The following is a 57,671-nucleotide window of genomic DNA, read 5'->3' on the forward strand; positions in this document are numbered from 1 at the left end:
AAATATGAAAGTAATGATATATTGGTTATTAGTTGCGTTTTTAATATCTTTAATTGGAGGACCTATATTAATTCCTATGCTTCATAGATTAAAATTTGGTCAAATCATAAGAGAAGAAGGTCCTAAAAGTCACATGAAAAAAGCAGGTACTCCTACCATGGGAGGAATAATATTTATAGTTTCTGTGACCATAACTATTATTATGGCTATTAGAAATCCTCAGGATAAATCCATGGTGATTTTATATGCTTTTATTGCTTTTGGTGCTATAGGATTTTTGGATGATATGCTTAAAATAATACACAAAAATAATTTGGGATTAAGAGCTTATCAAAAAATGTTACTTTTATTGATAGCATCAGGTGTACTGGCTTTTTACGGAGCTAATAATGTGGGTACTTCTATAATAATCCCATTTACAAATAGAACATGGAATTTAGGAAGCTTATATATTCCATTTATGATTGTATATTATGCAGCTACGACTAACGCTGTGAACTTAACTGACGGACTGGATGGTTTGGCTTCTTCAGTGACACTTTTGGTAATGACTTTCTTTGCATTAGTAAGTTTTGCTATGGGAGAATATAAAATAGCAATATTTTGTGCAACTACAGTAGGAGCATTACTGGGATTTTTAAGATACAATGCTTTTCCAGCGGGAGTATTTATGGGAGATACTGGATCATTAGCTTTAGGGGGAGCGGTTGCAGCGGTAGCTATGATGCTTAAATTACCTTTGATAGTTATTATAGTTGGAGGAATATATGTATTAGAAGCTTTATCGGTAATTATCCAAGTTGCTTCCTTTAAACTTACAGGGAAGAGGGTTTTTAAAATGAGCCCTATTCACCATCACTTTGAGTTAAGTGGATGGCATGAAACAAAGGTAGTGTCAATATTTAGTATAGTAACAACTATATTGTGTTTGATAGCCTTCTTATCATTGCCAACCTTATAGCAATTAATCAGGAGGAGGTATTATGAATACACCCAAATTAAAAAAGGGAAAAATTGATTTTGTTTTATTCACTACAATACTTCTTTTAGTAACATTAGGAGTAATATTAGTGGGAAGTGCAAGTTACAATAGTGCTCTTTGGTTCCAAAAAGATGGATATTACTTTTTAAAGAAACAATTTATTTTTTCTATTTTAGGCACTATTTTTATGATAATAGCATTGAATATAGATTATCATAAATTAAAAAAATATAATGAAGCTATTATGTTAATAACAATAGCGTTATTATTGGCAGTATTTGCATTTCCACCAGTGAATAATGCTCAAAGATGGATAACATTAGGACCAGTAAGTATTCAGCCATCTGAAATAGCTAAATATACTGTGGTGCTTTATATGGCCAAAAGTGTAGAAAGAAAAGGAGAAAAGGTTAAGAGCTTAATTTATGGAATTTTTCCCTTTCTTTTGGTGTCTGGTGTTTATGCAGCATTAGTTTTAAAGGAAAAAAACCTTAGTATAGCATCTGTAATAATGATAGTTACGGTTATAATATTATTTTGCTCTGGAGCAAAAATGATACATTTAATTGGGCTAGGTTCCCTTTTAGTTGCTGCAGGAGTTTTTTTTACAGTAACGGCATCATACAGGATGGATAGGCTTATGAGCTTTAGGAACCCGTGGTTAGATCCAAAAAAGACAGGATATCAACTAATACAATCGCTGCTTTCTTTAGGATCTGGAGGGATTTTAGGAGTAGGTTTTACAAGATCAAGGCAAAAGAACTTTATGCCGGAGCCTCATAATGATTTTATATTTTCAGTTATAGGTGAGGAACTTGGATTAATAGGATGTATATTCATAATAACATTATTTGTAATATTTATTTGGAGAGGAATAAAGACAGCTGTAAATGCTAAAGATGTATATGGTAGTATTTTAGCTATAGGCATAACATCCGTAGTTGGCGTTCAGGCGTTGATTAATATAGCAGTTGCTACTGGTTCTATGCCAGTAACAGGAGTTCCACTACCTTTTATAAGTTATGGTGGATCGGCACTGCTGTTTAACATGATTGCTATGGGAGTACTCTTAAATGTTTCTAGACAGAATAATATAAATTAGCATACCTACTGGTATGCTAATTTATATTATGGTAAAATAATAGTGATGATGTATTAGTAATTCATAATAATTATTTTTTAATAATAATTAAATTATAAACTAACTGTAAAAAATGCATTGTAACTAAAAGAAAATATTTAAACTATATTTAGCTTAGAAAGATGTGAAAAGTATGGAGAAAAATGATAAAAATAATAATGTTACTTATCTAGAAGAAAGCAGATATATAATTGAAAATAGGGAGAGGCTTATAAAAAAAAGAAGAAGGAAAAAAATGTTTGTAAAATTTTTATTTTTAACTTCTTTACTTGCAATAATTTCTCTAACTTTACTTTTCAAACTACCTTATTTTAGTATAAAAGATATAGTTGTGATTAATAATAGTAATGTAACAAAAAGTGAAATAATAAAATTATCGGGAATTAAGCAAGGAAATAATATATTTAATATTAATGTTAGAAGTATTAAGGACGATATATTAAGAAATCCATATGTGTTAAAGGTGAAAATTAAAAGAAGGTTGCCTAATAAAATATTAATAGATGTTAATGAGAGAAGTGCAACTTTTTATACGCAAAAGGATTCTAACTATTATATAATAGATAAGGAATCAGTTGTGCTTGAAAAAAGAAATAATATTAGTACAATGAAATTAATAAAATTGGTAGGATACGAAAAAAATGATTTGGTTATAGGACAAGTACTTCCTTATAAAGACCGGAGAAAAATAGATGTTATAAAAAACATAACAGATTTAGTAATTAATGATACATCAAAGATAGCTATGAGTATTGTTGATGTAACTAATATTTACGATATAAAGGTCTATTATGGTAATATTTGTGTTAAAATGGGTGACTATAATAATTTAGAAGATAAATTGAACAGGGCTATATCTATAATAAAAAAGCAAAATTTACAAAATAGAAAAGGATATGTAGATGTGAGCTTTAAGGGTAATCCTGTATTTCACATAGAAAAGTAGGAGGATTATATATGAAGAAGTTAGGAGCACAAATTTCTATAGCATTAGTATGTTGTCTATTAGGCTTTATGCTTACATATCAACTTAAAATTGTGAATAAGAGGCAAGATATTACAGATGGTAATAAGAATGATCCAGAAATAGTTGTTGAAATAGAACAGTTAAAGAAAGAAAAAAAGGATATGGAGTTTAAAATAAATGATTTGCAGTATAAATTAAGACAATATGAAACAGAAGTGGTTGGTAGAGATGATTCTACTAAAAAATTAAAAGAGGAATTAGATGATACAAGAAACTTTTTAGGTGAAACGGACTTAGATGGAGAAGGCATAGTTATGTATATTACTCCTAGAAGTGATTTTTTTAAAGTGGGGCTTGATACTTTTCCTATGAATGATAGAGATATTCTTTATATAATAAATGAATTATATGCAGGTGGTGCGGAGGCTATATCTGTAAATGATATTAGAATAACTTCTAATACAGGTATAAGAAATGCAGGTAATGCTATAAGAATAGATAATGATAAAATATCACCAGTAAAAAGAGTAGTTATCAAGGCAATTGGTGATAAAGCAGCATTAGAACAAGCTTTGAATTTTCCAGGTAGTATACCAGGAGGCTTATCTGAAAGTTGTGATATTAAATGGAATGTTGAGAAAAGTGTATCAATAAAGAAAACTAATAAAATATTTAAATTTAAGTATGCTAAAACTGTAAAGGACAAATAGGGGGAGTCACTATGATAGCTCTAGTAGGATTAATATTAGGAATAATTTTAGGTGCTGTTTGGAATATAAATATTCCAGATAAATTTTCGCCGTATATATCTGTTGCGATATTTGCTTGTTTGGATTCTGTATTTGGAGCCTTAAAGGCAAGTTTAGCTAAGCAATTTAGAGTAGATATATTTATATCTGGTTTTTTCGGAAATGCGGTTCTTGCAGCAGCATTGGCTTATTTAGGAGATAAATTGGGAGTTCCTATTTATTTGGCAGCGGTTATAGTTTTTGGTGGAAGAATTTTTGACAACTTTGCTACTATAAGAAGAGTGCTTATCGAAAAAGCTAAATCACATCAGTGAGGGTGATTAAATGAGAACTAATGAAGCTCATATATTTGTATTTATTTCATGTATAATCATAGGTATTTTAATTTCTATGAATATAGATTTTAAAAATGAAAAAGTTAATAATTTTTTGTCAGTGGATCAATATCAAAATGCTTATGCAGATAGAAGTAAACTGTACAATGAAATTAGTAATTTAAAAAGTCAATACAGAAAGTACAATTCCAAGCTTACTAAATATAAAAACAGTGAAGAAGATAGATATAAAATTATAGGTGAAATACAAGAGGAATTACAAGAAAATAAGGCTATTTTAGGTATGACTGATGTAGAAGGAGAAGGAATAACTATAACAGTTAATGATGCTATAGATGAATATAGTGCCACAGGAAATGAAGAGCATCTAGTGCATTTTTACGATATTATATTTATAATAAACGATTTAAAAAATGCAGGAGCAGAAGCTATTGAGGTAAATGGACAGAGAATAGTAGATGGAACTTATGACTATTGTGGAGGAACTAATATTAAATTAAATGAAATAACTATAGTATCTCCTTTTTATATTAATGCCATAGGTAATAAAGAGGTTATGGAAAAATACATGCTTATGAATGAAAATTATTTAAAATATATGATGATTCTTAGAAAAATAGGTGTAGATGTAAAAGGTCAAGATAATATAAAGATAAATTCTTATGTAGGCAGTAAAGAATATAAGAAAGCAAAACCTAAAATAAAATAATAATTTAAATTTAATTAAAAATTCTTCTATTTTGAAAGGATTTTCAGTGTTTTTGAAGAATATTATAAATAATTTACCATTTACGACGTAATTTTTGTTAGGGAGCGATAAAATTGTCTATAGAAGAAAATGTTCAACATGTTTTAAATGAATTAAAAGAGGGTGTAACTCTTATTGCTGTTTCTAAAACTAGAACTGTGGAGGAAATGGAACATGCATATAATAAGGGCATAAGGAACTTTGGAGAAAACAAGGTACAGGAATTAGTAGAGAAGTATGATAAATTTCATAAGGATGTCCAGTGGCATTTAATAGGACATCTTCAAAGTAACAAGGTAAAATATATAGTGGGTAAAGTTCACTTGATTCATTCTTTAGACAGCATAAAGCTAGCAGAGGAAATACAAAAAAGATTTAAGGCTAAGGATGCAGTGGCAAATGTATTAATACAAATTAATATAGGTGAAGAAGAGAGTAAAACAGGAATTTATTTAAGTGAATTGGATGAACTTATAGATAAATGTGCACAATGTAGCAATATAAATGTAAAGGGTCTTATGTGCATAATACCTAAAGGGACAGAAGAGGAAAATAGAAAGTACTTTAGAAAAATGAACGATATTTTTCAAGAACTAAAAAATGGAAAAAATAAAAATATAAGTATGGAGATATTGTCCATGGGTATGTCTGGTGACTATAAAATTGCACTGGATGAGGGTTCAAACATGATAAGAGTAGGCCAAGGAATATTTGGACCTAGAAAATATAAATAGGAGGTTGGTGTAATGTCAGGTAAAATGTTAAATAAAGTTATGGGTATATTTGGTTTGGAAGATGAGTATGAAGAATTAGAAGAAGACGAAATGGAAATGGAAGAAGAAAAAGAAGATGAGATAGAGTGTTATGATATATCAAATAATAAGAAACAAAATAAAGTTGTAAATATACATACCAATGCTTCTGCAAAAGTTGTAATAGTGAAACCAGAGTCTTTTGATGAAGCAGCAGGTATATGTGATGATTTAAAAAATAGAAAAATAATTGTAGTAAATACATCAAATTTAGAGAGTAAGATAGCACAACGTCTTTTAGATTTTATTGGTGGAGCAAGTTATGTTTTAGGAGGTAGTTTACAAGAAGTAGAAAGGAATGTATACATACTATCTCCATCAAATGTAGTTGTGAGCAATGAACTTAAAAATGAGCTTTCCAAGGGAATATTCAGTTTCACTAAATAGAAAAATTATTAAATAGGAAATACGGAGGAAAAGATGATCTTTAGATTTTTTGATATATTACTTACCTTTCTAGAATATGCAATATTTATAGATGTGATTTTATCATGGGTTTCAGCTGGAAGAGAAAATGAATTTACAAGGATAGTTCATATTATTACAGAACCTTTATTGCGTCCAGGAAGAGAACTGCAACAAAGATTAATACCTGGTTTAATGATTGATTTTTCTCCTATAATAGCTTTCTTTATTATAGGTATATTAAGAAGAATGATACTTCCTTTATTTATAGGACTTTAGGAATGATAATATGGATAAAAATAAATTATCAAATATAGAAGAAAAAATTTGTTTAGCTTATAAAGCTAATATGGTGGTTTATTCTAATGAATTCTATACACCAGATGAATGTAATGAAATTAAAACAATAAGCAATAAGAATAGTGTTAACTTTTATTCTTATGGAGTTTTTAAGGACTCCGAGAGAAGGATGGTTGCCTTTTCAACTGAAGAAGAAAAAGAACTATTTTATCCGCTAGAATTATTGAAAATAAAAGCTAACACTAAATTTTTAAATCTCCAGCATAAAGACTTTTTAGGTTCCATTATGGCATTGGGAATTAAGAGAGAGAAACTAGGAGATTTAATTTTAAAAGAAGATTGCTGCTACCTTCCAGTTGAAAAAGATATGGTGGATTTTATAAAGTATAATTTACAACACATAAACAAGAGTCCTTGTAAAATATCCCTTTTGGATATTTTAACGGATGAAATACCGCAATATAGCTTTGAAGAAAAAGTAATAATAATAACTTCTAATAGACTAGATTCCATGGTAAGTAGTTTATGTAATGTATCTAGAAGTAAGGCTATTCAGTGGATTGGAATGGGAAATGTATTAATAGATTATGTGTCAGCGGATAAAAAAGATTGTAGAGTTAAAACCAATTCAGTTATAACTGTAAGAGGTTATGGAAAATATAAAATAGGGGATATTTTAGGATATACTCAAAAAGATAGAATTAAAATGGAAATAAAAAAATTTATTTAAACTGAGGTGATGGGTGTGATAACTCCTGTAGATATAAACAATAAAGAATTTAAAAGATGTTTTAGGGGATACGACGTAGATGATGTAGATGAATTTTTAGATCTTATAGTAGAAGATTATGAAAAAGTATATAAAGAAAATATATCTTTAAAAGAAAAATTACATCTTCAAAATGAGAAAGTTGAACACTATTCAAAAATTGAGGAAACTATACAAAATACATTAATTTTAGCACAAAATGCAGCTGAACAAGCAAAAAAGACAGCTCAACAGGAAGCAGATTTGATTATTAAGAACGCTAATGATTCTTCACAAAGAATACTGGATAAGGCTCATAATGATGTAGTTAAAATAAATGATGATTACGATGTAATAAAACAAGAATTCCTTAAGTTCACTAATAAATTTAGAAATTTTATGAAGAGTCAATTAGATATGTTTGAAAGCTTGGAAAAAGACTTTGTAAAGAATTACAATGTAGGAAGTCCTATTGAAGATATAGGTGAAAAGAACATAGAAGATTTTGCTAATGATGAAAAAAGTGCTGGATTAGACATAAAAGATTTTGAAGAGAATGATTTAAAAGAAGATGATTTAAAAGAAATAAAAAGTTTTTTTGCAAAAGAAGATTAAGAAATTAAAGTGTGACAATAGGATGCTTCAAGGGGAAGTATGATTGTCACATTTTTTATTATCTATGTAAGACACATTCAAATGAATAACAAGTCAGTATGCGCTAGTGTATTTTGCGTTATACTGCGTCAGTAGAACCCGCCGATAGTCCTACTAGTGACGAACCCTACTTTTTTGTCTGACATAAAATATATCAGCATCTTTGACTTGTTATTTTTTTCATGTACCAAAATACATTTTAAAAAGATTGAATTTGAGGAGGAATCTTATGCATGAAATAATAGTTGGTAAAGAGGATAAAGCTTATAGAGTATACTTAGAAAATACTATGGATAGATTTTCAGGAGCACTTAAAGAGTATAAAATAAATAAAGTATTTCTAATAACAGATGATTTAATATACACTACATATAAAAATAATATTTATAATTTAAAAAAAAGAATTCCTTTTGAAATATTCTATTTTAAAAATGGTGAGGATAGAAAAAATATAGATACAGTTAAAAGAATATACGATTTTTTAATAGAAAAAAAGGCAGATAGAGAGAGTATATTAATAGCTTTAGGTGGAGGAGTAGTTGGAGATTTAGTTGGATTTGTAGCATCTACTTATATGAGAGGAATAAGATATATTAATATACCAACAACCCTTTTATCTCAAGTGGATAGTTGCATAGGTGGTAAAGTTGCCTTTAATTATGGTGGTATAAAAAATCTAATAGGAGATTTTTATGATCCTGAATTTGTTTATGTGTCCTTAAATTTTTTAAAAACTTTAGACAAAAAGGAAGTATTAAATGGATTAGGGGAAATAATAAAGTATGGTTTAATTTCTGATGGAAAATTATTATATTTTTTAAGTGAAAATGCAGTTCAGCTTTTAAATTTAGAGCACGATAAATTATTGCACGTAATATTAGAATGTTTAAAAATTAAAAATAAAATAGTGGTTCAGGATACTAGAGATTTAGGTTTAAGAAATGTATTGAATTTTGGACATACAATAGGACATGGAGTTGAAGCAGATTCAAAATATAAAGTACCTCATGGAGTAGCAGTGGCATTAGGTATATTGGTAGCAGTAAAGTTATCGGAGATTAAATTAGGTTTAAATGAATCTATTTATAGTAAATTGCAAAATTTGTATGCAAAATTAGGATTGCCTACTAGCTATAAGGTTGACAATTACAAATCCTTTATGTATTCTATTAATCGTGATAAGAAAAATGTAAATGAAAATATTAACATGGTACTACTTGAGAATATAGGTAAATACAAAATAAAAGTTAATGTAAAGAATGAGGATATTTTAAATGCATTAAAATTCAGTATTAGCAAGGAGGAGTAATAAATGGCTATAGGAATTATAGGAGCTATGGATGAAGAAATAGAGATATTACTAAAAGAGTTAGATCTACAGACAAAAAAAATAAAGGCTTCAATGGAATTTAATAGAGGAACATTATGGGGTAAAAATGTAGTAATTGTTAGAAGTGGCATAGGAAAAGTGAACGCTGCTGTATGTGCACAAATACTTATAGATGATTTCAATGTGGAATCAGTGATAAATGTAGGAATTGCTGGAGGAGTGGGAGAAAAAATATATCCTGGAGATGTGGTCATTGGAGAAAGTTTAATTCAGCATGATATGGATACTTCTATTTTTGGGGATAGAATAGGTCAAGTACCGAGGTTAGATACTTTTGATTTTAAGAGTCACTGTAAGCTTGTGGAATGTGCAAAAAAAGCATGTGATCAAATAAAAGAACATAATTGCTTTGTAGGACCAATCGTCTCAGGTGATCAATTTATAAATGATGTAGAAAAAATAAAATGGTTTTATGAGGAATTTGGAGCCTATGCCTGCGAAATGGAAGGTGCTAGTATTGCTCAAGTTTGCTATTTAAATAAAGTACCTTTTGTAGTAATAAGATCAATTTCAGATAATGCTAATAATGGAGCGCATATAGATTATGAAACTTTTAAAGATATAGCAGTAAAAAATTCTTGTAGTATATTAAGAAATATGCTTAGCAGTATGTAGGTGATAATAAAAAATGAAAAACTTGTTGGTAGATAAAAGTAGTGGAGAAGATATAAAAGTAAAAATAGGAGATTTTTGCATAGGGAATAGGAAAAAAATAATAATATCAGGCCCTTGTTCAGTGGAAAACTATGAAACTATGTTTAACATTGCTAAAAGATTAAAAAATGTTGGAGTACATATGTTAAGAGGAGGAGCTTTTAAACCTCGAACTTCTCCATATGATTTTCAAGGATTACAATTTGAAGGATTAAAGATATTAAAGGAAGTTGGAAGAAAATTCTCCATGCCAGTAGTTTCAGAGGTAATGGATACTAGGGATTTAGAAGAAGCCTTGGAATATGTAGACGTGATACAAATAGGTTCTAGAAATATGTATAACTATAGTTTGCTAAAGGAAGTGGGTAAATTAAGAGCTCCTGTACTTCTTAAAAGAGGTATGAGTGCAACCATATCTGAATGGCTTTATGCTGCTGAATACATTATGTCTGAGGGTAATACTAATGTTATTTTATGTGAGAGAGGTATAAGGACTTTTGAACAATATACAAGGAATACTTTAGACTTAAATGCTGTGGCGGTGGTAAAGAAGAAATATAGACTTCCAATAATTGTAGATCCTAGCCATGGAACTGGTCTTAGAGAATTAGTGTCAGATATGTCTATAGCAGCTATAGCATCAGGAGCTGATGGACTTATTATAGAAAGTCATATAAGTCCTGATGAAGCTATCTCAGATTGTAAGCAGACTATTTCTATAGAAAACTTAGAAAAAATAATAAAAAAATTAAATAAGCTAGAAGAAATATTGGATTGATTATATAAGTTTATTGTAGAATAAAAAAAGCTTCTTTAGAAAAACTAAGTTTGAAAGTATTTTTAAAGGAGTTGATAGCATGGACCTTAAAAATAGGGAACATTTTAAAAATAAACTTTTAAATCAAAAAAAAGATGTAGAGATGCTATTGCAGCAGATGGAAGATAACGATACTATAAACAGTAATATGGGACTAGAAGATGAGTTATCTAATTATGATAATCATCCTGCAGATTCAGGTGGGAATCTTTATGAAAAAGAAAAGGGCATAGCACTTAAGGAACACGAAATAACTATAGTAAAGAAAATTGATGATGCACTAAAAAGCATAGAAGATGGTTCTTATGGTAAATGTAAAGGCTGTGGAAAGGAAATACTCAAGGAAAGATTAGAATTTATACCTTATGCACAGTATTGTACTAAGTGTCAAAAGGAAATTAATACTGCCTCTGGAGCAGAACAAAGACCCGTGGAAGAAGTAGTATTGAAAAGTCCATTTGGATATGGATATAACGATTTAACTGATAAAGTGGGATTTGATGCAGAAGATAGTTATCAAAGCGTGGAAAGATTTAATGAACCCTATAATAGTTATAGTTCAATAAAATATTATAACTATGGAGACTTTGATGAGAATGAGGATGAAATAGGCTATGTTGAGCCTATTGAAAGAATAAGTAATGACCAATACAAAAATCAGTTGCCAGACTAAATATAGAAATCAATTGCCAAATTAAACATATAAATATATGATAGCACTAATAGGAAATTGGGGGATGGGAATGGAAATAATCATAATAATACTTGGTGTATTACTTGATAGAATTACAAAGTTTTGGAGCGTAAACATATTATCTAATATTGGTGAAATAAAAATAATAAATAACTTTTTTAGTTTTTATTATTTGGAAAATACTGGTGCGGCTTTTGGCATAATGAAAAATAAAATATATTTTTTAAGCATGATAACTATATTTGTATTAGGCGGTGTAATTTATTATTTAATATATAAAAAACCAAAAAGCATATTATTAAGAATAAGTTTATCTTTAATAATTGCTGGAGCTATTGGAAATTTGGTAGATAGGCTTTTATATAGGTATGTAATTGACTTTATAATGCTTCATTATAAAGATGTTTATTATTTTCCAGTATTTAATGTAGCTGATATATTAGTTTGTATAGGTACTTTTTTATTGATAATTTTTTTAATAAAGGAAGATAAGAATGAAAGAGGAAAATAAGTATTTGTTTAGAATAGAAGAGGAATTCGATAGTGTAAGAATAGATGTATTTCTTGCAGAAGCTATGGAGGGGAAATCTAGATCCTATATACAAAAGCTAATTAAAAGTGGAAATGCTACTGTAAATAGGAAAATAAAAAAAAATAATTACAAATTAAAAGAAATGGATATAGTTGAATTATCAATACCAGAGCCCATAGAATTAAATATAAAGCCAGAAAATATCACTTTAGATATAATATATGAGGATAGTGATGTTATAGTAGTTAATAAACCTCAAGGAATGGTGGTGCATCCAGCACCAGGAGTTTATAGTGGAACTTTAGTAAATGCCTTATTATATCATTGTAAGGATTTATCTGGTATAAATGGAATAACTCGCCCAGGTATTGTTCATAGAATAGATAAAGATACTTCTGGGGTTTTAGTAGTAGCTAAAAATGATAATTCTCACAATTGCTTGGCAGAACAACTTAAAGAACATTCTATGAATAGAGAGTATATTGCACTTACGGAAGGAGTTCTTAAAGAAGATGAAGGTAAAGTAGACGCGCCTATAGGAAGACATGCAACTGAAAGAATTAAAATGGCTGTAATTCAAGGTGGAAAGGAAGCTGTTACACATTTTAATGTGGAAAATCGATATAAAAACAACACACTTATAAGATGTAAATTGGAAACTGGAAGAACACATCAAATAAGAGTACATATGGCTTATATTGGTCACCCACTGGTTGGAGATCCAGTATACGGATATAAAAAACAAAAATATAAATTAGCAGGACAAATGCTTCATGCGCATAAACTTGGATTTATACATCCTACTACAGGAAAATATGTAGAATTTTCTACGCCTCTTCCAGATTATTTTCAAAATCTCATTGAAAAATTGGGAAATTGCCTGTAAAATAGTATATGAGTATTAAAATGCGTTTAGATCATAGGATCTAGACGTTTTTCTATTTATGTAATTGGAGGGGTTCATATGAAACTTAAAGCAGTTATTTTAGACGAGAAAGCTATGGGAAGGACACTTACAAGAATATCCCATGAAATAATAGAGAAAAATAAGGGTGTAAAGGATGTAGTTTTAATAGGAATAAAGAGAAGAGGGTATCCACTTGCTGAAAGAATAGCCAATTTAATAGAAGTTATAGAGGGAGAAAAGGTTCAAGTAGGTAGCGTAGATATTACCCTATATAGAGATGATTTGTCACCAGTAAATGAGCAGCCAATAATAAATAATAACAATTTACAAGTGAAAATTGAAGGAAAGAAAGTAGTATTAGTTGATGATGTATTATACACAGGAAGAACTGCAAGAGCGGCCCTAGAAGCTATTATAGACAATGGAAGACCTGAGAGAATAGAACTAGCTGTATTAGTAGATAGAGGTCATAGGGAGCTTCCTATACGAGCAGATTTCGTTGGAAAGAACATACCTACTTCACGAAAGGAAAATATTTCAGTTGAAGTTACAGAAATAGATGGAAGTGATTCAGTAAAAATTTACGAATGATAGTATCAATATTTAGGAGTTGAAGAGCAAATGTATGAATTAATAGCAACATCCACTTTTGGATTAGAGTCTGTAGTGGCAAAAGAATTAAAAAATTTGGGTTATGAAGATTTGGTAGTAGAAAATGGTAAAGTTACTTTTCAAGGAGATGAATACGATATAGCTTTATGCAATATTTGGCTTCGATGTGCAGATAGGGTACTTATAAAAGTTACAGAATTTAAAGCAGAAAGCTTTGAAGATTTATATCAGGGCACATTAAAGCTAAATTGGGGTGATATAATTCCAGAGGATGGGTTTATGCATATCACAGGAAAATCAGTAAAATCAAAGTTGTTTAGTGTTCCAGACTGCCAGAGTATAGTTAAAAAAGCTGTGGTGGAATCAATGAAGAGAAAATACAATAAAGATTGGTTTTCAGAGGATGGTCCAGAATATAAAATAGAAGTGGCTCTTTTAAAGGATATAGTAACATTAACTATTGATACTTCAGGGCCAGGCTTACATAAAAGAGGATACAGGGAAAGGGCAGGAGAAGCTCCTATGAAAGAAACATTGGCAGCAGCTTTAGTGCTTTTAAGTAATTGGGATAGTTCAAAACTTCTTATAGACCCTTGCTGTGGTTCTGGGACTATAGCAATAGAAGCCGCTTTAATAGGTAAAAATATAGCTCCTGGATTAAATAGAAATTTTGTGTCAGAAAAGTGGCCTCAAATTCCTAAAGAAGTTTGGGAACAAACTAGAGGTTATGCTAAAAGAAAAATAAATAATGAAGATTTAAAGATAATGGCGCTGGATATAAATAAAGGGGTTTTAAGAACTGCCAGAGAAAATGCTAAAGGTGCAGGAATTTCAGAGTACATTCATTTTCAGCAAATGCCAGTTCAAGAGTTTACTACCAAGAAAAAAGGAGCATGTGTCATATGTAATCCACCTTATGGAGAGAGAATAGGAGAAATTAAGGAAATTGAAAGCATATACAAAAGATTAGGAGAGTTATATAAAGAAAATGATACTTGGTCATTTTTTATAATAACCTCAAATGAATATTTCCAAAAGAACTTTGGTAAAAAGGCAGATAAAAACAGAAAACTTTATAACGGTAGAATCAAGTGTTATTACTATCAATACATAAGATAAGAATATTGTGAAGCAAGTGCCGTAAGAAAAATCACACTTTAAGTCCGTGAAAAAATTGGAATTTGGGACTAATCACAATACGCTAAGAACTTCTACATGTTTGCAGATTTCAATCCCCTAAAACCTTAACTCGCTCCTTGCGTCCCTCAAACAGGAAGGTTTCTTAACGGGAATTGAAATCTGCAAACATAAGAAGTTCTAAAGCTAGTTCCATAGTCCCAAATTCCAATTTTTTTCACTTCCTTAAAGTGTGATTTTTCGGTTCATGCATAAGCTATCTATGGGGGAATACAGCTAACTAAAGGATGATTTTCCTCCGCTGCGCTATGGAAAATCTTTAATTTATAAATAGAAAGAGCTCATAATATTTTTTAGGCGGAGCCATTCGTTTAAGCCACAATTCTCAGTCACTAATAATATTTTGATTAATTGTAATATATAATTCTGCACTTTTCTTAAAGGCTAGTAAGTAAATATATGCAACTTTAAGTATATAGTAAGCAATAAAACTATAATTATTTCTATCATAATTGTCATTATTTGCAAATAATATGTTATAATTTAAAAATAACTTTTATCTTATACGACAAGGAAAACATCAATCATTATAAAGAATTTTTAACATTATTTACTGAATATTTTGATGAAATATGTTCAAGTAAGCAGAGGATAACATTCCTAAACATATAATTCCTAAAATTATAGATATCATAGGTGAAGAAACACATAAATATAAATAATGGCTGTACCTATGCTATAAAAATGATGATATAATTGGTTTTTCATTAATACCCCAGATAATCCTATGTCCAATTTTATCGAGAAAATAATTGCCATAAATGGCACAAACAACATCTACTTAACGGCTAATGCTGATAATGGTATTCCTTTTTGGGAAGCCATGGGATATAGTTTTACTGGAAAAATTCATGATAAGAATGGTAACAGAATTTACGAAAAATACATCTCTTAATCCGTAATCTTCTTATATTATAAAATAAAAACTAATATTAAAAACCTTCGGATATTATATGTCTCAAGGTTTTATTTTTTAATAATTTAATTTTTAAATACATTCCACAGTTAAAGTTATGTATACATAAATAATTAATTATAAAAATAAAACAGTAAATAAAATTTAATATGTTTTGACGTAAAGCATTGGTTTGTATAAGTCCTAATCATGCCTATGTATTTAGGCTGGCTGTCGCCAATAAAAGATTTTTAAAGCCCTAAAAGAAAAGCTATGACTATTCCATTTAATGGAATAATTATAGCTTTTTGCTATATCATTTATTTAATTAAAGATTTTCCGTAACATAGTGGAGGAAAATTATCCTTCAGTAGGCTCTCTCCACCATAAGTAATGTACGTATGAACCGAAAAATCTGTCTTTAAGGTAACAATAAATATAGTTTTTTAGACTATTGAGCTAGCCTTAGAAATTCTTTGTTTTCAAATTTCAATACCCGTTAAGAAGCTTTCATTGTTTGAGCGCCGTCAGAAGCGAGTTTGAAAGCTTTAGGGTATTGAAATTTGAAAACATTAGAATTTCTTGGTGTACTGCGAACAGTCTAAGAAAATATATTTATTGTGGACTTAAAGACAGATTTTTCTTATGGCACTTACTTCACAATATATTCTTATTTTGAAGTTTCTTCTGAAACTAAAATTTTGGGTTCAGCCAATATGGTTTTATTAGTGTAGTAAATAACCATGCCTGGTTTAGCGCCAGAAGGTTTTTTTACATTTCTAATTTCTGTATAGTCCACAGCTACTTTTGAGGAGTTTCTTCCCTTACTATAATATGCTGCAAGTGAAGCTGCTTCTTCAAGAGTTTTATCTGTGATATTTCCATTATTTTTAATTATTACATGTGAACCGTGTACATCTTTTGTATGCATCCATATATCATTTTTTCTAGCAAATTTTAATGTTAAATAATCATTTTGTAAATTATTTTTACCTACATAAATATCACAATTGTCAGTGGAAACAAAGTGAAGAGGGGACGATTCTTTTTTATTTTTATTCTTTAAGGATTTTCTAAATTTAATGTATCCAGTTTCTATCAATTCTTTTTTTATATCATCTATTTCATCATAGCTATCTACATTTTCTATATTGCTTAAAACGGAGGATAAATACTGAAGTTCTTCTTCTGAACTTTTAAGTTGTACTGTTCCCATTTCTTCTGAGGTTTTTAATTTATTATATTTCTTATAATAATATTGAATATTTTCTGAAGGAGTCTTATTTTCATCAAAGTTTATGGTTATGTATTCTTCATTTTCACTGTAATAGTTCAATAACTTTGCTTTAGAATCCCCTTTTTTTAGGCTATATATATTGGCGGTTAATAATTCACCACAAAGTTTAAATTTATCTTTTGATTTACATTTTTCTAAAGAGTCCTTTAGAATTTTAATTTTCTTTTTACATCTATCTATATTTGTGTGGATTAATTTTTGTAAGTCAGAACTTTTAGATTTTAGTCTATCAATTTTATCTTTTTTGTAGTAAAAATCCTCTAACAATAAAGAAGCGGAAGTATACTGTTTTTTTATACAATTCTCTTCTAATCGCAACAAATCTATGCAGTGGAAGTCTTTTAATAAACCATTGTTATCTATATAATAAGAAAAATTAAAATTGTTACTTAAAAATTTATTAAAGAACTCTTTTGAAAAAGCAAATAAATCTTCTAAAGTGTATTCATTATTATGTTTATTGGTGTTTAATCTATAAAAAATTTCTTTTGACAGCTCAGAGCTTACTCCAGTAAAAGCCTTAGAAAATAGCTTTTCGGAAATACCTATGTTATTTTCATTTATACATTTAATAAAACTCTCCATTGAAAAGTCGCTGGGGTTAAGTTTATTTGACTTTGGGGGGGATATATATTCTATTCCAGCATAAAGATTTCTATAGCTATTTATATCTGAGGTAATGTGTTTTATACTATCCATTATTATATTGTCTCTTTCCCTTACAAGGGTTATATTGCTATGCCGACCCATGATTTCTATTATTAGGTGGTATTTGCTATTAAAACCCATTTCATCAGAACTCTCAAAAGTTATATCCATTATTCTATCAAAATTTAATTGTTTAATATCTAAGATTTTAGCGCTATTTAAGTATTTTCTTAGAATCATGCAGAACATAGGTGCCTTTTGAGGGTTTTGTTTTTGAATATTTGTAAAGTGTATTCTTGGATAATTGGAACTAGCACTTATTAAAAGTTTTATATTTTTTCTTTTTTCTCTTATAGTTAATATTATTTCATCCCTTTCAGGTTGATTTACTTTATCTATTTTACATCCTACTAATTCTTTTAATTCTTCGTTTATACTATATAAAAATAATCCATCTAAAGCCAATTTAATTCATCCTCTCTAAAAAAAATATGAAATATAAAGCAATGTAACCAAACTTGTATTGATTATTTATTTAAATATTGTATACTTTAGTATAGCATTAATAAAACATGATTAAAACATTAAGTGCTTTTAATTTTTATGATACAATATATTTATATGAATGTGGAAGGTGATATAAGTGAAAATATACTTTACCAAAATGCATGGTTGCGGAAATGATTTTATAGTTATAAATGATTTAGATAATAATTTTAATAATTTAAATGAGTTAGCTCCTAAGTTGTGTCATAGAAATTTTGGAATAGGAGCAGATGGAATATTATGTGTAAAAAGAAGTAGCGTAGCAGATATAAAGATGGAAATAATAAATGCTGATGGTTCCTATGCCGATATGTGTGGAAATGGCATAAGATGTTTTGCAAAGTATGTTTGGGAAAAGGATATTGTAAATAAAGATAAGATAAATATAGATACAGGAGATGGCATAAAAATAGCTAATCTTAATATAAATAAGAATAAAGTAGATACTGTTACCATAAATATGGGAAGCCCAGAATTTCATCCAGACAAAATACCTTCTTCAAGTGAAGAAAAAATAATAGATAAAACTATAAATATAGTGAAGAAAAATTATAAAATAACCAGTTTGTTAATGGGGGTTCCCCATACAGTCGTTTTTGGAAAACTAAAGGACTTCGATGTAGAAGAAGGAAAGCTTATAGAAAAATACAATATTTTTCCTAAAGGAACTAATGTGAATTTTGTAGAAGTAGTTAGTAGAGAAGAAATAAGGGTTATGACTTGGGAGAGAGGAGCCGGAGCCACTATGGCCTGTGGTACTGGTAGTTGTGCTTCTGTAGTAGCAGGAAGAGAGTTGAATTTATTGGACAATAAAGTTAAAGTTCATGTTCCAGGAGGAATATTACAAATAGGAATAGAAGATAATAAAGTGTTAATGACAGGTAGTGCAGAAATTTCTTTTGAAGGAGTATGTGAAGTATAAATGAAATTTACTGGTAGATTAGTCTCAACAACTTTAGTATTAATAGTTACTTTAAATATTGCGGCTTGTAGTAAGCCTAACGTGAATAAGAATGTTAATAAGAATACTTCTGAAACGTCCATAGATATAGGAAATATAAAATTCCCCAATATAACTATAATGTGTAAGAAGGAGGAGTATAATCAGGTATTTAGTATAAATAAAGATACACTAGATAAAATAGGAAAAATACCTAAGGAAGACGTTTTAGATTTAATATACAATAAGGAAAAAGATTTATATATTTTTCTTGTAAAAAAATTAGGTGAAGGTAGAAAAACTAAAAGTCAGATAAAAATAATAAAGAATAATCGTACGAAAGTATTAAACGAATCTTCAGTTTATTCAGATATTAGCATATCTCCAGATTCTGGTAAGATATTATTTAGAAGTTTTAAGGATGTAGCTATGAATGAACCAGAAGGAATTAGAGTATATGATGTAGAGAATCATAAGGAAATTCAGATTAAAACAAAAGTTTTAGTATCTGGGGATGTATATGAGTGGTTAGATGATGAAAATATAATCTATTATGGTATTATATCTGATAAACCTAATTCAGGAAATATATATAAGTATAATGTAAAGTCAGGACAAGAATCTGTTTATTTTAGTAAGCTAGAAGGACTTTGTTCTAGAATGTACTCAATATCTAAGGATGAAATTTTGGTTTTAGGCAATAAGGAAGATGATTATAAACTCGTTTATTATAATGTGAAGACTGGAGATAAAAAACTTATATCTCAAAATATAAGTGATATGACAAAAGCAGCTATAAATAAAGACAAAAAGTTATTGTATTTTATAGGGGAATCTTCTGAAAGTAATAACTTTGCTTTATTTTCAATAGATTTAACCACTTTTGAATGTTCTCAGTTAACTTATGATTTGCCTAAAAATGTAGATAAAAAAGCAGGATTAGCTATGGATTCAGAAGGAAATGTTATTTTTGGAGGTAAGGACAGCGAAAATAACAATGACATATATATTTATGATGTAAAAAATAATTCTACTAGCCTAATAACGGAGAAATCCAATGATTATAAAATATATGGTGATAAGGTACATTCAAATAAATAATGGATTTTTAAGATAGATATTTGTTAAAATAATCTATCTTTTTTTGTCTACTGTTTTGTTTAAAAAATACATTAAAGGATATAAATATAATAAGGAAGGGAGGAATTTTATATGGTTGTAATAAAGGAACATAACTTAGATGTTTTAAACTTAAAACTAGATATGGACGTGTTAAGTAAAATTTCAGGGAATATTGCTTATAAATTTTCCATCCTACCCTTTAATATAGAAGATGATAAAGTGTGTATTTTAGCTTCAAAGGAAATAAAAGAAAGTACCATAGATTATATTAAATTTATATATAAAAGAGATTTAAAAGTATATATAGCAGATAAAAAGGAAGTACTTATGGCGGTGAAAAAATATCACAAGAAGATGATTCTTCATGGAGCTATAAAAGAAATTGAAAAGAATAATATATTAAATAAGACTTTACATACTATTAGAAGTTCAGCGAATGTAGAAAATGCTCCAGTAGTTAAAATAGCCAATACTATAATTAATGAAGCTATAGCTATGAGAGCCAGTGATATTCACATAGAACCTTTTGAAAAAAATGTAATTATTAGATTCAGAATAGATGGTTCATTGATAATTTATACAGAATTATCTAAAGAAGTTTATGTTTTTTTACTTTCAAGAATAAAAATTATGGCGGATATGGATATATCTAAAAAGTTCATGCCAGCAGATGGCAAAATTTATTATAAGCTAGAAGAAAAAGAATTTGACCTTAGAGTATCTACTTTGCCTACAGTGTATGGAGAAAAAATAGTAATAAGAATCCTACATAAGGATGGAGAAAAACTTTCACTAGATGCATTAGGTTTTCAAAGAGAAAGCTGCAATTTAATAAAAAGGTGTATAGAGAAACCTAATGGAATGATTTTAGTTGCAGGACCTACTGGAAGTGGCAAAAGTACTACTCTTTATTCAATTTTAAAGGAGCTTAATGATAAGGAGTATAACATTACAACCATAGAAGATCCTGTAGAGTATAACATGCCTTTTGTAAACCAAATAAATATAAATAATAAAGTAGGATTGACTTTTGCCCAGGGGTTAAGAAGTATTCTGCGCCAAGACCCAGATATAATAATGATAGGAGAAATAAGAGATAGCGAAACGGCTAAGATAGCTGTTAAAGCTGCTATGACAGGGCATTTAGTATTTTCAACATTGCATACTAAGGATTCCATAGGAACTATACTTAGGTTTATGGATATGGGTGTAGAAAATTATTTATTGGCGGACACTTTATTAACTGTAATTTCCCAAAGACTTGTAAGAAAAATATGTAATCACTGTAAGGAAGGTTATAAACCTTCTAAGGAGGAAAGAATGGTTTTAAACTTAGGGGAAGAACAGTTGCTTTTTAGAGGAAAGGGATGTACTTATTGCAATAAAACTGGGTATTCTTCTAGAACAGTGCTTTATGAAATACTAGTCATAGGAGAAGAGGAAAGAGAATTTATAAGAGGAATAGGGTCATTATATAAAGCTTCTTATGGCAAAAATCTTTCTTTAGGAAAATCACTAAAAGATAGAGGAATAGAATTAGTCAAAAAAGGTATAACTACCTATGAAGAAATAATAAAACACATTATATGAAAATATATATTTCATAATAAATGCAGGTGAAAAAATGAAAAGGTATAATTATAAGGCTTTAGATATAAATAAAAACAAAGTTAAAGGTGCATATGATTGCAATAATGTTGAAGAGATGATAAAAAATTTAAACAGTAAAAAATTATTTTTATTGGATTGTAAGGAAATAAGAAAAGATAAATTAAATGTAAAAAGAAAACTTTCACTAAAAGAAACTTATTTATTTTGTCAGCAATTTTACCATTTAATAAAATCTGGTATAAGTATACCAGAATCACTGCGTTTACTGGGATTGGGATTTAAAGATGAATTTATTAGAAAAAAAACTTGGGAGCTTTTTCAATTAGTTTCTCAAGGAGAAAGTTTGTATAGTGCTATGGAAAATTTAAAAGGAGTATATCCCTCATTTATGATGGCTATGATTAAAATAGGGGAAGAAAGCGGAAATTTAGAGCAGGTATTTTATAGACTAAGTAAACATTATTATTATTCACAGGAACTGAAGAATAAGATTAAAAAATCATTGACATATCCAATAATAACATTAGCAATTTCTGCAGTGGCCATGATATTACTTAGAGTTAAGGCTATACCTACTTTTACCAATATGATTGTGGAAATGGGTGGCGCTGTGCCTATAAGTACAAATATATTTATATTTTTATTTGATAAGGGATTTATGCTTATGGGTATACTTATAATGTTATTTTTATTATGCTTTAAGTTAAACAATAGTTATATTGAAAAGATAAAATTTAAAATGCCCTGTATATCTAAATATATTTTAATGTGGGAAGAAATAAAGTTTGTAAAAAGCTTAAGCATATTGTTAAAAAGTGGCGTAAATGTAATAGTGTCTTTGCAAACCATTATAGAAGCTGCCGATAGTATTTATATCAGGGAAAAATATATAGTTGCTTTAGATAGAATTAAAAAGGGAAGTAGTATTTGGAGGACACTAGAAGAAACAGAGATATTTCAAAGTTTTACTATTTCCATGATTTCTATAGCAGAAACCAGTGGTGATATGGAAGAAGGACTAAATAATGTGGAGAAGATTCTAGAAGAGGAATTTAAATATAAGTTAAATAAAGGTTCTGAAGTTATAGAGCCAGCATTAATAGTATTTATATCTATATTTATAGGTATGATAATAATTGCTGCTTTAATGCCTATTATAAATATGACTTCATCTATTAACGTTTAGGATAATATGGAGATGGTGTTTTGAAGACGTTTATAAATAAAGGATTCACATTTATAGAGCTTATTATAGTTATATCTATAATTTCAATAATAACTTTAATAGCTATGCCAAATTATCTAAAGTACAGAGAATATGTCATTAGGGAAGAAACTTTAAATATAGGAAAAGGTATATATTTAAGTGCCGTGGATTATTACTTCATTAATAGTAAAGACAGTATTAGTGGTGATGATATAGACTCTATGAAGAAGTTTATTCAAGAAGATGTGGGGCTTCCTATAATTAGTGTAGATAAAATAAAATCTTCAGTAGAACATATTTTAGATATTAAGTATTATTATAAGGCGAATTCATATAAATGTGAAGTGAATTTAAACAGAAATAAATGCAAGATATTTTATATAAAGAATAATAGTGAAAATCTAATTTACCAAAATTATTGAGAATGGAAGGGAGCAGATGAAAAAAGCATATACACTAATAGAAATTTTAATAGTAATATCTTTAATTTCACTAATTTACTGTGGAACAATGTTTACCTATAGAAATTTTAATAAAGTAAAGAAGAATTTAGATATGAATTTTTATGCTAATAATATAGTACTATTCATAAATAAGTGTAAAAGCTATTGTAAAAGCAATGGTGTCAATGGAACAATACAGCGATTTGAACAAGAAAATGGTTTGGTATTTACATATAATTCTCAAAGAATAGACACTTTAACATTGCCTTCAGATATACAAATAGAAAATATTAATATTGAACGTGAAAAAATAGAAATAAGCAGTTTAGGTTTTACAAGTAGTGCCTGTACTATAAAATTAAACAATTGTTATGAGAAAAAAAGGGTGACAATTGAAGTTGGGACTGGATATACAAAGGTTAAGGTGGATTAAAATTATGAAAAGAAGTAAGGGATTTGGGTTTGTAGAAGTTCTGTGCAGTGCGTGCATATTTTTTATGGTTATTGCTTCTGTATTTAAACTTAAGATAACCATGAATAATATTGCTAAGCGCCAGAAAACTATTGAAAGCTACTATTGTTTTTTATCTGGACTTAAATATAATTTATTAAAAAATGCTACTTATGAAGAAGTAAAAAACTTAAAAGAAAATGAGAAATTAAACATACCAAAAGAGAAAATAAATATAGATTTAATGTGCAGCGAAGAGCTAGAAAGTGTTTTTACAAAGGAAATAAATAATGATTGTCCAAGGATAACCATGGAAATAGAAGATTTTAAAGATGAAAGTGTGTTGAAAATAAGACTAAAGCTGTGTTTTTTAGTGAATGGACAGCAAAAGGAATCAATTACAGAATTTTTAAAGGGGAATTATCAATGAAGAAAAAAGCTTTTACGCTTATAGAACTAATAATATCAGTGAGTATTGCATCTATAATATTTTCTCTAGAGATTAAAGTTTTAGCTAGGGAAATAAGAAGCTTTTCAAGAATACGTGAAGACACTGTTAGTTATTCATCTATAAGTGAAGGTTTGAATTTTATTCATAAAGTTTTATATGGTAATGGAAGAGTACAAGTAAACAATGATACTATTGAGATAATTAATGAAAAAAAGAATAAAAAAGGGTGCATAAAATTACAAGAAAATGCATTGAAAATAGAATATGAAGATATAAATTCTAATACAGGTAGGAAGAATTCCAACAACATTTGTAGAAAGATTAAAGATTTCCAAGTGCGTAAAAATGGAAAAGTTTTGTTTATAAAGATTTCGGATAAAAATGGGAGGGAGTGTTCAAGATTTATACCAGTGGAAAATTAAAAAAAAGAGGCTATATATTTATTTATACTATATTTACTGTGATTATACTTATTACATTGGTAAATTACACTGTTTCCTTAAATATTTCAAATATAACCATAAATAATTATATCAAAAATTATCAATTACAGAATAATATAAAAAAGGATAATAAGGAAGTTTTACTTGGAGAATTATATAATGCTATTAACAAAAAAGCTAAATTGTTGAATTACGAAGAAATAAAAGAATGTTTAAAAAGTGAATTGAATGATAGGTTATGTTATGAAGGAGCCTTTATAGAATACCTAGAACCGGAGGGAAAATACACATTTTTGGAACCAGATATATATTTTCAAGTAGTTACTACATTTTCTCCAGTATATAAAATAAAGGAAATATATAGGTGTACCATAGAAGATGAAAAACTTAGATTTATATATGTTTTGGCAGATAATTACTAAATGGAGATTTTAAAATGTAGATAGCTGTGGAACGATTACAAAAAGAGAGGAGAAAAATTTTTGTTTAAAAAAGGTGCATTAATAAAAATAGAAGATAGAGATACTTTTTTATGGAACAAAAGCAAATTTGAAAGTATCAAAAATGCAAATATAGATCTGAAAAATAGAAATTTATATCTAATAGTAGAAGGAGAAAGAGTGTACATTAAGCTCTTAAGTGTTCCTAAAGTGGCAAAAGAGAAATTATATAAAATAATAGAATATCAACTAAAATACTATTTTACAGACATGGAGGAAATATTATTTGACTACTATATATGTAAAAAATTAAAAAAGTCCTACGATGTATTAGTTTTTTGTGTTAGTTCTAGAAAACTTAACAGATTGCAGGGTTTATTAGAAGAAAAAAATAAATTAAAAATAGTAAATTTAATACAATTTGTTATTTTAGATTATGTTAAAAGCTATATAAATGATGTCCAATACACATTGATTTTTATGAACAAAAATAATTTATATATAATGGTTGTAAAAAATGAAATTTTAATAGAGAATTCCATGATTAGAGATTTTACTGGGAATTTTAAAGATTTTTTTCTAGAATTTAATCCTATAATAGAAAATCAAGGTGTAAATAATGGAGAATGTAACATATATGCATTGTGGTTTTATTATGATGACATACTGGAGCAATTAAGCAAAAACTATAAATTAACGGTATTGAATTATAGTGAAGACACTATAATGGAAGGCTTCATGAAAGAGGGGAAGTGCAAAATTTGCATAAGATAAATTTTTTACCTGTGAAGTATAGAGAAAAAAGTAAAAATAAAGTTTTTATAATTAATTTTATAATTTTTTTTATAATTGATACACTTCTATTATTAAATATTTTCTTTTATAAGAGAAAAATAGAAGATATAACTAGATATGTAGAGGGGAGTAAAAGAAATTTTCCTGTAAAACAAAACAATAATAGTAAAAACAAAAATATTAGAGTTATAGATAATTTAAGGTGTTTTTATAGTTTTTTAAAAGATGAAATTATAGTTATTGATATAAGTTCAAATGAAAAAGAAATTGAGTTTTCAGGGAATGCAAGTGATATAAAGGATTATATAAATTTTTTAGAAAAAGTGGAAAAAGATAAAAGATATAAAATTAAGAATTTTAACAATATAAGTAAAAAAGGAAAAGAGATAAATTTTAACATAAAATTGGAAGTGAAATAATGACAAGAAAAAAAACTTTAACTATGGTAATGATGATTATTGTTTTTATAGCACTAATTTTATATGATTATAGATTACATAAGGAACTAAAAGTTAAAACAAATAATTTAAATTCTATTAATCAGTATAAAAGACAAACTAAAAATATAGGAAAAAAAGAAAAAGTAGAATATAGTTATGTATTGAAGGAAATTCAGACAGTGAAAACTTTAGAAATAGATGAAATGTTAGTAGAAAAGAATGATAAAAACCATAGTGTGAAATTGCGTCTACTATATATTAAACCCTTAGAAGAATTTATAATTGATGAAGAAATAAAAGAAATTTTTACGAAAAACAAAAATTTTAATATTAAAAGTGTCATTTTAAAAGAAAATAAGGTAATAATAAGTATGGAATGTGTTTTAAGTTAAAGTGATAAAATACATATGTAAATATCATATGATAAAAGAAATATTTGCAAATATCAATTACTTTTGATAAAATATCATTGTTCAACATATGAGATTGCATTGAGTATGCATATGATGGATGTAGATGCAATATAATTGTATTGATTGCCTACTAAAGGTTATAATAATAAAATGAAATTTATTTTTTTGGAGGGATACCGAATGATTTCAGCAGGAGAGTTAAGAAAAGGAACAACTTTTGAATTAGATGGACAAGTTTTTACAGTAGTAGATTTCTTACATGTAAAGCCAGGTAAAGGAGCAGCGTTCGTAAGAACAAAAATCAAGAACGTTATATCTGGGGGAGTTATAGAAAGAACATTTAATCCAACTGAAAAATTACAAGAAGCTGTTATAGAAAGAAAAGAAATGCAATACTTATACTCTGATGGAGAACTATATTACTTCATGGATCAAGAAACTTATGAGCAAATTCCTTTAAACTATGAAAAAGTTGAAGATGCTATAAAATTCTTAAAAGAAAACATGTTTGCAGTTATAAAGTTCTTTAAAGGAGAAGCTTTCTCAGTAGAAGCTCCAAACTTTGTAGAACTTCAAGTAGTTGAAACAGAGCCAAGTGTTAAGGGTAACACAGCTACTAACGTTACAAAAGCAGCTAAAATGGAAACTGGAGCAACAATTCAAGTGCCTCTATTTGTAGAAGAAGGACAAATGGTGAGAATAGATACAAGAACTGGAGAATATATGGAAAGAGTTTAGGTTATACTAATTATAACTTAAATTGTTTATAAGGAAGTGGTTATATGAATTCGGTTAAGCAAAAGGTATCCTATCTTAAAGGATACATAGATGGATTGCACATAGATTCGGAAACAAAAGAGGGAAAAGTAATTAAAGAAATTATAGGTATACTAGAATGTATATCTGATGAAATTTGTTCTCTTAAAAATTCTAATGGTGAAATAAAAGAATACATAGAACAAATTGACAATGATTTAATAAATGTTGAAGATGAAATATATGGATTAAGTGAAGATCTCATTGATGAGGGCTGTGAGTATAATGAGGATGATTTTAGGGAAATGAAATGTCCTAGTTGTAATGAGTCTATATTTATAGACAAAACACTATTCCAAAGCAATGAACATTTAGAATGCCCTAATTGCAGATATAATATAGTTTTATGTAGCAAAGAGGAAGAAAAAACTGAATAGAATGTAACCGAGAAGTGTCAAAGAAAAGGGGAGTATGTACTTAAAGTATTACTGCCCTCTTTTATAGGTTAGAATTAAGGTACATGAAAAGAAATAACAAGTCAAAGGTGCTAGTATATTTTGTGTTATACAAGGAAGCAGGTTCTGTCGCTAGTAATACTATCGGCGGATCCTGCTGATGAAGTATGACGCAAAATATACTAGAATATTGACTTATTATTTATTTGAATGTGCCTTAATATTTGCAATTATAAAAAGCAGTATATGAAAAGCAGTAGTATAAAAGAATTAACTTTTATATTACTGCTTTTTATATTTTTGTTATTTAGAAATATTTAAAAATTAAGTAATAAATTCCATACATAACAAATAGAAATTAATTAAGAGGGGAGGAATATTTGATGTACTTATATGGTTTAGAGAAATTTCTAAGTGAACCGTTAATTAAGTTAATAAAAAACACAGAAGAATTGGACAAACTTCAAGAAATACGCATAAGAATAGGAAAACCTATAATTTTAGGAATAAATAATAATGAATTTTTAAAGGACTATATTCCTAAAGAGGAAGAGCTAAAAAGCATTGTTCAAAGATTTAGCAGCTACTCACTGTATGCCTTTGATGAAGAAATAAGGCAGGGATACATTACTATAAAGGGTGGACATAGAATTGGTATATGTGGAAGTTGTGTGGTAGAAAAAGATAGAATAAAAACAATAAAAAATATAAGCTCCATAAATATTAGAATTTGTAGACAAATAAAAGGTTGTGCGGATAAAATAATGCCTTTTTTAATTGAACAGGGAGACATAATGAATACAATAATAATTTCACCACCAAAATGCGGTAAAACTACTTTGATAAGAGATATAACTAGAAATGTATCTAATGGCATAAAAGGAATGATTACTGGGAAAAAGGTTTCTGTAATAGATGAAAGAAGTGAAATATCAGGATGTTATCTAGGCGTGCCCCAAATGGATGTAGGAATAAGGACTGATGTTTTAGATAGCTGTCCTAAAAGCTATGGCATATCCATGGCAATAAGAAGTATGGCGCCAGAAGTTATAGTTTCCGATGAAATAGGAACATATAGGGATATGGAAAATATAATACTTGCACTAAATTCTGGAGTGAAGGTTATTACAACTATACACGGGTATGACGAAAAGGATCTTTACAGAAGACCAGTATTTAAGGAAATAATGGATAATAAAGTTTTCACTAGAGCTATAATACTTAGTAACGCCAAGGGCGTTGGTACTGTGGAGTATATATACGATTTTAATAGTAATAATAAAATTTAGGAGAGGTGGCTATGATTAAAATTATAGGAAGTTTGATTATAATTTTATCTTCCACTTACATGGGATTTGTATATGGAGAAGAACTTAAAAAGAGGGTAGAGCATTTAAAAGAGTTTGAAAAGGGAGTATATTTATTGAAAAATGAGATGTTCTACACATACACATCTCTACCAGAAGCCTTTAAATCTATAAGTTCCAAGTCAAAAGGAGAGGTGAAAAGTGTTTTTCATCGTATATGGGAGCTTTTAAATAATAATGGAGTGGAAGATGTATATGAAGGATTTAAAATAAGTATTGATGAAAATAAAGGTTTGAAGTTAAAGGAGGAGGATATAGATATAATTTTAAACTTAAGTAAGAGTTTAGGCAAATCTGATTTGGAGGGGCAAAGAGCAATAATATTATTTACTATAGAAAGTTTGAGAAAACAAATTGATGCAGCAGAAAAAATTGTGGAAAAAAACACTAAAATGTATAGATATTTAGGATTTTCTATAGGTGCCATGTTGGTAATTATGTTGTTATAGGAGGTAAGTATGTTAGACGTAGGTTTACTATTCAAAATTGGAGCTGTTGGTATACTTATAATCATATTGGACAAGGTTCTTAAAAGTGGTGGAAAGGATGAATATGCAGTTATAACCAATCTAGCAGGAGTAGTTATAATACTCTTGATGGTTATTAATTTAATAAATAAATTGTTTAACACAGTTAAAACACTATTTCAGCTGTAGTATACTAAATTTTTAGTCCATAATTTGAATTGATTTCATTTAAAAATTAAAATGATTTAAACTGTAGGAGGAAAGTATGGAAATTGTTAAAATAGTATCATTTGCCTTCATAGCTTTATTTATATTATCCATATTCAAAAAAAGAAGAGATGATGTAGCCTTACTTATTAGCATATTCTGTGGATGTTCTATATTCGTATTTATGATAGATAAGTTATCGGTGATAATTAAATTTCTTCAAAGCTTAGCCACTAAGGCTAATATTGATTTTGTTTATTTGAATATAGTGTTTAAGGTATTAGCTATTGCTTTTTTAGCTACTTTTTGTAGTGAAATATGTAAAGATGCGGGGGAAGGTACTATAGCATCTAAAGTGGAGTTTAGTGGCAAAATACTTATTTTAGTATTATCAATACCTATATTAATGGCAGTCTTAGATACTATTACAAAAATTTTATAGATAAAAAAGTGAGGTAGATATGAAGAAAATAGTGGGTTTAATAATAATATTTACCCTGTTTTTTACAAACTTTAATGTACAAGCATCATCAAAGGATTACAAAGAAATAAATGAAATTGCAAGTGGGGAACAAATGGAAAGTTTATATAATTATATATCTAATATGAAAAACAAATATGAAATAATACAGGAATTAAATCCTAAAGAATATGTTATGGATTTTATGAAAACTGGTGATGGTAAATTTTCCATCAAAAAATTTGGTAATGCTCTATGGTCGTATGCTTTTAGAGAAGTATTAGCTGCTGTGAAAATAATGATAGGTATTCTCATCTTAGGAATAGTAAGTGCATTACTTAAAAACTTGGAAAATGCTTTTAGTAATGAAAAGATGACTAAGGTAGCTTATTTTGCTTGCTATTCACTGGTTATAATAGTTGTGGCTAAAAGTTTCAAAATAGGGGTATCGCTGGTTAACAGTACTATAAATACTATGGTGGACTTTATGACGGCATTGATACCAGTGCTTTTGGTAATGCTTGCTAGTGTAGGTGGTGTTGCAGAAGCGGCAGTTATGAATCCAATAATAATTGTAGCTATAAATATATGTTCTAGAATTTATGTAAGCTTTATTATTCCTATGATACTTATGAGCTTTGTTTTAAATTTTGTGAACAACATATCAGATGATTATAAAATAAGTAATTTAACAAAGATATTTAGTAAAGTGGCCCTGTGGACCCAAGGTATAATTATGACTGTTTTTGTGGGAGTTGTTAGTATAAGAGGTATTACTTCTAAAACTTTAGATGCAGTTACATCAAAAACAGCAAAATATGCGGTGGATAATTTTGTACCAGTTATAGGTAAATGTCTTTCAGATGCAGTTTCTACAGTAGCAGGATATTCACTTTTAGCTAAAAATGCTTTAAGTAGCTTAGGACTTGTAATAATTTTAGCTATTATATTATTACCTATAATAAAAATATTTGTCATAGCTTCAATGTATAAAATAAGCGCAGCACTGATAGAACCCATATGTGATAAGAACATGGTAAAGTGTATTAGTAATTCTGGTGATTCTTTAATCTTACTTATGTCCACTTTGATTAGTGTTTCATTTATGTTTTTTATAATGCTATGTATTATAGCAGCAGCTGGAAGTGGAGTCTTAGGAGGATAGAAATGATTGAGTTTATGAAAAATTGGGTAATAACCATAAGTGTTTGTGTATTTTTTATAATTGCAGTAGAGGCTATATTGCCATCTAATGATTTAAAAAAATATGCAAAGTTTGTATTAGGCTTAATATTAATAATTACAATAATAAATCCCGTTATAAAATTTATTAATAAAGATCTAAATATAACCAGCGCTATAAATATAGAAAAATATACTGAAGATAAGTTGTATAAAAATACTTATGAAGAATACAAATATAAAAATATCGAAAGAACTTGTGAAAATTTTGAAAACAATTTGGAAAAAGAGTGTACAAAGAAACTTAAAGAAAAATATAAAGATAATAATTTCAAGGTAGATGTAAAAGTAAAATATCAAGAGGATACCAACAGTTTTAAAATAGTAAATCTGAATATAGGAGTGGAAAAAGAAAAATTAGTAAAGAAAGTGGACATAAATACCAAAAAGCCTAGTGGAAATAAAGGTAATATTGAAAGCCAGTTAAGTAATGGCATAAAAAACTGTATCAATAGTGAATTTAAAATTCCATTTAATATTATAAACGTATATAAAATCTAAGGAGGTTAAAATGGACTTCAAAGATAAATTTTTAAAATTTAAAAATGAATTAAATAAGGACAAGGCTAGTAATAAAAAGATTTTTAATTTAATAGTAATAATACTAATTGGATGCATATTGATGATAGCAGGCAGTAGTTTTAAGGGAAAAAAGAATACAAATGCAGCAGCTGCTACAAATACTCCAAACACCAAAGATGACATAGAATATACAGGAGATAACTATAAAGAATATGAAACATTTATTCAAAATGAACTAAAGGCAAAATTAGAGAAGATTCAGGGGGTTGGAAGGGTAGAGGTGATGATTTACTTTGAAAGTGGAGAAGAAAAGGTCCCTGCAGTGAATATCAGCAATTCCGATAACGTTACTAATGAAGAAGATACAGCAGGAGGAAAGAGGAAAATTTCTCAAAACAACAACGATAAAAATGTAGTAATTACTAATGAAAATGGAAGTAATAAACCACTGATAGTTAAAAAAAATAAGCCTAGAATTACTGGGGTACTAGTAGTGGCAGAGGGGGCTGAAAATAAAGTTACAGAACTGAGGATAAGCAAGGCGGTATGTGCATTATTCAACGTACCAAATATTAAAGTGAATGTATATCCTATGAAAAAATAGCATATAATTCTATGTAAGAAGAAATGGGGGGTTATGTAATGAATAAGAAACAAGCTATTATTATTGTGACATTATTGGTGTTGATCGTTTGTTTAGGTATGGTGGCAACCAAGGTAAATAGTTCATTAATATCTAAAGACGGTGGAAAAGCTAAGGATAAAAGTGCTATATCCTTTAATAATAACCAAAAAGGAGAAAGCAAAAGTAATTACTTTACAGAATCAAAGATGTTAAAAGAAGAAGAGACCATAAAGACACTTCAGAATTTAAAATCTATAATTGATGATGAGAGCGTTGAAAAAGAACAAAAATCTAAAATTATAGAAGAATTCAGTAACATATCTACTAATGCAGATAAGGAAAATAGAATAGAAATAGCACTTAAGGGAAAAGGCTTTGAAGATGTTATATGTATGATAGAAAATAATAATAAAGTTAGAGTGATAATAAAATCCGACAAAAAAGTATCAGACAAACAAGCAAAACAAATTCAGGATGTTGTTATGAGTATTGCAGGATTAAGTAATGTGGAAATTGAAAATAAAGAATAATAATTGTAAATGTAAAATGTATTTGATATAATATACCTAAGGGTAAAGGGATTTATTTAAGAGACGTAAGGAGGTAAAGAGATGGACGAAGGTTTAAAAAAATCAGAAGCAGTAGGAGTTGTAAAGATTTCTGACGAAGTTGTTAGTGTCATAGCTGCATTAGCTGCGGATGAAATAGAAGGAATAGAAGAAATAAACGCTGGTTTAGCTGCAGGAATATCACAAATACTTGGTGGTAAGAAGAATATATCCAAGGGCGTTAAAGTAAATGTGAATGAAGGAAGCGCGGCAATAGATTTATACGTAGTGGTAAGATACGGTATCAGAATACCTGAAGTTTGTGAAAAAGTTCAAAAGAATGTTATGAAAACAGTGGAAACTATCACAGGCTTAAGAGTTTCAGCAGTTAACGTATATGTTCAGAATGTATCAATTCCTAAGATTGAAGAGAAAAATAGTAAAGAAGAAAAGGAAGACTAAATATCACCCTCTGAAATCAGAGGGTTTTTCCATGTTTAATATTGTGAATAAATTTAGTATATTTACATTTTTTTTGATAATAATTAAATAATAGAGATAAGAACACTATCGAAGGGAGAATTTTTTATGAATAGAAGAAAATCAAGAGAAGTTGCAATGAAATTATTATACGGTAGAATTATAAACAAAGGTGAGTATGAAGATTTAATAGAAGACTTTAAGGAAAACTCTGAAGAAAATTTAGAAGATGTTGATTTTTCATATGTAATAAAAACTTTAAAAGGAATTGAAGATAAATTAGAAGAAATAGATGCGGAAATAGAAAAATACTTGAATAATTGGAAACTTAACAGGATTTCAAAGGTTAATCTTTCAATATTAAGATTGGCTGTTTATGAGATAAAGTTTACAGAGGAAATACCATATAGAGTATCTGTAAATGAAGCTATTGAACTTGCGAAAAAATATTCAGATGACAAGTCACCAGCATTTATAAATGGTATATTAGGTAACATGGCAAAATAATCATTAAGTTGGGGAGGTTAACCACCTAAATATGTTTATTAAAACTTTAACTGTCGGTAAATTAAATAATTACATAAAGAAAATAATGGACAATGACTTTATACTTAAAAATATTTATGTAAAAGGTGAAATATCTAATTTAAAACTGCATAGCAGTGGACATATATATTTTTCTTTAAAAGATTCTGAGGGTAAGATCAATTGTATTATGTTTAGAGATGCAGCTGAAAAGCTTAATTTTCAGCCAGAGAATGGAATGAAGGTTTTGGCTACAGGAAGGGTGTCTGTATACATTAAAGAAGGAAATTATCAATTGTACTGTAGTGAAATGCAGATAGAAGGATTGGGTGAACTGTATATCGCCTTTGAAAACCTAAAGAAAAAGTTATATGAAAAGGGATTATTTGAAGATGAAAATAAAAAGCCTTTGCCTAAATATCCCAAGAAAATAGGGATAATAACTTCTCCTACTGGTGCGGCAGTAAGAGATATAATAAATGTGTGTAAAAGGCGAAATTCTAAAATAGAAATTTTAATTTATCCTACGCTGGTACAAGGAAATGCTGCTAGCGTAGAAATTATAAATGCCTTAAAATATTTAGATGAAAGAAAGGATATAGAAGGCATAATAATAGCTAGAGGAGGCGGAGCACTAGAGGAGCTTTGGGCTTTTAATGATGAAAATCTAGCTAATGCAGTTTATAATTGTAAAACTCCAGTGGTGTCTGGAGTAGGACACGAAACAGACTTTACTATAGTGGATTTTGTATCAGACAGGAGAGCACCTACCCCCTCTGCAGCAGCAGAAATATTGGTTCCAAAACTAGAGGATATGCATAAGGAAATATGCGACTATGGACAATATTTGTTCTCATATATGGAAAGATTTATAGACATATCATATAATAAAATTAGTTCTCTAAAAAGCATGTTAGAGTTAAGCAGTCCACTAAATGATATTGTCAATGGATATAGAGTATTGGATAATTATAAAAATAACCTTCAAGGAATTATTAAAAATAAAATTTATTTGGAAAAAGATAAATTAAATGAGTATAAGATAACATTAGAAGGTAACAATCCATTGAATTCCTTAGGAAAGGGATTTTCAATTATCTATGATGAGGACTACAATATAATAAAAACTAAAGAGGATATAATAAATAGAGACATAGTGAACGTAAGATTAAAAAATGGAGAGGTAAAATTAAAAATACAAGTTCTGGAGGAGAGCAATGGCTAAAAAAGTATCTTATGAAGAGATGATAAAAGAATTAGAAGGCATTGTTAAACTTATGGACAGTGAAGAATTATCCTTGGATGATGCCATAAAAAACTATGAAAAGGGAATAAAATTATACAATAAGCTAAATTCTATCCTTAGTACAGCAGAGGGTAAAATAAAAATAATTAAGGATAATGAAGAGAAAGATTTCTTAGATGAGAGGGATTAGTTATGTTAGATAAACATATAAAAGAAGAAATAGAAAAGTGGATTGAAGATTATTTTGAAAATAAGGGAAGCTATAATAAGATAATATATGATGCAATGAAATATAGTTTAACTGTAGGCGGTAAAAGAGTAAGACCAACATTAATGCTTCTTACATATAAAATGTATAAGCAAGACTATAAAAAAATACTTCCTTTAGCTTGTTCAGTAGAAATGATACACACTTACTCCCTTATACACGATGATTTACCTTGCATGGATAATGATGATTTAAGAAGAGGAAAACCTACTAATCACAAGGTTTATGGAGAGGCTATGGCGGTTTTAGCAGGTGATGGACTTTTGAATGAAGCTATGAACTTAATGTTTAAATACATAGTGGATAATAAAGAAGGGTTTGATGCTTGTTATACTATTGCTAAAGCTGCAGGAGTAGATGGGATGATAGGCGGTCAAGTGGTAGATATATTAGGTGAAGGTAAAAGAGTTGAAGAGGAAGAGCTTATATATATGCATAAAAAGAAAACAGGAGAACTTATTAAATCACCTATAATAGCAGGAGCATTATTAGCAGGAGCCCCTAAGGAGCATGTAGAAAAGCTTGGACTATATGGAGAAAAATTGGGAGTTGCTTTTCAAATTAAAGACGATATTTTAGATGTAACGGGAGATGCCAATGTGCTTGGCAAAAATGTACACAGTGATGACAAAATGCATAAAACTACTTTTATAACTACTTATGGATTAGATGAATGTAAAAGAAAATGTGTACAGTTAACTGAAGAGTGTCTTAATATATTAAAGGGACTAAATTTAGATGCAACACAACTAGAGGAATTAACTAAATTCCTTTTAGATAGAAATAATTAGTGAATTTATTTTGAACTTAATTTAAAGCTTTTGAATAATTAATATTCATATGATATAATTATCCTGCGAGGTGGTGCAGTATTCTAGTCGGGTAAGTATTTTTCGAAGACGGGGCTAAAAATCCGTTAAAGGGCACATCGATGAAGTTCCTGGTGCTGGCTTATGACGCCCAGTTATGGGTTGGTGCTGGGAGTAAGGGGGATGGGGCAATCGCAATGGCATGCGACACTGACCCTACCTTCGTGGAGACCACTGCTTGTGGGTTAGGCTAGTCGCTTAATTTACGACAGTGGATTAAACCTGCATTGTGGTAATTAGCTATGTGCAGCGTAGCCTGCCTTGAAGTGGTGTGGGGAGAGGTATGAACAGGTTAAATGACTTTGGCCGAAGTTATTTAATTATTGCATGCTGAAACCTATGCTGCAAAAGAGGATAGAGAAGTACCTAACTGTCGAGGAAAACTCCTAGACTGTTCCATAAGAAATATATTAAGGATTAAAGTACGGACTAAGTGGCAATCCAGTCCTGTTTTTGGTAACAAAGCAGATAGGGCATTAAAGGGAAACCGTCAAAGTGGCGACACTTTGATTACTCTATGGGAAATCCTACTGGACCTAAGCCGTAAGATTTACTTAATATATTACCACCTCTTAATCATATAACTAGAAGCTCTAGGAGCTCTAGTTCTTTTATAAGTTAAATTTAGAAATTGTGTCTTAGGGCTTTATTATCAGTATATTCCATTTTATAGAATATGGGAATACTATGATAGGTGGCCATAGAACAAAATCTTAAACATATAGTTTTACTAAATAAAATGGGGGAATGATTAGTTGGGAAGTCGGAGCAAGAAGGATAGTAAAAAAAATAATAGAAAATGGGTAATTACTATTGTTATTTGGAGTATATTAATTGGCGGAAGTGTTACCCTATTATCAGATACGCTACTAAGAGGAGTGGACATTTTAGTAGCTTTTATTATATTAGTTTTTATAATCTTTGTTGGAATTGCATTTGATGCTATAGGAGTAGCAGTAACTGCAGCAGATGAATCACCTTTTCATTCTATGTCTTCTAAAAAAATTCCGGAAGGAAAAATTGCGGTGAATTTAATAAGAAATGCTGATAAAGTATCCAACGTATGCAATGACGTTGTAGGTGATATTTGTGGTATAGTCAGTGGTTCTGTTGGAATTTTAATATTACAAAAGTTAGTCAGTGTTTTTCCAAAACTTGATACGCCCGTAACCAGCGCCCTTATAGGGGCCATTATAGCTTCTGCAACCATAGGTGGAAAAGCTATGGGGAAAGGTGTAGCTATAAATAAAAGCAATGATATAATATATAATGTAGCAAAAGTCATAAAAGGGTTCAAAAAATTGAGTTTAAGAAGGAAAGATGATAATGGGAATTTTATTAGAAAATTATAAGGACATGCAACAAATTAAAAAAATGTCCTTTGAAGATTTGGATATATTTGCAAAAGAAATACGAGAATTTTTAATAGAGGAAGTATCAAAAACAGGCGGTCATTTAGCCTCAAATCTAGGTGTGGTGGAGCTCACTTTAAGTTTATATAAAGTTTTCAATTTTAAGAAAGATAAACTAATTTGGGATGTGGGACACCAATCCTATATACATAAAATACTTACAGGGAGAAAAGAACAATTTAAATCTTTACGACAATATGACGGTATGAGTGGATTTCCTAAGAGAAAGGAAAGCCCACAGGATGTATTTGAAGTAGGACATAGTAGTACATCTATTTCAGCAGCCCTTGGTATGGCAAGAGCTAGGGATTTAAGGGGCGAAAATTATGAAGTTTTATCTGTAATAGGTGATGGTGCTTTGACGGGAGGAATGGCCTTAGAAGCACTAAATGACTTGGGATATTCCAAAAATAAAGCTATAATAATATTAAATGACAATCAAATGTCTATAGATAAAAATGTTGGAGGATTATCTACATATTTAAGTACCATAAGAACAGATCCCAAATATAATAAATTTAAAAATGACTTCAATAGTACCCTTAGGAAAATGCCTTTAGGAGAAGGAGTAGCTAATTCAATACAAAAAGTGAAAGATGGAATAAAGCAGTTAGTAGTTCCTGGAATGTTATTTGAAGATATGGGTATTAAGTACTTAGGACCAGTAGATGGTCATAATATAAAACAAATGGTTAAGATTTTATCTATGTGTAAGAACATAAATGGACCAGTACTCATACATGTTATAACTAAAAAAGGTAAAGGATATACCTATGCAGAGAGTAATCCAAATAAATTTCATGGTGTGGGACCTTTTGATTGGAAAACAGGAAAAACATTTTCCTCAGGGAAACCTTCGTATTCAAAGGTATTTGGAGATGAAATAGTTAAAATTGCAGAGAAAAATAAAAAGTTAGTAGCTATAACTGCAGCTATGCCTGATGGAACTGGACTTAAAGAATTTTCTTTAAAGTATCCTAAAAGATTTTTTGATGTGGGCATAGCAGAACAGCATGCGGTTACTATGGCAGCAGGAATTGCATCATCTGGGTTTAAGCCTGTATTTGCAGTTTACTCTACTTTTTTACAAAGAGCCTATGATCAAGTATTACATGATGTGTGTCTACAGAATCTTCCAGTGGTTTTTGCCATTGATAGAGCTGGAATTGTTGGAAATGACGGAGAAACTCATCAAGGAGTGTTTGATATATCCTTTTTATCACATATTCCTAATTTAACTATTATGAGTCCTAAAAGTACCGAAGAACTAAGGACTATATTGAATTGGTCAGTAGAACAAAACTTTCCTATTGCAATAAGATACCCAAGGGGTGGCGATGAGGGTGAAACACTGAAATCAGTGGAAGAAATTAAGCTTGGACAATGGGAAGTACTAAGTGACGAGGGAGATATAGCTATAATAGCTACAGGAAATATGGTAGAAAGAGGCCTAAGGGTTAGAGAAAAACTAAGTAAATTTGGAATAAAAGTATCTGTTATAAATGGATATTTTATAAAACCTTTAGATGAAAAACTGTTACAGAGTTTAGGAGAAAGCAAAGAGTACATATTTACTATGGAGGATAATGTAATAAATGGCGGATTTGGAAGCAATATACTAAATTATTTGAATAAAATAAATAAAAAAGTTAATATTGTTAATATTGGTTATGAAGACAAATTTATTCCTCATGGTGACCCTAAAACCCTTTATAAGGTAAATAATATGGACGTGAATGGAATAGTGCAAACTATTTTAAGAACTGTTAGTTAAAGGGGATATATTATGTGTACAGAAAAAGAAAGACTAGATGTAGAATTAGTAAAGAGAAGTTTATTTTCTTCTAGGGAAAAGGGAAGAGAAAGTATAATAAAGGGTGAAATCTATGTTAATGGAAAGAAGATTACTAAAGGTTCACATAAAGTTTCTTCAGAGGATAATATAGAGTTTATGGGAGAAAAAATGCCTTTTGTAAGTAGGGGTGGTCTAAAGTTAAAAAAGGCTTTAGAGAGCTTTAAAATAGATTTATGTGGTAAAGTATGCTTTGACATAGGAGCATCTACAGGAGGTTTTACAGATTGTATGCTTCAAAATGGTGCGATTAAAGTTTGGTCTGTGGATGTAGGAACAGGACAATTAGATAGAAGATTAAAAGATGACGAAAGAGTCGTAAATATGGAAAAGACTAATATTAGATACTTAACTAGTGAAAAGATCAATGAAGATGTTCATTTTGCAAGTATAGATGTTTCTTTTATATCCTTGGAAAAGGTAGTGCCAACAGTGGCTAAGCTTTTATGTAATAGTGGAGAAGTAGTGGCTCTTATAAAACCTCAGTTTGAAGCAGGAAAAGGAAAAGTAGGAAAGCATGGAGTTATAAAGAAACCTTCAGTACATTTAGAAGTTATTAAAAGGGTTATAAATTTCTTAAGGGCAGAAAATTTAAAAATCAGAGGTGTAGATTACTCACCAATTAAGGGACCAGAAGGTAATATTGAATATTTAATTTATTTTACTAAAGATAGTTCATATGTGGATAATATAACAGATGAAAATATAGAAATGACAGTAAAATTAGCACACAGTTGTTTAAGGTAGGGTTGAAAATGAAAAGTGTAGGAATTAATATAAATAGCCAAAAGGATCCAGAAAATAAAATTTTAAATAGAATATTGAATAAGTTGAATAATACTTGCAATGTGGTAGTGTTTAGCGATGCTAAGGAATTAAAGGAAAGTTGTGATGAATTTGATTTTGTAATTTCTGTTGGTGGAGATGGAACTATATTGAGAACCGCTAGAGCTATAGGACATAGAGAGATACCTATACTTGGTATAAATTTTGGGAATTTAGGTTTTTTAACTACTGCAGAAGGAAGAGAATTAGAAGGCGCCTTAGAAAAAGTATGTAAATACCAGTATTCTATAGAGGAAAGAATGATGCTGGAATGTATTGTACGAGAGAGTGGAACAGAGAGAAATTTATTAGCTTTAAATGATATAGTTGTTTCTAAGGGGACGTTATCTAGGGTAATTAACTACAATGTAAATATAGACGGTATGCACTATAATAGTATAGTAGCAGATGGCATTATTATATCAACACCTACGGGTTCCACAGCATATTCCTTATCAGCAGGAGGTCCGATAATATATCCAACTTTGGAATTGGTTACCATAACCCCTATATGTCCTATATCCTTAAGTGCAAGAAACTTTGTACTGGATGGGAATAGTGAAGTGAATATAAATTTGCACCAAAATAAGGAAAGTGCCTTTTTGACTGTGGATGGACAGGAAGCCTTTGAACTTAATGATAGTAGTGAAATTATAATTAAAAAATCTAAAAATAAAACTAAGTTAATAAAGATTCATAATTATGATTACTTTAATGTATTAAGAAAAAAAATAATATCAAGAATCAAAGAATGAGAAGGTGATTATTGTGAAAATAGCCCGTCATGCGAAAATAATAGAAATAATAAATTCAAAAGAAATTGAAACACAAGAAGAATTAGCTGACGAATTAAGAAAAAGTGGTATAGAAATTACACAAGCCACAGTTTCTAGAGACATAAAGGAACTTAAACTAATAAAAGTTTTGGGAACTACAGGAAGATATAAATATGCTGCTATATCCCCTACAGAAAGTTTTTTATCTGATAAATTAATATCGATATTTTCCCAAACAGTACTTTATGTGGAGAATGTTTCTAATTTTGTAGTAGTAAAGACTATTTCAGGCTCTGCTCCAGGTGCTGCGGAAGCAATAGATTCCATGAATTTTGATGGTATAGCAGGAACTATAGCAGGCGACAATACAATATTTTTATTAATAAGAAGTGAAGAAAAGGCTAAAGAAATAGTCCAAAAGCTTAAAAAAATGATAAGCGAATAGGAGGTATAAATATGCTCCTACAGTTGAATATACGAAATTTTGCGTTAATACGGGACATAAGTGTATCCTTTGAAAAGGGATTCAATGTATTACTTGGTGAAACTGGTGCAGGTAAATCTATATTAATAGATGCCATAGATTATGTATTAGGAGGAAAATTTGAAAAAAGCTTAATAAGAATAGGAGAAAATAAAACCTATGTAGAAGCTATTTTTTCTGTAGACAATGAAATTACAAAAGAAATTTTGAATAAAAAAGGTATAGAATATGAAGAAGGTATTCTTATAATAAGCAGGGAAACTTTTCAATCTGGTAAGAACGTGGCTAAAGTCAATGGTAAAAGCATGATTTTATCAGACCTAAAAGAAATTACTATTACTTTACTGGATATACATGGGCAACATAAGAATCAAAGTTTGTTAGATAGTAGTAATTACATAGAGTATTTAGATTCTTATGGAAGGAAAAAAATGCAAAATATATTAGAAGAATATACTACTTACTACAATCGACTAAAAGAAATAGATTATAAAATAAATGAATTAATTGGTGATACAGGGGAAAAAGAAAAATTAGTAGATTTTTTAAAGTATCAAATAGATGAAATAGATAGAGGAAATTTAAAAATAGGTGAAGAAGAAGAATTAGAAGAAAAATTCACTAGTTTATCTAATTATGAGAAACTAAACAAGTCATTAGGAAGTGCATACACTTTATTAAATAGTGGAGATGGTAGTAATTTAGCTGTTTGCGATGCTATAAATTTAGTTTTGAAAAATATAAAGGAAGTGGAAAATTTTTCTGATAAATTAGGTAAGATATATAATTTTTTTGAAGAAGCTTATTATAATATTCAAGAGGCAGCAGAAGATTTAAGAGATATAGTAGAAAATTTATATTATGACCAAGAGGAATTAGAAATAATAAATAAAAGAATGTATGAAATAGATAGCTATAAAAGAAAATATGGCAATTCTATAAAAGAAATATTAGAATATAAAGAAAAAATAAATTGTAAATATGAAGAGATGGCTAATTATAAAAAAATAGTGGATAAGCTAAACATTGAAAAGAAAAATATAATAATTACTATGGAAGAAAAAAGTGAACAAATTCATAGTATTAGAAGTGCTTTAGGAAAAGAATTAGAAGAAAAAGTAAAGAGAGAATTAAGCTATGTAGGTTTAGAGAAGGCTAATTTTAAAATTAATGTGCAATATGCTAAAGAATTTAATGAAAAGGGAAAGGATATTGTACAGTTTTTAATATCCACTAATCCAGGTCAACCACTTAAGGAATTATCAAAAGTAGTATCTGGTGGAGAACTATCAAGAATAATGTTATCATTAAAGACAGTATTTATAGACAAAGATGATATACCATCTATAATTTTTGATGAAATTGATACTGGTATAAGTGGAAGAATAGCTGAAAGAGTAGGAGAAAAAATGTATATGGTGTCTACAAAGCATCAAGTATTTTGTATAACTCACTTACCTCAAATAGCTATTATGTCTGACAATCATTATTTAGTTCAAAAAAATGTGGAAGAAAATGAAACATATACAAAGATAGTAAAAATATCTGAAGAAGATAAGGTAAGAGAAATAGCAAAAATGATTAGTGGCAGTAATTTAACAGAGATAGCTTTTAAAAATTCTAGAGAACTTATAAAAAATGGTTACAATAAAAAACATAGTTTATGTAAAGAATAAGACTACAATAATATAGTAGTCTTATTTTTTATAAACTCCTTCAATAATCTTCTAAAGAAAATTAAAACAAAAGTATTATAAAATTTTAATATATATAATAATTTAGTTTATAAATAAATCATTAACTTTTAAAGCATTAAAATTATAGCATAAGAGGACTATTAAAAGGGTAACTTAAAATTAAATAAAGAGATAGGAGGCGAAAGAATGGACAAAAAAATACAGAAATCCATTATGATTTTAATAGCTCCTCTCTTCTTTTTTATTTTAAGTATCCAGTATAAAATATACCCTGGGTATTTAAACACTTCTGCTGTTAATGCCAAACCTAATATTCAGATTTATCCTGGAGGGCAACCGATAGGAGTTAAACTTAATACTAAGGGAGTTTTGGTTGTTGGATTATCTAATTTAAAAGGAACAGATGAAAAGATGTGTAATCCTGCCAATGATAGTGGTGTAAAGGTTGGGGATATAATAATAGCTATAAATGGTGTAGAAGTTAATACCTGTGAAGAAGTTTCAAACAAAATAAGGGAATCAGAAGGTAAGAATTTAGATTTAACTTTGCAAAGAAAGGATTCCAAAACAAATAAAACTGTAGTGCCTATTAAGACTTCTGAAGAAGGAAAATATAAAATAGGATTATGGATAAGAGATTCTACTGCTGGAATAGGAACATTAACTTTTTATCATTCTGAAACAGGAAGTTTTGGTGCCTTAGGTCATGCTATAACGGATATGGATACAGGAGATATAATGAAAGTAAGGGAAGGAAAGATAATACCATCATCTATAGTATCAATTAGAAAAGGTGTTAGAGGAGAACCAGGAGAATTAAGAGGTATATTTACTGATGAAAATGAACCTTTGGGGAGCATAAAAAATAATACAAATTGCGGTATATTTGGAGAAAGTAAAAAGGAATTGATAAACAAAAATTTCAATCAGCCTTTAAATGTAGCATATAGACATGAAGTAAAGAGAGGAAAAGCACAAGTACTAACTACTATAGAAGGAGAAGAGCCTAAGCTATATGATATAGAAATAGAAGAAACATTAGAGCAAAAAGAGCCAGGACCTAAGAGTATGGTTATAAGAATTACGGATAAGAGATTATTAAATAGTACCGGCGGAATAATTCAGGGTATGAGTGGAAGTCCAATTATACAAAATAATAAAGTTGTTGGAGCTGTAACTCATGTTCTTGTGAACAAGCCTGATGTAGGATATGGCATATATATCGAGTGGATGTTAAAGGATGCGGGGATAGTAGGAAAATAAAAGTAGAAAAAATATATTAAAAATAGTAAAATAAGAGTAAAAGGTGTTTAAGATTGATTCTTTTACTCTTTTTTTTATATAAATTTTTTTATAAGAAGGAATCAAAGTTTATTTGTCGAATACTATTGTTAAGATATGGGAATTAATTAAAAGGGAGCGTGTGAAATGGAGGATTCAAGAATTAATGTGGTAATTGCAGATGATAATAAAGAATTTTGCAATATACTAAATGATTATTTAATGAGCCAAAGAGATATAATGGTATCAGGAATAGCAAAAGATGGATTGGAAGCACTAAGGTTAATTGAAGAAAGAGAACCGGATTTAGTCATATTAGATATAATAATGCCTCATCTAGATGGCTTAGGTGTATTAGAAAGAATTAATGGCATGGATATGAAAAAGGTACCTAGGATTATAGTATTATCTGCTGTAGGTCAAGATAAAATAACCCAAAGAGCTATAAACTTAGGAGCAGATTATTATGTAGTAAAACCTTTTGATATGGACGTATTTATAAAAAGAATAAGACAAATGTTCAACAATACTATATCTAATTCTGATATTAAGAAGACTACTAATCATTATTCTAACGATAACGAATATTATACTAATAATGAAAAAAAACCAGTGGATTTAGAAACGGAAATAACAAATATAATTCATGAGATAGGTGTGCCAGCACATATTAAAGGATATATGTATTTAAGAGAAGCTATAACTATGGTAGTAAATGATATAGAGTTACTATCAGCAGTTACAAAGGAATTATATCCATCTATTGCTAAGAAGTATAATACTACGGCTAGTAGAGTTGAAAGGGCTATAAGACATGCTATTGAGGTGGCTTGGAGCAGAGGACAAGTAGAAACAATTAATAAGCTATTTGGCTATACTATACACAATGATAAAGGCAAGCCAACAAATAGTGAATTTATAGCTATGGTAGCTGATAAGCTAAGACTTAAAAATAAAGTTAGCTAGATTAGTAGTATCAACGATTACGGAGATTTAGAAAGCAATAAACTGTATAAAAAGCGACATAAAATATAGGTTATTGTAATTAATCTATGTATTAATTAATTTAAAATTACCAATAGACTTTTTTCATTTGTTAGGTAAATGAAGGGAGTCTATTTTATTATGAAAAATATTAATTTTTTAATTGATGATTTCATGATTTACTGTGAAAGTAAAAATTTATCTAAAAAAACAATGATGTCTTACGAACAAACTTTAAGATTATTTAGTCAATATTTAGAAAAAGAAAAAAATATTAATGATGTTACTAAGGTTACAGAAAAGGTAATTAGAGAATACATTAACTTCACAAAGAATAGAGGAAAATATACTGTAGTAGTAGATTCTAAAACTCTAAAAACTAACTCGCCAGAAGTAAGACAAGATTATGGAAAAAAAGTTTCTATTACAACTGTAAATAATTATATTAGAAATATAAAGGTGTTATTTAATTATTTATTACAACAGAATTACATTAAGAAAGACATAGTGAAAAATATTAAACAATTTAAAAATAAGAGGAAACCTAAAGACTTCATTACGGATGAACAATTTGGAGAATTATTGCGTCATATAAATACTACAAAATTTCACGAATATAGAGATAATATTTGTATTCAACTATTATTAGATACAGGTATGCGTATTGGAGAAGCATTAAAAATAGAAGTACAAGATATAGATATTAATAATAGAGCTATATTCCTTCCTGCACAAAATACAAAAGGTAAAAGAGATAGATATGTTTATTTTAGTCAAATAATGGGCAAAGAACTTCGTAGATGGCTTCAATATAAGGATAGATATATAGAATCAGATTATTTATTTTGTACCACAAAAGGTACTCCAATGCTTATTCGTACTTTTGAAAGAAAATTAAAGGATTATGGCATTAGAGTGGGATTAAAAGACATTCATCCTCATCAATTGCGTAATAATTTTGCTAAAAGATTTTTAATGGCAGGTGGAAATATATATACACTATCTCAAATTCTTGGACATAGCAGTGTAAAAGTAACTGAACAGGCGTATTTAGATTTAACAGATGCAGATATTAGAAAAAACTATCAACAGTTTTCTCCTCTAGCTAATATGAGAGGAGGTAGAAAATAAAATGACTAATTATACTATCTCTTCAAACTTAGACATTACAAATTTACAATTATCTGATGGTGCTTACAGATGTTATATGTTATTACAAAGTCTAGCCTATGCTAATAAAACTAAGGTCTTTCCAAGTCAGAAATACCTCGCTCATGCACTAGGCAGGTGCGTTAGAACTATACAGAGGTACCTAGATGAATTAGTGGGTTTAGGGCTTATTATAAAGCGTAGACGTGGTTCTATATCCAATCTATATACACTTGTTCAAAAGAAGATACAACAAGGCGTAGACCGTTTAAAAAGGGCTGTAAAAGGTAAACGTGAGCCTGAGAGGAGGACGTTAAAGGATAATACAAACAGTACGGTAAAACAAAACAACCATAAGAAAAAAACTTATCCTAAATATAAAAAGAAAACTGAACATTTCAATGATTACACACAAAGACAGTATGATTTTGATAAGTTAGAACAGGCTTTGTTGGGTGATTCTAAAAGTACCGAGTTTTCTGACTTGTTAAAGGAATAATGCCTTTCGCGATTTTGTGAAATGCAATTGGAGAATAAAAAATAACTAAAGTCCCGCTAGAACCTTAGTTATCACAATTTAATATTGTTAGTGTACCCACACTAAATATATAACATCTAATACTATTATAACAAACTTTTTTAAAAATATGAATAGGTTAGGTGTATTTGTCATGTCAAAAATTAAATACATTTTGCTATCACTTAAAATGATAACGACTTTAAATAGTATTATAGACTATATAACGCATCAACTTGTATAGTGTCTAATGCTATTTTTTATTGTATAAGAAAGTTATACACAGATATTTGGCTTGTTCCAAAATGGACTATACAAAAATGTCGTATTAGATTAGACAAAGATTTTACAAGTCAAGTGACAACCGATTTACCCAAATAAATAAAACTTAAAGAAATAAAACTTAATAATATATACTTATAGTCTTTAAAGACTAAATAAAAAAACGGTCACATTAAGCAACCGTCCTAATATATTTTATTAATTATTTTATTAATTATTTTATTGTATTAGTTATTTAATTTCTAGTATATCTTCTATTCTACATTCTAATACATCACAAATAATCTCTAAATTTTCAAATTTAATAGCTTGAGTTTTATTATCTACTAATTTTTTTAAATTATTGTATCCTATTTTAGTTTCTTTAGATAACCAAAATGTAGTTTTATTCTTTTGTTCTAATATCTTATCTATGTTAACTTTTATCATTTTAAATCTACCTCCTAAAAATATTATATCATTAATAATATAATATGTATATAGACAGATATATGTGAAAAGATATTTGTTTACAATTTGTTAACAATATAGTATGTTGACATATAGTTGTTAAGGGTGTATAGTGAGAGTATAGAGATTAAGAAAACAAGAAATAATTTCTATGTTGTAACAGTATTGTAATTTATAGCTTATAAGAGGGTAGCGACCTTTAATAATTAAAATAGGAGATGGGGAAATGAGTAGAAAGTTTTTTAAATGTTTGGTAGGTTTAAATGGAAATGAGTTAGAAGGTGAAAATTTTATAAAATTAGAAACTGATGATTTTGTAAAAGTGATGAATGTGTATGATTATGTAGGAGTTAACAATGACTTTTTTAATGAGTTTAATTATGACAACATTGAAGTTTGGGATAATGACGAAGAAATTCAATACTATATGATAGACGAAGATGATTTTAAGTACTATGATTTTATTTCTTATACGGGAGATATGAATAAAGATATAATTAAAATACTTAAAAATGAAATAGATATAGACGATTATGTGAAAGAAAAGAACGTAACTAAACAACAGTTAATAGAATTAATAAAAAAGGAATTAGAAGAAAACGATATAAAAAAGAATGGCTTTGAAACACATTTAACATATGACGAGTATGTAGTAAATACAAATTACTATAAATTAATAGTAGATGATTATTTCGGAGATTATACAGTAGAAGTGGAAGAAATTGATGATGAATTACAACATGAATTAGAGAATATGGAAGAAATAGATAGAAAATATGGTTCATTTATAGAAGAGTATTTATACAAAACAGAAAAAGGAAATTACTATATTAATTTTATTAAAAACAGATTTGACATAAATGACTTACCAAGTGTATTCGGATTATATTATAAAGCTACAGAAGAAGATATTAAAGAATTTCAAAGGGAGGACGTATAAAAATGATTAAAGAAGTAGATAAAAGATTACAAATGTTAAATGATGAAAATTATGATGTACAATTTTTATGGACAAATAAAGAGGAAATAAAGAAAGATGTAATTGAATTCTTTGACTTAAATGAAGAAGACGAGGAAGATAAAAAAGATATAGAGAAATATTTAAGTTATCCCAATGGAGAATATGTGTATAGTAGTTTAGGAGCAAGATTAATTACTTTAGACGAAGCGTTGGAAAATGAATTTGAACAAGCTATTAATTGTTTGGAGCAATTTGAAAGTGATGAACAAAAGGACATATTAAATTGGTTTTATGATGAAGTGAAAATTGTAAATTACAAATTTAAAATAGTTGAAGAAGAATATGAAAACTCAACAGAACTTAACGAAGCTAAAGAATATTTACTTAAAACTTCCATGAAAGAATTGAGGGAAAAAATTAAAGAATTAAAAAATGAAGGTTATAACACAGATTTTGTAGAGGATACAATGAGATTTTATTTAACTGAAGATAGAGATATAAAAGAAACTTGTTTCTTCGTATGTAAATTTGAGTATAAACAATTACGTGAAGAATTTTGGAAAAAGGCAAAAGCAATAGGATATATAGAATGTCCAGAATATTGTATATTAATATTGAGAAAGATACATTAGGAGCTGAAGATGTTATTGTAGATAGTTTCTTTGCAAATTCAGAGGAAGAATGGAAAACTAAATCTAAAGGAATACTGGAGAGTAATTACTCTATAGAAGAAGATGATGATTTAAGCATATATGGAGAATATACTGGCGAAGGTGAATATGTATTAGAAGAATGGGCAGAACCACGTATATATAGGATTGATAAAGATTCATTAGAGGAAATTACTAAAGAGTATGAAAGACGTAAAATAGAAGGTAATATAAGAGAATAAAAAAGCACCTAACAACACCAAAAAAGGATAAATGTTAGGCACTCTATCAGCAAATAGATTATAACATTTATCCTTCATAAAAACAACTTAACAAAGCGTAGAATTTCACAAATTGTGAGGTAAATAATACTTACCTCACACACAAAGGGAGGGTTTTAACATGAAAAATTTTATTAATATCAATGAGGTAATTAACACAAAACTAAAAGGCAGAGTCAATAAGGAAAGCATAAATGACTTAAAAGTATGGTTGAATACAGATAGAAAAATAAAGTCATTTGAACAATATGTAGAAAATATGGGTAATAACTGTTTAGAACTTGATGTAGTAGCTTATAGACAATTAGTATTAGACAATAGAGAGATGGACTTAGAGGGTGTTAAAAAACGACTCAAACAAGCTATGGGACAAGAAGATTTTATAAGCATACATATTAAATTAAGAAATTTATTGTTAGAAGACTTGAAAATAGAACAGGTTAGAGAATTTATCAAAAGGTCAAAGGATATGCAATTTGTGGAATTATTTATTAATTATTGGAATGATAGGAAAGGGTTACCTTTTGATAAGTTGTTAAAATCTTATTTAAGAATTGTGGGGGTGGCTGCTTAAATGAGTATGAAAGAATTAAAGGAACTATTACAATTATCCAAAGAAGAATTACAACATATGATAGGCATTAAAAGTTCGGAAATAAGAGATATAGAGTATGCTATGTCACAGGAAGATTGGTATCGACATATTTACCCTAACCAAGAAATAGACAAGGATATGGAGCATTACAGGGCGGAATTGCAAAAAGAAAAACACCAACTTCAAAAGCTGATGTTTGTAGCAAAATTGAAATTAATATTTTAAAAACAAAAAAGCACAAAAAAGCCAATAAAAATATATTGACAAGCTATACCAAAAATGGTAAACTAGCAGATAGGGGTATCGCCAAAAATATCCTTATCTGTTCTTTGAAAATTTAATAGAAATTATCTTTATTAAAGTAACGTAAAATTATGTTTAAAAATTTTGAACTACACAAGTAAAAATAAATCTAAAACGTTATTAATAATATATCATGTATATTTTATATTGTCAATAAAAAAGTAATATTTTATACCTCACAAATGGCATGACTTCGTTGCCAAAAGTGGCAATTTTTGATTTTAAATTAAGAAATGAGTATTGATAGGAGAAAGAGAGGATAGAGTGTTTTAAATGGAAATAGAATAAATGATAAAAATTTTAAGTAAAAAATCACCTTGAAACACAGTCATATCAACGTATGTAACGATTTTGATAGTCACGCTTTAATAGGAGGAGATATATAAAATAAATTAGGGGGCAAAATTTAACATAAAAAAAGTACCTCTAAGCCAATTATACCAACGTGTTTGAGGTTTTTCATTGATGCGTTAGTATAGGAGAAAGTATGTAAAAAAGTTATGGGATAAAAAAGTCAAAAGATGTGAAGAGTGTGGAGATTATATTAAAATAAAAAACAATAAACAAAAGTATTGTAATGGTTGTGCCAAAGAAATAAAGAAAAAACAAGATAAAATAGCAGATGATAAATATAAAAAAAGACAAAAGCGAGAAAATAGAAATATCCTTTAACCCCAGTAATATCAACGTGTTTCAGCTTTCTTGATTTTTTCGGTATAATGAAAGGATACAACTCAATAAAATCAACTTTTGATTGTGGACAAACAATTATATTTTTTTTTATAGCAAGATTTTTTTACATTAATAAAATCTAAAATATCAAAAATGAAAGAAGGTGAAATTATGGAAAATGAAATAAGACAAGAAGTAAACGAATTTTGTGACAGATTTGGTGTTAAGTATGTTTTTATCTGTAACAAGTGTGACATTAATGAATCTACATTTTGTAGGTGGAGAAAAGGTGAAAGAAATCTAAGTCAGCCAAAACTGAAAAGGATTAAAGAATTTTTAAAAATGTAAAATGCACTTCGGAAAAATCCGAAACACAAGAGCGTCCGAGATTTCTCGGAAAATAATAAGAAAATAAATAAAATAAAAATGATAGAAAAGAACTGATTGAATTTGTAGGACTTAAGGATTCAAGAGGAAGATTACAGAAAAGTATAGGACAATTAAATGAATATTTAAAAGCGAATAATTTTCCTTATATTATTATTTCAAAAAGAATTAAAGAAAATAATAAATTAAAAACTGTTTGGATTATTGAAAATCTAATAATAAAAAAATAAAGTATCAAAAATGTGGATACTCCTATATATTAGGATACTCCATAAAAGTGATACTAAAATTTAAACCGTTCACTCTTTTAAACATCCCTATAACTTATATATATTAGGACTTTTAAAAAGGTGACAATAATCAAATAAAATTAATAATTCACGAGCCAAACTTGTTTGGTGAAGTGAAAGGTTTGAGGGCGGTTTTTGCCCGATAACCTGTTCCCCTACGTGGTCAAGATAACTATTGCAATAAAGTTTTATATATTTTAAAATTAAATTTAATATAAAAAGTTTAGTGTACAATCTCTAATTCTTCTATATTAATTTAGTTATTAAAATAATATAGTGGAATTGGAAAATGTACACTAAACAAAAAATACATTTATGAGAAAGGATATGATTTTATTATGGAAAAAAAGGAATACATACAAGTAAGAAATAAATATTTAGCTGAAGCATTAGCATTTTTTAATTTTAAATATTACAAATTCAATGATAAAGAAACATGTAAAATAATATATTCATTTGAAAATACTAAAAATTTAAATGAAATGAAAGATAAATTAATTAGAATGAAGAAGGAATTAATTTAGGGTACTTTTCAAAACTCCTATATATTATAGAAAAGTCAGTTAATCCCTTAATATATATAGTACTTTTAAAAAGTACCCACAATTTAAAATCAGTTATGAAAGGAAGGAATCAGTTATGAATATAAAAAAATTAGAAATAAAAGAGTACAAAAACAAAGGTAAAGAGTGGATTAATATTAATGAAAGGATATGATGATATGAATAAAAAAGAATATTACATAATAGAAAATAAATATTTAGCAGAAGCATTAGCGTTCATGGGTTTCAGGTACTATAAATTTGAAGGGGACAAAGGATTTACAGTATATGGTTTTAAGGATACAGATAAATTTCGTTTTACGATGAATAGTTTATTTGACTTAAGAAAACAAATATCATTGTAACCGACCATCTTTTAAAAGTACTATATATTAATAGACAAAACCCCGTCCACTAATATATATAGGAGTTTTAAAACTTGGCCGGTTACCAAAATACTAGAAAGGAAGGTTATCAAATATGAAAGGTGTCAAATTAGATGAAATAAAATTAAATATAAAATATAAAAACTTAAAAGAAATATGTGAGGTTACAGGGATTGAATATAAAGATAGTACAAACTCAAGAAAGAAAATAATTAAAGAATTAGAACGTTACATGAAATTAAAGAAAGATGGAAGAGGGTATATCATTACAGAAATATATTCTACTCCAAAAGAAAAGATTGATGGTAGAAAAACAGGTAGAACTGGATTAAATCCTAATAGTCACGGAAACAACACAGAAGGAATATACGGAAAATACATAGACTCTATACTAATAGATTATTTTCAGAATTGTATTAAGACAAACAAATATGTGATATGGGAAACTACAAATATGTTAGCTGAGAGGACAGGAATGGTCAACTGGAATTATAGATGTTGTAATTCAAATAAATGGATTTTTAAGCAATTAATTAATCAAGAAAATAATATTAAAATGACCAATACCGCTTTTTACAATGTATTTTCAAAAATTAATGAATTAAAAAGAAAACCTATTATTGTTTCATTAGATAGATTACAAAAACAAAAATTAATTAAGTATGAAATGAATTATATTATCTACTACAATTATGAAAATAGAATACCTCGAATTGGTGAAGATAAAATCATTGAAGAATGTGTAAAAATGGCTAATGAAAAATTTGGAATAGAATCAGTTAAAGAAATCAATTTTAAAGAAAAGTTAAAAAATGAATATTATACATATATTAATGAATTAACTACTAAAAAAATTGAAGACTGTGAGGGAGTTTATACAGGTTTCAAGATAATCATAAAGGAAAAAATATTAGATGTTGAAAAAATTGATAATGTTAAAGAACTAAAGAAAGAATTTAATGGAATCATTATTAATAAAGTTAAAGAAAAAATGTTTAAAAATAAAAAGAAAATACAAGAGGAATATACATTTTTGGGAAAACCTAACCCATTTTGGAAACCATATATTTTGAATACTTTAAATGTTAGTTATCTAGCTTATACAGATGTTGTTATAGATTATATATTAAATTTAGACAAGCCAAACATTACTAATAAAATAGAAAAAATGAAGAATGAATATGAAAAATATAAACACAAAAAGAAAGAACAAAAACAAAAAAATCAAGAGGGAGCTGAATGGCTGCTACAAAATGGAATTGTTAAATTGGAAGATATAGACGTACCGTATTAATTATATCGTCCACATGGGGAATAGGGTTATCGGGCAAAGAACGCCCTTGTGAAATATTAAATTTTATTATATAGGAGGTGAAATCAAATGAAAATCAAGAAAATATTTAAAAGAGAAATTGCTTTAGAACTTATACAAATGGGACATACATTAGTTTATACAGAACCGAATAGAGATAAGAGAGATTTTTCTGTATTTTGTTTTATGGAAACTACAGAATTATTAAGAGATTTAACTAGATTGACTAATCACAATTAATTCGTACAGATGTGTGCGAAAAGCTAATCTTTTGAAAGGATTAGATAGTCCAAAATTGGATTTAGGTTTTCCCCTTCGAAAGTGTAAACTAAAGCGGAATTTTCGAAGGGGATGCTAGTATTTAATAATTATCAAAAATATCAAAAAAATAATAATAATCGAAAGGGGATAGAAAATAATGGAGAATAAACAAGTAAAAATGTATTGTGTGAAGTTAAATTTAGTAAGAACAGAGGAAGAAAGGCTATTGACATATAGAAGAAATAAAATTCAACAAAGTAGATATAAATTTAGAATGAATTTATCTAATTATATTAAAAAAGAATTAAATACAGAAAATTGGACAGAGGAATGTAGTAAATTATTTAAAGAAAAAATTAAGAATAATAAATATTACATACAGATAGAAAAAAGTTTAAGACAAGTTAAAAAGGATATACATAATTTATATGTTAAAAATCAAAACTTAGATAGAAAAATATGTAGTGTAAATATTAAAACAAAAGACATAATTGCAATTGGAGATAATAATTTAGTTAGAACATTAGGACTTAATTTAGGAGATTTTACAGACAAAATCATTACTGTAAAAGTTGCAGATATGGACGATTTAATTGTAGATAAAATAGTTCAAGATGGTTTAACTATTATTGATACTGATGGAAAAGAAAAACATTATAAATTCTTTACAGCTGGTACAGGGCAGACTAGGACTAAAAAATTTATGATGATTTTGGAAAATGAAAATCTTAATGAAATAATGTTAAGTCTTATGTGTGGTTTAACTGTAGAAGAAATAAATCAAAAGGGTGGTATAAATATCAACAAATTTTTAGCTTATTTAGCTTTAAATAATAGTGGCTCAAGAGTATGGGAAGATTTTGATATTGATAAAGCTATAGTAGTTGATGATTTTGAAACTATGGTAAGTGCTACAGTAGATTATATAGATAGAAAAACTAATACAATAGAATACAAAGATAAGCTTGGTAGAAAAAGAGTTAAAGAGGTTGCAGAATGGAATATAGAAAAAAATAAAACAATGGACGTACCAGTTCCACATTTTGATGGTCTAGGACTAATATTAGATAAGAATTATAAGAAAAATATGCAAGTCCGTTTGCCTTGGCTGAAAGGGTTGCTTACATATTTTAATGTGATTGGTTACTGTAAAGAAAATGGATATAGTACAAAAGTTAAAGATATAAAAGGTAAAGAGTGGGATATAGTAGAGGATGATATTAAATATATTTTCACAAAATCTCAATTTAAACTTCATAAATTTTATAAAAGTTGGGATGAATATAAAGAAAACTTTAAGAAATATAATTGTAAAGCTAATATTTGTATGGAAGATGGTAATAAAATTGGTGATTATAAAGACATGGACATAAACTATCAAATGCTTCAACAATTAATTCATATGAATGATACACAAATTGAATTATTGACAACGGATTTTAAAGAATTAATTAATAAAGTACATAGTGACAGGGATTCACAATTAGAGTTTCTAGGAGCAACAAAAGATAATAAATATAGAGATTATTTTCAAGAAGCCTTAAGACTTTACCCAGAAATGTTAAAAAGTGCTTATGTTAAAAAGCAAATATCAGAAAAAATTACTTCTGAAAAGAAAAAGGCTTGTAGTGGTAAGATAAAAATTAAAGATAGTAAAAGGACATTTATATTATCAGATCCATGTGCGTTTTGTGATTGGTTATTTGGTAAAATAGAAAAGCCACTAGGATTTTTACAAGATGGTGAAGTATATTGCAACTTATATAAAAAAGAAAATAAGCTTGATATATTAAGAAGTCCAAGCTTATCATTTGAACATGTTATTAGAAAGAACGTAAGAGTGGATGGAAAATATAAATGGTATGAAACAAATGGATTATATACAAGCACCCATGATGTAATTAGTAAAATATTAGCTTTTGATGTTGATGGGGATGAAGCCTTAATTCTAGTAACAGATTGGATTATAGATTTAGTTGAGGAAATGATTGAAAAATATGATATTAAACCTCTATATTTTGAAATGGGAAAAGCAGGAGCAAATGAAATAAATGGGAAAAATATATCTAAGAGTTTATTATTTGTATACCATAAAAGTAATATTGGAAAAGTAAGTAATAAATTAACTAACTTATGGAATAGCGAAAATCCTATGGAAAAATACCCATTAATGCAAAAACTTTGTGCTTATAATAATGATGTTATAGATTCAGCTAAAACATTAAGTATTCCTCATTTACCAAATGAAGTTAAAGATATATTAAGAAAAGAAAAATACCCTTACTTCTTTATTTACGCTAAGAATAAAAAAGAATTACAATGCAAACCAATTAGAAATAGTGTAATGGATAGAATTTGTAAGAGTGTAGAGAATATTGGAAATACAAAATTTGATTATAATAAGGGTTTTGGTACTTTTAGAATTAAAACATTAATGGCTAATCAAGATAATATTGAAGTTGATAAAAGTGTAATAGCTAAATATTTGGAATTAGAAAA

At 28.4% G+C, this 57,671-nt stretch carries 70 protein-coding genes (1 of these 70 running past the window's edge); 68 read left to right on the forward strand and 2 right to left on the reverse strand.

Annotation, left to right across the window (positions count from 1 at the left end; translation table 11 throughout):
* Positions 1 to 4 precede the first annotated feature (4 nt).
* The 20 genes from mraY to CC89_RS20405 all read left to right on the forward strand — a co-directional run bounded on the left by mraY (position 5) and on the right by CC89_RS20405 (position 15,539).
* The gene (gene mraY, locus CC89_RS05645; RefSeq protein WP_035290082.1) at positions 5 to 961 is read left to right on the forward strand and encodes a phospho-N-acetylmuramoyl-pentapeptide-transferase; all 957 of its coding nucleotides are present in this window, start codon (positions 5 to 7) and stop codon (positions 959 to 961) included.
* Positions 962 to 983: 22 nt separating this feature from the next.
* Positions 984 to 2,084 carry a stage V sporulation protein E gene (gene spoVE / locus CC89_RS05650; RefSeq protein WP_035290085.1) on the forward strand — a complete coding sequence of 367 codons (1,101 nt, stop codon included), beginning with the start codon at positions 984 to 986 and terminating at the stop codon, positions 2,082 to 2,084.
* A 172-nt stretch (positions 2,085 to 2,256) separates the two neighbouring features.
* Positions 2,257 to 3,069: a cell division protein FtsQ/DivIB gene (locus tag CC89_RS05655; RefSeq protein WP_051931522.1), complete on the forward strand. Its 813-nt coding sequence runs from the start codon at positions 2,257 to 2,259 to the stop codon at positions 3,067 to 3,069.
* An 11-nt stretch (positions 3,070 to 3,080) separates the two neighbouring features.
* Positions 3,081 to 3,800: a DUF881 domain-containing protein gene (locus tag CC89_RS05660; protein ID WP_035290087.1), complete on the forward strand. Its 720-nt coding sequence runs from the start codon at positions 3,081 to 3,083 to the stop codon at positions 3,798 to 3,800.
* A gap of 11 nt (positions 3,801 to 3,811) precedes the next feature.
* Positions 3,812 to 4,153 (forward strand): small basic family protein, encoded by a 342-nt coding sequence (locus CC89_RS05665; protein ID WP_035290090.1) that lies wholly within the window; start codon positions 3,812 to 3,814, stop codon positions 4,151 to 4,153.
* 10 nt (positions 4,154 to 4,163) lie between these two features.
* Positions 4,164 to 4,883 carry a DUF881 domain-containing protein gene (locus CC89_RS05670; RefSeq protein WP_035290092.1) on the forward strand — a complete coding sequence of 240 codons (720 nt, stop codon included), beginning with the start codon at positions 4,164 to 4,166 and terminating at the stop codon, positions 4,881 to 4,883.
* Positions 4,884 to 4,996: 113 nt separating this feature from the next.
* Positions 4,997 to 5,656 (forward strand): YggS family pyridoxal phosphate-dependent enzyme, encoded by a 660-nt coding sequence (locus CC89_RS05675; protein WP_035290095.1) that lies wholly within the window; start codon positions 4,997 to 4,999, stop codon positions 5,654 to 5,656.
* Between the two features lie 12 nt (positions 5,657 to 5,668).
* Positions 5,669 to 6,121: a cell division protein SepF gene (locus CC89_RS05680; RefSeq protein ID WP_035290098.1), complete on the forward strand. Its 453-nt coding sequence runs from the start codon at positions 5,669 to 5,671 to the stop codon at positions 6,119 to 6,121.
* A 33-nt stretch (positions 6,122 to 6,154) separates the two neighbouring features.
* The gene (locus tag CC89_RS05685) at positions 6,155 to 6,418 is read left to right on the forward strand and encodes a YggT family protein (protein ID WP_035290101.1); all 264 of its coding nucleotides are present in this window, start codon (positions 6,155 to 6,157) and stop codon (positions 6,416 to 6,418) included.
* 10 nt (positions 6,419 to 6,428) lie between these two features.
* Positions 6,429 to 7,169: a YlmH family RNA-binding protein gene (locus CC89_RS05690; RefSeq protein WP_035290103.1), complete on the forward strand. Its 741-nt coding sequence runs from the start codon at positions 6,429 to 6,431 to the stop codon at positions 7,167 to 7,169.
* A 15-nt stretch (positions 7,170 to 7,184) separates the two neighbouring features.
* Positions 7,185 to 7,802 (forward strand): DivIVA domain-containing protein, encoded by a 618-nt coding sequence (locus tag CC89_RS05695; RefSeq protein WP_502685622.1) that lies wholly within the window; start codon positions 7,185 to 7,187, stop codon positions 7,800 to 7,802.
* 268 nt (positions 7,803 to 8,070) lie between these two features.
* Positions 8,071 to 9,150 carry a 3-dehydroquinate synthase gene (aroB, locus tag CC89_RS05700; RefSeq protein WP_035290109.1) on the forward strand — a complete coding sequence of 360 codons (1,080 nt, stop codon included), beginning with the start codon at positions 8,071 to 8,073 and terminating at the stop codon, positions 9,148 to 9,150.
* Positions 9,151 to 9,153: 3 nt separating this feature from the next.
* The gene (locus tag CC89_RS05705) at positions 9,154 to 9,846 is read left to right on the forward strand and encodes a 5'-methylthioadenosine/adenosylhomocysteine nucleosidase (protein WP_035290112.1); all 693 of its coding nucleotides are present in this window, start codon (positions 9,154 to 9,156) and stop codon (positions 9,844 to 9,846) included.
* A 13-nt stretch (positions 9,847 to 9,859) separates the two neighbouring features.
* Positions 9,860 to 10,663 carry a 3-deoxy-7-phosphoheptulonate synthase gene (aroF, locus tag CC89_RS05710; RefSeq protein WP_035290115.1) on the forward strand — a complete coding sequence of 268 codons (804 nt, stop codon included), beginning with the start codon at positions 9,860 to 9,862 and terminating at the stop codon, positions 10,661 to 10,663.
* Between the two features lie 79 nt (positions 10,664 to 10,742).
* Entirely contained in the window at positions 10,743 to 11,375 is a 633-nt protein-coding gene (locus tag CC89_RS05715) for a TraR/DksA C4-type zinc finger protein (protein WP_035290118.1), read from the forward strand.
* A gap of 70 nt (positions 11,376 to 11,445) precedes the next feature.
* Positions 11,446 to 11,907: a signal peptidase II gene (gene lspA, locus CC89_RS05720; protein ID WP_035290120.1), complete on the forward strand. Its 462-nt coding sequence runs from the start codon at positions 11,446 to 11,448 to the stop codon at positions 11,905 to 11,907.
* A complete protein-coding gene (locus tag CC89_RS05725; protein ID WP_035290122.1) occupies positions 11,891 to 12,814 on the forward strand; it encodes an RluA family pseudouridine synthase in 924 nt (307 codons plus the stop codon). Before lspA ends, CC89_RS05725 begins: the two co-directional genes overlap by 17 nt.
* 78 nt (positions 12,815 to 12,892) lie before the next feature.
* On the forward strand, positions 12,893 to 13,426 hold the full coding sequence (pyrR, locus tag CC89_RS05730; RefSeq protein WP_035290124.1) for a bifunctional pyr operon transcriptional regulator/uracil phosphoribosyltransferase PyrR: 534 nt from the start codon (positions 12,893 to 12,895) through the stop codon (positions 13,424 to 13,426).
* 30 nt (positions 13,427 to 13,456) lie between these two features.
* The gene (locus CC89_RS05735) at positions 13,457 to 14,566 is read left to right on the forward strand and encodes a THUMP domain-containing class I SAM-dependent RNA methyltransferase (RefSeq protein WP_035290126.1); all 1,110 of its coding nucleotides are present in this window, start codon (positions 13,457 to 13,459) and stop codon (positions 14,564 to 14,566) included.
* An 805-nt stretch (positions 14,567 to 15,371) separates the two neighbouring features.
* On the forward strand, positions 15,372 to 15,539 hold the full coding sequence (locus CC89_RS20405; RefSeq protein ID WP_185750680.1) for a hypothetical protein: 168 nt from the start codon (positions 15,372 to 15,374) through the stop codon (positions 15,537 to 15,539).
* Between the two features lie 670 nt (positions 15,540 to 16,209).
* Here the strand turns inward: CC89_RS20405 and CC89_RS05740 are convergent.
* Positions 16,210 to 17,949, reverse strand: coding sequence for an Rqc2 family fibronectin-binding protein (locus CC89_RS05740; RefSeq protein WP_035290128.1), 1,740 nt, complete (start codon positions 17,947 to 17,949; stop codon positions 16,210 to 16,212).
* A 184-nt stretch (positions 17,950 to 18,133) separates the two neighbouring features.
* Between CC89_RS05740 and dapF the strand changes: the two genes are divergently transcribed.
* The 37 genes from dapF to CC89_RS05925 all read left to right on the forward strand — a co-directional run bounded on the left by dapF (position 18,134) and on the right by CC89_RS05925 (position 47,782).
* Positions 18,134 to 18,952 (forward strand): diaminopimelate epimerase, encoded by an 819-nt coding sequence (dapF, locus tag CC89_RS05745; protein WP_035291224.1) that lies wholly within the window; start codon positions 18,134 to 18,136, stop codon positions 18,950 to 18,952.
* Positions 18,953 to 20,071 (forward strand): TolB-like translocation protein, encoded by a 1,119-nt coding sequence (locus CC89_RS05750; protein ID WP_035290130.1) that lies wholly within the window; start codon positions 18,953 to 18,955, stop codon positions 20,069 to 20,071.
* Between the two features lie 111 nt (positions 20,072 to 20,182).
* Positions 20,183 to 21,682 (forward strand): GspE/PulE family protein, encoded by a 1,500-nt coding sequence (locus CC89_RS05755; protein WP_035290132.1) that lies wholly within the window; start codon positions 20,183 to 20,185, stop codon positions 21,680 to 21,682.
* Between the two features lie 34 nt (positions 21,683 to 21,716).
* Positions 21,717 to 22,889, forward strand: a complete 1,173-nt coding sequence (locus CC89_RS05760; RefSeq protein WP_035290134.1) for a type II secretion system F family protein — start codon at positions 21,717 to 21,719, stop codon at positions 22,887 to 22,889.
* A 20-nt stretch (positions 22,890 to 22,909) separates the two neighbouring features.
* Positions 22,910 to 23,332 (forward strand): prepilin-type N-terminal cleavage/methylation domain-containing protein, encoded by a 423-nt coding sequence (locus tag CC89_RS05765; protein WP_035290136.1) that lies wholly within the window; start codon positions 22,910 to 22,912, stop codon positions 23,330 to 23,332.
* A gap of 16 nt (positions 23,333 to 23,348) precedes the next feature.
* On the forward strand, positions 23,349 to 23,786 hold the full coding sequence (locus CC89_RS05770; RefSeq protein WP_035290138.1) for a pilus assembly FimT family protein: 438 nt from the start codon (positions 23,349 to 23,351) through the stop codon (positions 23,784 to 23,786).
* Between the two features lie 4 nt (positions 23,787 to 23,790).
* Positions 23,791 to 24,234 carry a hypothetical protein gene (locus CC89_RS05775; protein WP_035290143.1) on the forward strand — a complete coding sequence of 148 codons (444 nt, stop codon included), beginning with the start codon at positions 23,791 to 23,793 and terminating at the stop codon, positions 24,232 to 24,234.
* The gene (locus tag CC89_RS05780) at positions 24,231 to 24,677 is read left to right on the forward strand and encodes a prepilin-type N-terminal cleavage/methylation domain-containing protein (protein WP_035290147.1); all 447 of its coding nucleotides are present in this window, start codon (positions 24,231 to 24,233) and stop codon (positions 24,675 to 24,677) included. Before CC89_RS05775 ends, CC89_RS05780 begins: the two co-directional genes overlap by 4 nt.
* Positions 24,678 to 24,715: 38 nt before the next feature.
* The gene (locus CC89_RS05785) at positions 24,716 to 25,120 is read left to right on the forward strand and encodes a hypothetical protein (RefSeq protein WP_185750681.1); all 405 of its coding nucleotides are present in this window, start codon (positions 24,716 to 24,718) and stop codon (positions 25,118 to 25,120) included.
* A 60-nt stretch (positions 25,121 to 25,180) separates the two neighbouring features.
* Positions 25,181 to 25,912, forward strand: coding sequence for a type IV pilus biogenesis protein PilM (locus tag CC89_RS05790; RefSeq protein WP_035290149.1), 732 nt, complete (start codon positions 25,181 to 25,183; stop codon positions 25,910 to 25,912).
* Positions 25,900 to 26,352 carry a hypothetical protein gene (locus tag CC89_RS05795; RefSeq protein WP_035290150.1) on the forward strand — a complete coding sequence of 151 codons (453 nt, stop codon included), beginning with the start codon at positions 25,900 to 25,902 and terminating at the stop codon, positions 26,350 to 26,352. The genes CC89_RS05790 and CC89_RS05795 overlap by 13 nt, the downstream gene beginning before the upstream one ends.
* A complete protein-coding gene (locus CC89_RS05800; RefSeq protein ID WP_035290151.1) occupies positions 26,352 to 26,765 on the forward strand; it encodes a hypothetical protein in 414 nt (137 codons plus the stop codon). Before CC89_RS05795 ends, CC89_RS05800 begins: the two co-directional genes overlap by 1 nt.
* Before the next feature lie 201 nt (positions 26,766 to 26,966).
* Entirely contained in the window at positions 26,967 to 27,524 is a 558-nt protein-coding gene (efp, locus tag CC89_RS05805; RefSeq protein WP_035290153.1) for an elongation factor P, read from the forward strand.
* A gap of 44 nt (positions 27,525 to 27,568) precedes the next feature.
* Positions 27,569 to 27,979: a CD1247 N-terminal domain-containing protein gene (locus CC89_RS05810; RefSeq protein WP_035290155.1), complete on the forward strand. Its 411-nt coding sequence runs from the start codon at positions 27,569 to 27,571 to the stop codon at positions 27,977 to 27,979.
* 401 nt (positions 27,980 to 28,380) lie between these two features.
* Positions 28,381 to 29,286, forward strand: coding sequence for a stage III sporulation protein AA (gene spoIIIAA, locus CC89_RS05815; protein ID WP_035290157.1), 906 nt, complete (start codon positions 28,381 to 28,383; stop codon positions 29,284 to 29,286).
* An 11-nt stretch (positions 29,287 to 29,297) separates the two neighbouring features.
* Positions 29,298 to 29,813, forward strand: a complete 516-nt coding sequence (gene spoIIIAB, locus CC89_RS05820) for a stage III sporulation protein SpoIIIAB (RefSeq protein ID WP_035290159.1) — start codon at positions 29,298 to 29,300, stop codon at positions 29,811 to 29,813.
* Positions 29,814 to 29,822: 9 nt separating this feature from the next.
* Positions 29,823 to 30,020, forward strand: coding sequence for a stage III sporulation protein AC (gene spoIIIAC / locus CC89_RS05825; RefSeq protein ID WP_035290161.1), 198 nt, complete (start codon positions 29,823 to 29,825; stop codon positions 30,018 to 30,020).
* 76 nt (positions 30,021 to 30,096) lie between these two features.
* On the forward strand, positions 30,097 to 30,480 hold the full coding sequence (gene spoIIIAD, locus CC89_RS05830; RefSeq protein ID WP_035290163.1) for a stage III sporulation protein AD: 384 nt from the start codon (positions 30,097 to 30,099) through the stop codon (positions 30,478 to 30,480).
* Between the two features lie 19 nt (positions 30,481 to 30,499).
* Positions 30,500 to 31,663 (forward strand): stage III sporulation protein AE, encoded by a 1,164-nt coding sequence (gene spoIIIAE, locus CC89_RS05835; RefSeq protein ID WP_035290165.1) that lies wholly within the window; start codon positions 30,500 to 30,502, stop codon positions 31,661 to 31,663.
* A gap of 2 nt (positions 31,664 to 31,665) precedes the next feature.
* Positions 31,666 to 32,241: a stage III sporulation protein AF gene (spoIIIAF, locus tag CC89_RS05840; protein ID WP_035290166.1), complete on the forward strand. Its 576-nt coding sequence runs from the start codon at positions 31,666 to 31,668 to the stop codon at positions 32,239 to 32,241.
* A 10-nt stretch (positions 32,242 to 32,251) separates the two neighbouring features.
* Positions 32,252 to 32,866, forward strand: a complete 615-nt coding sequence (spoIIIAG, locus tag CC89_RS05845; protein WP_035290169.1) for a stage III sporulation protein AG — start codon at positions 32,252 to 32,254, stop codon at positions 32,864 to 32,866.
* A gap of 38 nt (positions 32,867 to 32,904) precedes the next feature.
* On the forward strand, positions 32,905 to 33,417 hold the full coding sequence (locus tag CC89_RS05850; protein WP_035290171.1) for a SpoIIIAH-like family protein: 513 nt from the start codon (positions 32,905 to 32,907) through the stop codon (positions 33,415 to 33,417).
* Positions 33,418 to 33,498: 81 nt separating this feature from the next.
* Positions 33,499 to 33,897, forward strand: a complete 399-nt coding sequence (locus CC89_RS05855) for an Asp23/Gls24 family envelope stress response protein (RefSeq protein ID WP_035290174.1) — start codon at positions 33,499 to 33,501, stop codon at positions 33,895 to 33,897.
* A 126-nt stretch (positions 33,898 to 34,023) separates the two neighbouring features.
* The gene (gene nusB / locus CC89_RS05860; RefSeq protein ID WP_035290177.1) at positions 34,024 to 34,422 is read left to right on the forward strand and encodes a transcription antitermination factor NusB; all 399 of its coding nucleotides are present in this window, start codon (positions 34,024 to 34,026) and stop codon (positions 34,420 to 34,422) included.
* A gap of 31 nt (positions 34,423 to 34,453) precedes the next feature.
* Positions 34,454 to 35,665, forward strand: coding sequence for an exodeoxyribonuclease VII large subunit (xseA, locus tag CC89_RS05865; protein ID WP_035290179.1), 1,212 nt, complete (start codon positions 34,454 to 34,456; stop codon positions 35,663 to 35,665).
* Complete coding sequence (locus CC89_RS05870) at positions 35,658 to 35,876, forward strand: exodeoxyribonuclease VII small subunit (RefSeq protein ID WP_035290182.1); 219 nt, start codon at positions 35,658 to 35,660, stop codon at positions 35,874 to 35,876. The genes xseA and CC89_RS05870 overlap by 8 nt, the downstream gene beginning before the upstream one ends.
* 2 nt (positions 35,877 to 35,878) lie before the next feature.
* Positions 35,879 to 36,745 (forward strand): polyprenyl synthetase family protein, encoded by an 867-nt coding sequence (locus CC89_RS05875; RefSeq protein ID WP_035290184.1) that lies wholly within the window; start codon positions 35,879 to 35,881, stop codon positions 36,743 to 36,745.
* Between the two features lie 833 nt (positions 36,746 to 37,578).
* Positions 37,579 to 38,175 (forward strand): hypothetical protein, encoded by a 597-nt coding sequence (locus CC89_RS05880; protein ID WP_035290186.1) that lies wholly within the window; start codon positions 37,579 to 37,581, stop codon positions 38,173 to 38,175.
* Positions 38,144 to 40,009 (forward strand): 1-deoxy-D-xylulose-5-phosphate synthase, encoded by a 1,866-nt coding sequence (gene dxs, locus CC89_RS05885; protein ID WP_185750682.1) that lies wholly within the window; start codon positions 38,144 to 38,146, stop codon positions 40,007 to 40,009. The genes CC89_RS05880 and dxs overlap by 32 nt, the downstream gene beginning before the upstream one ends.
* A gap of 12 nt (positions 40,010 to 40,021) precedes the next feature.
* Positions 40,022 to 40,834 carry a TlyA family RNA methyltransferase gene (locus CC89_RS05890; RefSeq protein WP_035290189.1) on the forward strand — a complete coding sequence of 271 codons (813 nt, stop codon included), beginning with the start codon at positions 40,022 to 40,024 and terminating at the stop codon, positions 40,832 to 40,834.
* Between the two features lie 8 nt (positions 40,835 to 40,842).
* Positions 40,843 to 41,667, forward strand: a complete 825-nt coding sequence (locus CC89_RS05895) for an NAD(+)/NADH kinase (protein WP_035290191.1) — start codon at positions 40,843 to 40,845, stop codon at positions 41,665 to 41,667.
* A gap of 13 nt (positions 41,668 to 41,680) precedes the next feature.
* On the forward strand, positions 41,681 to 42,133 hold the full coding sequence (locus CC89_RS05900) for an arginine repressor (RefSeq protein WP_035290193.1): 453 nt from the start codon (positions 41,681 to 41,683) through the stop codon (positions 42,131 to 42,133).
* 11 nt (positions 42,134 to 42,144) lie between these two features.
* Positions 42,145 to 43,848, forward strand: a complete 1,704-nt coding sequence (recN, locus tag CC89_RS05905) for a DNA repair protein RecN (RefSeq protein WP_035290195.1) — start codon at positions 42,145 to 42,147, stop codon at positions 43,846 to 43,848.
* Positions 43,849 to 44,082: 234 nt separating this feature from the next.
* Positions 44,083 to 45,132: a SpoIVB peptidase gene (spoIVB, locus tag CC89_RS05910; protein ID WP_502685626.1), complete on the forward strand. Its 1,050-nt coding sequence runs from the start codon at positions 44,083 to 44,085 to the stop codon at positions 45,130 to 45,132.
* A 165-nt stretch (positions 45,133 to 45,297) separates the two neighbouring features.
* A complete protein-coding gene (spo0A, locus tag CC89_RS05915; RefSeq protein ID WP_035290198.1) occupies positions 45,298 to 46,116 on the forward strand; it encodes a sporulation transcription factor Spo0A in 819 nt (272 codons plus the stop codon).
* Positions 46,117 to 46,275: 159 nt separating this feature from the next.
* Positions 46,276 to 47,265, forward strand: coding sequence for a tyrosine-type recombinase/integrase (locus CC89_RS05920; protein WP_081896979.1), 990 nt, complete (start codon positions 46,276 to 46,278; stop codon positions 47,263 to 47,265).
* A 1-nt stretch (position 47,266) separates the two neighbouring features.
* Positions 47,267 to 47,782 carry a helix-turn-helix domain-containing protein gene (locus CC89_RS05925; protein WP_035290201.1) on the forward strand — a complete coding sequence of 172 codons (516 nt, stop codon included), beginning with the start codon at positions 47,267 to 47,269 and terminating at the stop codon, positions 47,780 to 47,782.
* Between the two features lie 531 nt (positions 47,783 to 48,313).
* Here the strand turns inward: CC89_RS05925 and CC89_RS05930 are convergent.
* Positions 48,314 to 48,511, reverse strand: coding sequence for a helix-turn-helix domain-containing protein (locus CC89_RS05930; protein WP_081896980.1), 198 nt, complete (start codon positions 48,509 to 48,511; stop codon positions 48,314 to 48,316).
* Between the two features lie 247 nt (positions 48,512 to 48,758).
* On the opposite strand from CC89_RS05930, the gene CC89_RS05935 reads away from it, so the two are divergent.
* From CC89_RS05935 to CC89_RS05975, 11 genes are all read left to right on the forward strand, one after another.
* A complete protein-coding gene (locus CC89_RS05935; RefSeq protein WP_035290204.1) occupies positions 48,759 to 49,472 on the forward strand; it encodes a hypothetical protein in 714 nt (237 codons plus the stop codon).
* A gap of 2 nt (positions 49,473 to 49,474) precedes the next feature.
* Complete coding sequence (locus tag CC89_RS05940; protein ID WP_035290206.1) at positions 49,475 to 50,125, forward strand: hypothetical protein; 651 nt, start codon at positions 49,475 to 49,477, stop codon at positions 50,123 to 50,125.
* The gene (locus tag CC89_RS05945; RefSeq protein WP_035290210.1) at positions 50,083 to 50,385 is read left to right on the forward strand and encodes a hypothetical protein; all 303 of its coding nucleotides are present in this window, start codon (positions 50,083 to 50,085) and stop codon (positions 50,383 to 50,385) included. Before CC89_RS05940 ends, CC89_RS05945 begins: the two co-directional genes overlap by 43 nt.
* A 160-nt stretch (positions 50,386 to 50,545) precedes the next feature.
* On the forward strand, positions 50,546 to 50,998 hold the full coding sequence (locus CC89_RS05950) for a hypothetical protein (protein WP_035290213.1): 453 nt from the start codon (positions 50,546 to 50,548) through the stop codon (positions 50,996 to 50,998).
* Positions 50,999 to 51,244 carry a hypothetical protein gene (locus tag CC89_RS05955; RefSeq protein WP_035290214.1) on the forward strand — a complete coding sequence of 82 codons (246 nt, stop codon included), beginning with the start codon at positions 50,999 to 51,001 and terminating at the stop codon, positions 51,242 to 51,244.
* A 903-nt stretch (positions 51,245 to 52,147) separates the two neighbouring features.
* On the forward strand, positions 52,148 to 52,342 hold the full coding sequence (locus tag CC89_RS20410) for a hypothetical protein (protein ID WP_185750683.1): 195 nt from the start codon (positions 52,148 to 52,150) through the stop codon (positions 52,340 to 52,342).
* Between the two features lie 667 nt (positions 52,343 to 53,009).
* Positions 53,010 to 53,195, forward strand: coding sequence for a hypothetical protein (locus tag CC89_RS05960; RefSeq protein ID WP_035290216.1), 186 nt, complete (start codon positions 53,010 to 53,012; stop codon positions 53,193 to 53,195).
* A gap of 179 nt (positions 53,196 to 53,374) precedes the next feature.
* Positions 53,375 to 53,578: a hypothetical protein gene (locus CC89_RS05965; protein ID WP_035290219.1), complete on the forward strand. Its 204-nt coding sequence runs from the start codon at positions 53,375 to 53,377 to the stop codon at positions 53,576 to 53,578.
* A 115-nt stretch (positions 53,579 to 53,693) separates the two neighbouring features.
* The gene (locus CC89_RS05970; protein ID WP_035290221.1) at positions 53,694 to 54,893 is read left to right on the forward strand and encodes a hypothetical protein; all 1,200 of its coding nucleotides are present in this window, start codon (positions 53,694 to 53,696) and stop codon (positions 54,891 to 54,893) included.
* Positions 54,894 to 54,980: 87 nt separating this feature from the next.
* Positions 54,981 to 55,151, forward strand: coding sequence for a hypothetical protein (locus CC89_RS20415; RefSeq protein ID WP_185750684.1), 171 nt, complete (start codon positions 54,981 to 54,983; stop codon positions 55,149 to 55,151).
* 178 nt (positions 55,152 to 55,329) lie between these two features.
* Positions 55,330 to 57,671, forward strand: partial view of a hypothetical protein gene (locus CC89_RS05975; protein WP_035290224.1) — the 5' portion only. It continues 403 nt past the right edge of the window; the window shows 2,342 of its 2,745 coding nt (coding positions 1-2,342); its start codon is at positions 55,330 to 55,332; its stop codon lies beyond the right edge, outside the window.

Source organism: Clostridium sp. KNHs214 (genome assembly GCF_000744935.1).
In the GTDB taxonomy this organism is placed as follows: domain Bacteria; phylum Bacillota; class Clostridia; order Clostridiales; family Clostridiaceae; genus Haloimpatiens.

Coding starts and splice junctions, on each gene's coding strand:
- mraY (WP_035290082.1), top strand. CDS start 5: ATGAAAGTAATGATATATTGGTTATTAGTTGCGTTTTTAATATCTTTA.
- spoVE (WP_035290085.1), top strand. CDS start 984: ATGAATACACCCAAATTAAAAAAGGGAAAAATTGATTTTGTTTTATTC.
- CC89_RS05655 (WP_051931522.1), top strand. CDS start 2,257: ATGGAGAAAAATGATAAAAATAATAATGTTACTTATCTAGAAGAAAGC.
- CC89_RS05660 (WP_035290087.1), top strand. CDS start 3,081: ATGAAGAAGTTAGGAGCACAAATTTCTATAGCATTAGTATGTTGTCTA.
- CC89_RS05665 (WP_035290090.1), top strand. CDS start 3,812: ATGATAGCTCTAGTAGGATTAATATTAGGAATAATTTTAGGTGCTGTT.
- CC89_RS05670 (WP_035290092.1), top strand. CDS start 4,164: ATGAGAACTAATGAAGCTCATATATTTGTATTTATTTCATGTATAATC.
- CC89_RS05680 (WP_035290098.1), top strand. CDS start 5,669: ATGTCAGGTAAAATGTTAAATAAAGTTATGGGTATATTTGGTTTGGAA.
- CC89_RS05685 (WP_035290101.1), top strand. CDS start 6,155: ATGATCTTTAGATTTTTTGATATATTACTTACCTTTCTAGAATATGCA.
- CC89_RS05690 (WP_035290103.1), top strand. CDS start 6,429: ATGGATAAAAATAAATTATCAAATATAGAAGAAAAAATTTGTTTAGCT.
- aroB (WP_035290109.1), top strand. CDS start 8,071: ATGCATGAAATAATAGTTGGTAAAGAGGATAAAGCTTATAGAGTATAC.
- CC89_RS05705 (WP_035290112.1), top strand. CDS start 9,154: ATGGCTATAGGAATTATAGGAGCTATGGATGAAGAAATAGAGATATTA.
- aroF (WP_035290115.1), top strand. CDS start 9,860: ATGAAAAACTTGTTGGTAGATAAAAGTAGTGGAGAAGATATAAAAGTA.
- CC89_RS05715 (WP_035290118.1), top strand. CDS start 10,743: ATGGACCTTAAAAATAGGGAACATTTTAAAAATAAACTTTTAAATCAA.
- lspA (WP_035290120.1), top strand. CDS start 11,446: ATGGAAATAATCATAATAATACTTGGTGTATTACTTGATAGAATTACA.
- CC89_RS05725 (WP_035290122.1), top strand. CDS start 11,891: ATGAAAGAGGAAAATAAGTATTTGTTTAGAATAGAAGAGGAATTCGAT.
- pyrR (WP_035290124.1), top strand. CDS start 12,893: ATGAAACTTAAAGCAGTTATTTTAGACGAGAAAGCTATGGGAAGGACA.
- CC89_RS05735 (WP_035290126.1), top strand. CDS start 13,457: ATGTATGAATTAATAGCAACATCCACTTTTGGATTAGAGTCTGTAGTG.
- CC89_RS20405 (WP_185750680.1), top strand. CDS start 15,372: ATGTCCAATTTTATCGAGAAAATAATTGCCATAAATGGCACAAACAAC.
- CC89_RS05750 (WP_035290130.1), top strand. CDS start 18,953: ATGAAATTTACTGGTAGATTAGTCTCAACAACTTTAGTATTAATAGTT.
- CC89_RS05755 (WP_035290132.1), top strand. CDS start 20,183: ATGGTTGTAATAAAGGAACATAACTTAGATGTTTTAAACTTAAAACTA.
- CC89_RS05760 (WP_035290134.1), top strand. CDS start 21,717: ATGAAAAGGTATAATTATAAGGCTTTAGATATAAATAAAAACAAAGTT.
- CC89_RS05770 (WP_035290138.1), top strand. CDS start 23,349: ATGAAAAAAGCATATACACTAATAGAAATTTTAATAGTAATATCTTTA.
- CC89_RS05775 (WP_035290143.1), top strand. CDS start 23,791: ATGAAAAGAAGTAAGGGATTTGGGTTTGTAGAAGTTCTGTGCAGTGCG.
- CC89_RS05780 (WP_035290147.1), top strand. CDS start 24,231: ATGAAGAAAAAAGCTTTTACGCTTATAGAACTAATAATATCAGTGAGT.
- CC89_RS05800 (WP_035290151.1), top strand. CDS start 26,352: ATGACAAGAAAAAAAACTTTAACTATGGTAATGATGATTATTGTTTTT.
- efp (WP_035290153.1), top strand. CDS start 26,967: ATGATTTCAGCAGGAGAGTTAAGAAAAGGAACAACTTTTGAATTAGAT.
- CC89_RS05810 (WP_035290155.1), top strand. CDS start 27,569: ATGAATTCGGTTAAGCAAAAGGTATCCTATCTTAAAGGATACATAGAT.
- spoIIIAA (WP_035290157.1), top strand. CDS start 28,381: ATGTACTTATATGGTTTAGAGAAATTTCTAAGTGAACCGTTAATTAAG.
- spoIIIAB (WP_035290159.1), top strand. CDS start 29,298: ATGATTAAAATTATAGGAAGTTTGATTATAATTTTATCTTCCACTTAC.
- spoIIIAC (WP_035290161.1), top strand. CDS start 29,823: ATGTTAGACGTAGGTTTACTATTCAAAATTGGAGCTGTTGGTATACTT.
- spoIIIAD (WP_035290163.1), top strand. CDS start 30,097: ATGGAAATTGTTAAAATAGTATCATTTGCCTTCATAGCTTTATTTATA.
- spoIIIAE (WP_035290165.1), top strand. CDS start 30,500: ATGAAGAAAATAGTGGGTTTAATAATAATATTTACCCTGTTTTTTACA.
- spoIIIAF (WP_035290166.1), top strand. CDS start 31,666: ATGATTGAGTTTATGAAAAATTGGGTAATAACCATAAGTGTTTGTGTA.
- spoIIIAG (WP_035290169.1), top strand. CDS start 32,252: ATGGACTTCAAAGATAAATTTTTAAAATTTAAAAATGAATTAAATAAG.
- CC89_RS05850 (WP_035290171.1), top strand. CDS start 32,905: ATGAATAAGAAACAAGCTATTATTATTGTGACATTATTGGTGTTGATC.
- CC89_RS05855 (WP_035290174.1), top strand. CDS start 33,499: ATGGACGAAGGTTTAAAAAAATCAGAAGCAGTAGGAGTTGTAAAGATT.
- nusB (WP_035290177.1), top strand. CDS start 34,024: ATGAATAGAAGAAAATCAAGAGAAGTTGCAATGAAATTATTATACGGT.
- xseA (WP_035290179.1), top strand. CDS start 34,454: ATGTTTATTAAAACTTTAACTGTCGGTAAATTAAATAATTACATAAAG.
- CC89_RS05870 (WP_035290182.1), top strand. CDS start 35,658: ATGGCTAAAAAAGTATCTTATGAAGAGATGATAAAAGAATTAGAAGGC.
- CC89_RS05875 (WP_035290184.1), top strand. CDS start 35,879: ATGTTAGATAAACATATAAAAGAAGAAATAGAAAAGTGGATTGAAGAT.
- dxs (WP_185750682.1), top strand. CDS start 38,144: ATGATAATGGGAATTTTATTAGAAAATTATAAGGACATGCAACAAATT.
- CC89_RS05890 (WP_035290189.1), top strand. CDS start 40,022: ATGTGTACAGAAAAAGAAAGACTAGATGTAGAATTAGTAAAGAGAAGT.
- CC89_RS05895 (WP_035290191.1), top strand. CDS start 40,843: ATGAAAAGTGTAGGAATTAATATAAATAGCCAAAAGGATCCAGAAAAT.
- recN (WP_035290195.1), top strand. CDS start 42,145: ATGCTCCTACAGTTGAATATACGAAATTTTGCGTTAATACGGGACATA.
- spoIVB (WP_502685626.1), top strand. CDS start 44,083: ATGATTTTAATAGCTCCTCTCTTCTTTTTTATTTTAAGTATCCAGTAT.
- spo0A (WP_035290198.1), top strand. CDS start 45,298: ATGGAGGATTCAAGAATTAATGTGGTAATTGCAGATGATAATAAAGAA.
- CC89_RS05920 (WP_081896979.1), top strand. CDS start 46,276: ATGAAAAATATTAATTTTTTAATTGATGATTTCATGATTTACTGTGAA.
- CC89_RS05925 (WP_035290201.1), top strand. CDS start 47,267: ATGACTAATTATACTATCTCTTCAAACTTAGACATTACAAATTTACAA.
- CC89_RS05930 (WP_081896980.1), bottom strand. CDS start 48,511: ATGATAAAAGTTAACATAGATAAGATATTAGAACAAAAGAATAAAACT.
- CC89_RS05935 (WP_035290204.1), top strand. CDS start 48,759: ATGAGTAGAAAGTTTTTTAAATGTTTGGTAGGTTTAAATGGAAATGAG.
- CC89_RS05940 (WP_035290206.1), top strand. CDS start 49,475: ATGATTAAAGAAGTAGATAAAAGATTACAAATGTTAAATGATGAAAAT.
- CC89_RS05945 (WP_035290210.1), top strand. CDS start 50,083: ATGTCCAGAATATTGTATATTAATATTGAGAAAGATACATTAGGAGCT.
- CC89_RS05950 (WP_035290213.1), top strand. CDS start 50,546: ATGAAAAATTTTATTAATATCAATGAGGTAATTAACACAAAACTAAAA.
- CC89_RS05955 (WP_035290214.1), top strand. CDS start 50,999: ATGAGTATGAAAGAATTAAAGGAACTATTACAATTATCCAAAGAAGAA.
- CC89_RS20410 (WP_185750683.1), top strand. CDS start 52,148: ATGAAAGAAGGTGAAATTATGGAAAATGAAATAAGACAAGAAGTAAAC.
- CC89_RS05960 (WP_035290216.1), top strand. CDS start 53,010: ATGGAAAAAAAGGAATACATACAAGTAAGAAATAAATATTTAGCTGAA.
- CC89_RS05965 (WP_035290219.1), top strand. CDS start 53,375: ATGAAAGGATATGATGATATGAATAAAAAAGAATATTACATAATAGAA.
- CC89_RS05970 (WP_035290221.1), top strand. CDS start 53,694: ATGAAAGGTGTCAAATTAGATGAAATAAAATTAAATATAAAATATAAA.
- CC89_RS20415 (WP_185750684.1), top strand. CDS start 54,981: ATGAAAATCAAGAAAATATTTAAAAGAGAAATTGCTTTAGAACTTATA.